Raw genomic sequence first — 57,671 nt, 5'->3', positions numbered from 1 at the left:
TTAGCATTTTCTATCATGCTAAGAGACATTTCTATATCTTTAGCGCCATCATCAATCCCATATATAATATGTGAATGAAAGTCTATCATATGTTCCTCCTCCTTATACAAAAGTTCAAGTTCAGATATTGATAGAAATTCTCGGAATTCAAATCATATTGCTATTATATCAAATTTATTAGCCATTTTAAATGACTTAACAACAATAACAAAGCTGTAAATTTTAGCTATATGTACTATTAAATAGACTTTTTAAGAAACTTGAAATATATTTAGCTTCATTTTTCCTGCTTATAAGTTCCTCGTAAAGACTTCCTATTTGATTTAAATGATTATCAATTACTCTTTGATCCATTTTTTCAAATTCTTCTGAAGTCCTATTACAAATGTTTGCAGCTAAAATAACCTTATGTAAGTTATGTTTTTCAAAAAACTCGCATGTCTCTTTCAAATCCGTCCTAAAATCATAAGGAACTATAATTCCTATATCACCATAAGGATAAATCTCTTTACACTTTTTTAAATTTAATAGAATACTATTATACTCTTCTAGATTTTTCTCAATTACATATTTTTTATAGTTGCTCTCAGGTCCATAAAACTTAACAAAAATTCTAGAATCATGTATTAATAAAAACCTGACATTTTCTTCAGTAAGTAAATTTCCATTAGTTAATATATTAAAAGAGATTTCATTTTGAAATTTAAGATTACAATAATTCATAATTGTTTTTATTTCTTGAAATTTAAGTAATGGATCGCCTCCATAAAAAGTAATTATATATTTATTAATAACTTTATTTTGATTAAATCTCTGCATTTTTAAGAAAAAAGTATCCAGCGTTTTTAAAGCTAATTTTTTGCTAATTGATTTTGAATAATTGCATTGTTGTTTACAATATTTGCACTTTTCTGTACACTTGTTAGTTACATTTATCATAAGTTCTACCTTATCTCTACAAATGAAAACTTTAAATCTTTCGTCTAAAAGAAAATCTTCTAATAAATATATTTTTTCATTATTTTTAATATTAAAAATCAACTTATTAAGTGTATATAAATTATCTACAACTGCCAAACACCCATTTGGTATTATGTATTTTCCCAGTTCATTCTTACTTAATTCACTATATTCACCCTCAAAATTACCAAGATTACCTTCTCTTGCACTTCTAATAATTTCAGACCTTTTTTTAAGCTCATCTTTTAAATTTCTAAACTTTTCTATCGTGAAAGATGAATCTAAACTAGCCATATAACTATACCTCCATAAAATCCCATTTACCTAAAAATTTTTGCATTTTGAGGAAATTTATAAGCTTTTATTATTTATTTCTACTAATTTATCGTCTTTTTTTTACTCTTCTTAACAATTTATTCAGGAATATCTCACATATCTTCATTCCGTTGTAATAATTTAACATATTTTTTCGTTTTAATATTGGGAGGTATTTTATGGAAGATAATTTATTAACATTAGTAACGAAAGCCAAGTTAAATGATACGACATCTACGGAAGAAATTATTAGTTTATTTACGCCCTTAATAAAAAACAGAACAAAAATCCTATATATTAAAAATCTCGATGAGGATGATTTAATGCAAATTGGACGAATTAGCATAATAAAAGCAATAAATAATTATGACATTAATAGAGGTTCATCATTTATTTCTTATTTAAAGAATACTATTGATAAAAACTACTTTTATGAAATACGAAAAAATACTAAGTGTGTTTATGAAACGAGTATTTACCTTGCTATAAAGCATGGTAAGTTCTATAATAGCTTATTTGTGTCTCAAGAAAACATTGAAGCTAATTTCTTAGATAAAGAACTACTTTGTGAGCTTTCAAATGCACTTACTTCCCTATCTACTACAGAAAAAGAATTAATTGAGTATGTATATTTTAAAAATACATGGGGAGGTCTTACTCGCTATTCAAAAGAAAAAGAATTGCCTTATAGTGAAGTACTTAACTTAAGAAATAAAATACTGTCAAAATTGAAGAATGCATTAACTCTTTAATCTATTTCCACTTTATTGTAAGTTTTAATTCTATTAAACATTGTGTATAATTATTATGTTAATAAAATCAAATTATAGGGTTTTAAGTTCAACTAATAATTTACTCATGCTTGAAAATGTTCAGATACCGACATTTTTAAACAAGAATAAATTAAGTTTCCTATAAAAAACCCTAAATAAAAAGAGGTGAAGAGAATTAATGTTTAAAAATCTAAAGAAAGTTTTTTCTTTAATACTAATAGCTATTTTATCAATTCCTGTTATTAGTGTACAAGCTGTCCCAAAACCAATTCCAATAATTGCTCCTCCAACTGCTTCTCAAAGTCAGATGGAAGTATGGGCTAAGAATCACGGAGCAACTGATGCCTTTATAGGTTTAGCTAAATTATACTATACCTATGCACCTAGCCATGGAGGCATTGATCCTGTAGTTGCTTATGCTCAAGCAGCAAAAGAAACAGCCTTTGGTAATTTTGGCGGCGTTTTAGATGCAAGCTTTTATAACCCATGTGGTTTAAAAACTACCGTAGGTGGAGATGATACTGATCCTTCTGCCCATCAACGTTTTGCAAATTGGGATCAAGGCGTAATGGCTCATTTAGATCATTTAGCATTATATGTTGGAGCTGCTGGGTATCCTAAAGCAAGTGGACAAACTTATGATCCTAGACATTTTCCTTCTATATATGGCACAGCCGGAAACTCTGTTGCTAACTTAGGTGCAAAATGGGCTCCAAGTTCAACTTATGGAACTGAAATCATTAATTACATTAACGAAATAAACAATAACTTCTATGCAGCAAAAATTTCTCCTTACCGCTTATCTGGTTTAGATAGATTTGCTACTGCTGTACAAATAAGTACTTCTGGGTGGACTACTTCTGATAATGTAATTCTTGCTTATGGTCTTGATTTCCCTGATGCACTATCTGGAGTTTCCTTAGGATATGTAAAAAATGCACCTATATTATTAACTGAAACAAAATCAATTCCTCAAAGTACCTTGAATGAAATTTCAAGACTACAAGCAAAAAATGTATTTATATTAGGAGGTACTGGCGTAATATCTTCTCAAGTAGAAAATACTCTTAAAGCTAAAAATCTTAATGTTATTCGTCTTCAAGGTAATGATAGATTCCAAACTACTGCAGCCATAGGTACTGAAGTTATGAAGGATAATACTGCAAAAACTGCTGTTATTGCAACTGGTCTTGATTATCCTGATACCTTATCCATAAGTCCATATGCTGCATTTAACAAGTATCCAATATTATATACTCTTACTAACGAATTAAGTTCTGACACAAAGAATTTTTTAATAAACTTCGGTATTAAAAATGTTATTATTCCTGGAGGTATAGGAGTAGTTTCAGCAAATGTTGAATCACAAATAAAAGCTCTTGGAATCTCAGTTACTAGAGTGTCAGGAGCAAATAGATATGAAACTGCTGTAAATATAACTAATACTTTTAATGAAAGTTTCAAGAGTGGAGTATTTATCACCATCGGATGTGATTTTCCTGATGGCTTAACTGGTGGTGTACTGGCAGCAAAAAGAAATATGCCAATGCTTCTAGTAGAGAGAAACGCCATAGATAATAATACCTTAAGATATATTAAATCTAATGGAGATATTAATTTATATATCTTAGGTGGTACTGGAGTAATTTCTGATAATTTAATTAACCAAATTCAAAATTAATATGTAAATATAAATAACATATATTTTATTTATACTACCTCCAAAATATGCTATAATTATAATATAAAACAATCATATTTTTGGAGGTGGTATTATGAAAAAATTATTAAACCTAGCATTAGTTTTAATTGTATCCACATTTACTCTTTTTGCATGTACATCTAAAAATGTAGCATCTTCTCCTAAATCAACTACTCCTGATAACACTCTTGAAAACGTTTCACAGAAAGAAGATGTTAAAACAGCTACCTCAAATGCTGAGACTAATATTCAAGGAAATAATTCTACAGAAATCAAGACCGTTTCAATGGAGACTTTTATTATTTATGATGTTAATGAAGACACTATGAATCTAAAAGAAAATTATAAGTATACAATAAATAAAGATTTAGATATATATTCAAAAGTACAAACTATTTCTTCAGAGGTTATGCATAACTACTTTAATGGCCTTCAATATGCTGTTACATTTAAAGAAATTAATAATAAGATAATAGTTGTTATTAATCTTATAGATGATAAAATGCCTACTGATGAGAATAGTTGGTATCAAAAATTTCAAGGTTCTACTGGAGCAAATATTAATTTAAAAAGAATCTCAGATAACATTCTTCAAAGACAATATACAGGCACATGGATAAACGGTGTAGAGATTTTATATAATGGAAAAACTCCTGAATTTGAGCATGTTCCTGAAATGAGTAAAACTATTACTAGATAAATGTGACTTAAAACCAGATCACAATAGTATGTTCTAAAAATACAAAGAACCATATCAATAACTTTAAGAAAATTGATATGGTTCTTTCTTTTTATTATTATTACTTAAATATAACTTTTCGATATAGTATAAAATTCCAAAGTGTTATCATACACATGGTTATAAACTTCGCTATTATGTCAAGCACTCCTAAACTAACCATAAAAGCAATAGCATTTGTACTAAAAGTAGTATTAGCTATGAACAAAATTATATATAATACAATGCTTCTATATATATTGGATGAGTTTTTAAATGCCCACCCTCTATTAATAATAAAATTAAAGACTGTTGCTATAAATACTGCTGATATATTTGATATTAAAAGATCTAGATAAATTATTTTTCTAAAGAAAGTATATAATAACAATTCAAATAGTGCTGTAGATCCTCCTACCAATAAATATTTGCCAAATTGCTTCCCCATAGCTTTATTATTCACAAATGTATTTAGTATTTTACTTCTCATCTAAAAATCCTTTTCCTTGCTTTTTAGCTATAATATATCTTGGTCTTCCTTTTACCTCGTCATAAATCTTTGATATATAGATTCCTATTACTCCGAGACTTAACATTATGCATCCCCCAATACCAAGTATTAATATTATCACTGTTGTAAAGCCAGTTAAAGCTTTTCCAGTAAATTTCATAATCAATGTCTGGATTGATAACACTACATCAATAATAAGCATCATGAGTCCAAGCCAAGCAACTATATAAAGTGGTGCTGCCGTATAGGAAGTGATAGACTGAATAGCTAGTTTAGTTAAGCTTTTAAATGTCCACTTAGACATTCCACAAGTTCTTTCCTTTACTTCGAAGGGTATTTGAATACGGTTATACCCAACCCAAGCTGACATTCCTCTAAAGAATGTTATTGACTCATGCATAAGTTTCCAAGATTCAACTACTTTTTTATCTAATAGCTTAAAGTCAGATGCACTACTTAAGTTTATTCTTGTTGCCTTATTAAATAACTTATAAAAAGTCAAAGCTGCTAATTTCCCAAGTAAAGACTCTTTTCCTCTATTTGATTTTATTCCTTCAACAACATCATATCCTTCTTCTGTCCATAATCTTACCATCTCAGGTATTAATTCTGGTGGATGTTGTAAGTCTGAATCTATTATAACAAATGCATCTCCAGACGCATTTTCTAGTGCTGCACACAATGCAGCTTCTTTACCGAAATTACGACTTAATTCTATAATAGACACATTCTTATAACTTTCATAAAGCTTTTCCATCTCATTACATGAATTATCTTTAGATCCATCATTCACTAATATAATTTGGTAGTTTATATAATTACTAGACATGATATTCATAACTTTTTCTATATTAGAATATATTTGTTCCCCTTCGTTATATACGGGCATGATTATTGATATCACCAAATCACTCCTTATTTATTCCCGATCATATAACATATTATTCCTATTTTTACATTCTTTTATACATAACTTGTATACATATTACATTATAGTGAAATACTAGTATATATAAAGATATATACTCTCAATTAATTGATATAACTATGAAAGGTTCCACATTTATGAATGATAATTATAATTTCTCTAAGATAATAATTTTTAAAAGTAAAAAATATAGTGTTTTATTAGCATTACTAATTCTTATGTTAATAGTTCATCATTATATTTTCTTATATGCAGATGACCTTTATTACTGTCGTGATGCCTCTGTAGGTCTAAGAAACTTACCACACTTCATATATGGTGTATTAAATGAAAATGGACGTGTATGGGTTCACTTACTTCTTCTTGCAATAGTAAAATATAATGTATTCTTATTTAGAATAATCAATCCAATTATTATTACCCTTACTGCCTTATTGGTTTCTAAAATATGTCTTGATTCAGGAGTAGTTAATAAACAAAGCACTAAGAACTTCCTTATTGCAACTTCCTGTGCTAGTATGTTTTTTATTCTATTACCTATTGAAGTTTCAAATACTACCATTTATTATGCGGCCTGTTCTCTTAACTATCTTGTTCCAACAGCTGTAACAATAATTTATGCATATCTATTATATAATGACTATTTAAAGGATACAGATAAATATAAATCTAAATGGTGGATTGTACTTTTAGCCTTTTTTGCTGGTTCTTCTACTCAGCAGGCAGGAATGATTGCTATAGGCTTTACTGTACTTATTACTCTTTATTTTAAAATTTTTAGGGGAAAGAAGTTTTCAAGAGGTCTTATTCCATATTATATTTCAGTATTCTTTGGATATTGTTTTGTAACTTATGGTTCTTTTAAAAGAGCACTATTTGAAACTAATACTGGAAAAGGAATGGATATCCCCTTATCAATTGACACCATGTTAAAAACTAATATTTTTGAAGCTCCTGCTGTTAGCTATGTTCTAATAATTTGTTTATGTAGTGTATTTTGGCTTTATCATTATTCATATGAAAATAGAGAAACTGCTAGTAGAGCAATTTTATTAGTAAATAAAGCTTTAGCCTATTTATTAACACTAGGGACATTAGGTTATATTTACTTTGTTTTATACAAAAAATATGAAGTCCATATCTTTGCTGGCGAAGGTTCTCGTATGCTAGTTAGACTTGGCTTTATTGCTTTTGCGCTAGTATTTCTATTAAGTAATTTTTATGTTTCTTTTTTAATTCTTTTAAAAGAACGCTATCCATTTATAACTTTTTGTTGTATTAATGCATTTGGTGCTCAAATTATGCTTTTGTTTGTAGATCCAAGATTTGCTGGAGATCATAGAATTTTATTTCCTTCACTTTTACTTATGAGTATATTCATTGTTTACTCTTCATTAAAGTTTTACAGTAATAGATTGTTCCTAGCATTTACATTACTTTCAATAACACTTGGAGCTCATAAGTTATCACTAGCAATTATAGCTTCAATATTGGTTATATTATGTTTTATTTTTTCAATTATTAAAATTAACTTTAAACCACTGAGATTTATAATGATTTTAGCTTTTCTAGCAATATCCTTAATTGCCTTTAACACTACTTATTCTGGATATAAAGTAGTATCCTATGAACAAGTATTTAATATGAATGCTATTAAGGAGTACCATAGGAACAATAATGAAGGTATATTAAAACTTAAAAAGACACCTCCAACTATATACGGTTATAATGTTTCTAATTGGAATGACATGCCCTACTTTATGAAACAATGCTATAAGATAAATGAAATGACTGTAGTTGAATATTATAAATAAGATTAAAGGCAGAGGGGTTTACTTCCCTCTGCCTTTATATTAATTATTCACTATAGTCTAAAATAAACATAACCAGCTTTTTCGAATTCTTTTCTATTGTAAAGTCCTTTTACATCTATTAAAACTGGAGTTCCTTCACCATAGAACTTCTTTATACTTTGAGCATCTAATTCTCTAAATTCACTGTGGCTAGTAGCAAACACTACTGCATCTACATTCTTAATGTCATTAAGTTCTAAGGATGATATTCCATACTCTTCTTTTAACTCATTTTTGTCAGCTACTGGGTCAAATGGTAATACATCTATTTCATATTCTTTTAACTCTTTAATAATATCAAATACTTTTGAGTTTCTTGTGTCCGGACAATTCTCTTTAAAGGTTAATCCCAATATTGCAACCTTTGCACCCTTAACTTTTTTATCTCCTTTAATTAAGGATTTCACTACATTTTCAGCAACAAAAGCAGCCATTCCATCATTTATTTTTCTTCCAACTGCTACAAGCTTTGCTTCAACTCCAAATTCTTGAGCCCTATGCACTAAATAGAAAGGGTCTACTCCTATACAATGTCCTCCAACTAATCCTGGATTAAACTTTAGGAAGTTCCACTTTGTTCCTGCTGCATCTAATACTGCTCTTGTATCAATTCCCATCTTATTAAATACCATTGAAAGTTCATTTACAAATGCAATATTTACATCTCTTTGAGTGTTTTCTATAAGTTTAGCTGCTTCTGCAACTTTTATACTTTCAGCTCTATATACTCCAGCTTCTATTATAAGTTCGTAAGTTTTTGCAACCACTTCTAAAGTCTCTTCATCCATTCCAGAAACTATTTTAGTTATCTTTTCTAATGTGTGAACTCTATCTCCTGGATTAATTCTCTCTGGTGAATAGCCAATTTTAAAATCTATTCCACATTTTAATCCTGATTCTTCTTCTAAAAGAGGAATACATACTTCTTCAGTAACTCCTGGATAAACTGTAGATTCAAAAACTACTATTGCTCCTTTTGATAAATTTCTTCCTACTGTTTTTGATGCACCAATTACTGGTCTTAAATCTGGTGTGTTATCTTTATTAGTTGGTGTTGGTACAGCTACAACAAAAAATTTAGCTTTTTTAAGTTCTTCTTCATCATAAGTAAACTTACAGCTACTTGCTTTTAAAGCTTCATTTCCAACCTCATTAGTTACATCGATACCATTATTGTAAAGATCTACTTTTGCTTTATTTACATCAAATCCTATAACATCTACTTTCTTTGCAAATGCTACTGCAAGTGGCATTCCTACATATCCTAATCCTACCACTGCTACTTTTTCTTCTCTTTCAATAATCTTTTGGAATAAATCCATCTTATTATCCCCCTATATGTTAAGCTTTAATTATTTCAGGTTGTTAATAGTTTAAACTATCTTTACAAAACCTACGTCATTATGTCTCTATTTCAAGTCATCCTTATTATTATAGTTTATATGTTATATAAATATCAATACTTAGCATAAAAATAGATTAAAATATTACTAACCCCTTATTATTAGGGGTTTAAGTAACATTTTAATCTAATAAACAAAATCTATTTACTTAAAATCCATTTGGATGATTTGAATGCCACTTCCATGCTGTCTCTATTATATTTTCTAGAGTATTAAATCTTGGTTCCCATCCTAGCTCTTCAACCGCTTTATTAGATGAAGCTATTAAAATAGCTGGGTCTCCAGCCCTTCTTTCTGCAACTTCTGCAGGAATCTCATGCTTAGTAACCTTCCTAGCAACCTCTATAACTTCTTTAACAGAAAAGCCTGTACCATTTCCTAAATTATATATTCTGCTTTCTCCGCCATTTTCGAGTCTTTTAAGTGCCAATAAGTGAGCTGAAGCAAGATCAGACACATGAATATAATCTCTTATACAACTTCCGTCTGAGGTATTATAATCATCTCCAAAAATCATTATTTTTTCTCTCTTACCTAATGCTACTTGTAATATTAAAGGAATTAAGTGAGTTTCTGTCTTATGATCTTCTCCAATATTTCCATCTACATGCGCTCCAGCTGCATTAAAGTATCTTAAAACAGTATATTTAATACCATAAGCCACATCACACCACTTAAGAATCTTTTCAACAATAAGCTTTGATTCTCCATATGCATTTGTAGGTAAAGTCTTGTCCCCTTCTAAAATAGGAGTATTTTCTGGTTCTCCATAAGTAGCTGCAGTTGAAGAAAATACTATATTCTTAACTCCATGTTCTTTCATAGTTTCCAAAAGATTAATAGTCCCATAAACATTATTGTTGAAATATTTAAGTGGTTCTACCATACTTTCTCCAACTAGAGAATAGGCTGCAAAATCTATAACTGCATCTATATCATTTTCATTAAATACCCTATTTAAAAATTCTTTATCTCTTAAATCCCCAGTATATAGCTTTACCCCATTAACCGATTCTTTATGACCAGTCTCTAAGCTATCTACAACTATTACTTCTTGTCCTTCTTCTAAAAGATGTGCTACCATATGACTACCAATGTAGCCTGCCCCTCCGCAAACTAGAATTGCCATTATATCCTCTCCTTAAAATTAATCATTATTATATAATTATAACAAAAATTCTACATCTATTTATACCTATTTGGTGTAAATAACATAATTTCTACATATGTAAAGTGGCCATTGAATAAATTCAATGACCACATAAAATTTTAGAACATTATTCTAATATCATTCATAATTACATTTGCTGCTCATACCCAGAATTATTAAAGTCTAATTTTCTGAATAATATCTTAAAGTTTCTGTTAATCCTTCTTCTAATGAATAATTTGGCTTCCAAGAACATTCATTTTTTATCTTATCATAAATCATGAAACTATTCCTTATATCCCCAATCCTTTCCTCTTTATAGATTGGTTTAATACTGGAGTTTACTAAGTTATTAAATACGCTAATCAATTTATTTAACGAAATTTCAATGTTAGTTGATACATTATAGATATTATTATTTAGTTCAGTTAAAGCAATTAAATTTGCTTTTGCCACATCTTTAACATAAACAAAATCTCTTGATTGTTCACCATCTCCAAATATTACTGGTACTTCTTTTTTTAAGAATCTTTCAGAGAAAATGGCTATTACCCCACCTTCACCTTTAGAATCTTGTCTAGGCCCATAAACATTTGCATATCTAAAAACAGTATAATTAATTCCATAAAGTTTATTATACACTTCCAAATAATGTTCAACAGTATGCTTTGTAACGCCATAGCCACATTGCATATTTAATGGATGTTCTTCATCTATTGGTAAATATTTAGGTTCACCAAAAATGGCTGCTGAAGCAGGATATATAACTTTCTTTACTCCAAACTTCCTACAACACTCCAAGATATTTAATGTTCCCATAATATTTATTGAAGCATCCTCTATAGGATCTTCTATAGAATTAGGAACTGATATCTGAGCAGCATGGTGATTTACTATATCAAATTTCTCTTTTTCAAAGATTGTTGCTAGATCCTCACTTCTAATATCAATATTATAAAACTTTGCCAGTTTATTAACGTTTATTTTACTCCCATGACTCATATCATCTACAATCACTACTTCATGATTATTTTTAATATATTCATCTACTATATGTGAGCCTATAAATCCTGCCCCTCCAGTTACTAATACTTTCATATAACCTCCGTAAATGCCTGCATATAATCCTATTACATAATATCATAAAATTCTTATTTCCATAAATATTTTTGATTTTATATTTATTAATATTTGAAAATATGCCCTAATTTTCATAATGATTCATTAAGTTCTCATATATGTAACTCTACATACTAATAAAATTTTATTGGTTTTGCAGGAATACCAACTGCTGTACAATTACTTGGTATATCCTTTACCACTACTGCTCCGGCACCAATTGTAACATTGGTTCCTATATTAACTTTATTTATAATTGAAGTGGCAGTCCCAATATTACAATTTTCTCCCAAAACTACGTTTCCTGAAATATTTACACTAGGTAAAACAGTAGAATAATTACCTATTACACTATCATGACCCACTGTAGTATCAATATTTAATATAACATGTTCACCTATAGTAGCATTAACTGTGATAATACATCCTGCACATATTATTGCTCCGTCCCCTATCTTGTTATATTTTGATATCTTAACATTGGGATGAATTAATATTGCGGGTTTCATCCCTAGTTCTTTTGCTTTATTACTAAATTTAACTTTCAAATTAGGGTCTCCAACCGCACAAACATAATACAGCTCCCCATCATAATAATCTTTTAAGTTTGAGAAATCTCCAATTACATTAAAACCATTTAAATTTTTACCTACATTCTCATCTGATTCTTCAACGTATCCAATTAAGTTCCACATACTATCTTGAACATTTATGTCTTCGATAAGCCATGCTACTTCTCTTGCAAAACCACCAGCTCCAAGTATAACAATATTATTCAAAATGATACCTCCTACTAAACTTTATAATTATTAATTATTGATATAATTTTATCTAATTCATCAAATGACAATGAATCATAAAAAGGAAGACACAATATTCTTTTAGATATATCAGTAGAATGTATAATATTATTAAATTTTTCAACATAATTTAGTGTCTCTAATGATGGGTAGAAATACCTTCTAGGAAATATCTCTAATTTATTTAGTTCATTTATTATATTTAATGTTATTTTCTCATTTCTAAATATTACAGGAAAATATGAATAGTTCCATGATATATCTTTATCTATTATAGGATACTCAATATCTGCTTTTAACTTATTTTTGTAATACTCATAAACCTTTTTTCTATTTTCCACTATTTGTTCATATTCATCTAAAACACACAGCCCCATAGCAGCTTGAAATTCATTCATTTTGGCATTTATACCAACTTCAGCTATCTTTTCTTTATCAATCATTCCAAAATTTATTAACCTTTTTGCTTTTTTATATATTTCATCGTCATTAATTATTAATGCACCACCCTCAATTGAGTGAAATATCTTAGTACTATGAAAACTTAGTGTTGATATATCACCGAAATTTAGTATGCTTTGATTATTTAGCTTTACATCAAACGCATGAGCAGCATCATATATAACTTTTATATTATGTTTTTTTGCAATGCTATCAATTTTTCGTACATTAGCAGGGTTACCAAATACATGCACTGGAACTATTGCACATGTATCCTTACTTATATATTCTTCAATTTTTTCCTCATCAATATTTAAAGTCTTAGGATTAATATCAATAAACTTTGGTGTTAATCCTTCCCATACAATAGAACTTGTTGTTGCTACAAATGTAAATGGTGTAGTTAGTACTTCTCCCTTTAATTCTAGGGCTTTATATGCAATTTGTAATGCCAATGTTCCATTAGATACTAATAGGATATTTTTCACACCAAGAAAATCTTTTAACCTACTCTCGAATTCTTGTAGTAATGGTCCATTATTTGTTAACCATCCATTCTCATATATTTTATCTACATACTTAAAGTAATTTTCTTTTTTAGGCAAATATGTTTTTGTTACATTAATCATATTTTTATACTCCTTACTTAATCAAAAATTATACTTTTATTTTTATTAAAAATTAACATATACATAATACATGTACTATATATTGTTATTACAGTTGCTATAGCTGCACCGTTAGCTTTAATTATTGGAATAAGAAAATAATTTAAAATTACATTTAATAGTGTATTTATAATATTTACGTAAAGGCAAATTTTTTGCTTTCCAATTGAATTAAATAAAGTTCCAAAGTAAGCATTTATAAATATAATAGGGAATCCCAATGCAAATAAATTTAATATTTTATATGAAGGTAAATATTGTTTTCCAAATGCTATCGTTATTAAAAATTTAGATAAAATCAAAGTTCCTAGCATTACAACTATACCAATTAAAAGTATTCCTTTTAATAACTTTTTATTATTGTCACTATTAATTTCTTTCTTGCTTAATTTAGGCAATAAAACAGTAGTAATTATTCCAGGTATAATCAAAACAATGTCAATAAACTTCTTGGCACTATTATAATAAGCAGTTTCTACATACCCCATTAAATTTTTAATCATTATTATATCAATTTGGACAGTAAGAACATTTACCAAAATGTTTATAAAGAATGGAATACTTGATACTATTAGTACTTTCTGTTCAGTTAAGCTAAATTTAGTAAGCTTAACTTTATATCTTATAAACATAATATAGTAACAACTTATAAATACTATTAAAGTGCTAATAAAATATGCCAATGCTAGACCTGTTAATTTAAGATCACATAGCACAAAAATCCCCATAAAAATCAGAAGAAGTATAGATCTAAGCAATTCACTAAAAGCAACTATCTTCATTTCTTCAATTGCCTGAAAATATCCATCAGATACAGTTCTAAAACTGTCAAAAATAAATGATAAATATAATAAAATTACTATAATATCGTATTTTTCTTTACTACCTACTAAAATATTTAAAATAAATAGTGTTGTTATAGTTGATATCATAATTATTCTGTTAATTATATTTTGAGTTATATATTTATCTTTTTTATCACTGTGTTTAGATATTTGTATAACTATATATATGTCTGTTCCCAATGTAAAGAATATTGATATAATGGAAATTTGAGAAATATAATAGGATAACCGGCCATAGTCCTCAGTACTTAAATAACGTGTGCTTAATATTGTAAAAAGTAACATCAAAAAATACTTAGTAAATCTAGAAATAGTTATATAGATACCATTTTTTAAAATACTTTTTTCTCTAATTCCATTTTTTATTTTTGTAATCATTTTTATTTACATCCTTTTAAGTTTTTTATAGATCCATACCCCTAAATCTTTAAAGTAATATATGAAATATATAATAATTTTATTTTTCAATTTAATGGAGCATTTTTCTCCTTTTACTTTCTCTAAGCATTTTTTAGCCTTTTCATATTCTTTATCAAGAGAATATATTTTACATAATTCGTAATTATACTGAATTATTTTATTTCTTATCAGATTATCATATTTGTAATTAGTTTCAATATTAATGTTTTCTAGAATAAATATTAGCTCATTAAACCATTTATCCTTCATTGATTTAGATACACCTAAACTATGAATTCTATACGCACCAAATACTTCGTCAAGAAAAATTATTTTCCCTTTCATAGCTCTTAAAATATGCATAGGAAAGTCTCCAATTGCATAAATATTATAAAACCATTTTGGAAAATCAATCATTGCCTCTCTTCTCCACATGGTTGTTAAATTAGGTATTAAGTTATACTCAATTAATTGTTCTATACCTATAGGTTCATGATTTTTCAAATTAGGAAAACTTTCATCTTCTAAAATTCCATCAACTAAATTTTTTGCTTTTCCAAAGCACATTACCGTGTCTTTATTATCATCCAAAAAATCAACTTGTTTTTGAAGTTTATTTTCATCTAACCAATAGTCATCACCCTCCAAAAACGCTATATACTCACCTGTACATTGTTTTAAAGTACTTATAAAATTATTTATAGGTCCTAAATTTTTATTGGGTAAGTTCAACTTCACCTTATCCGGGTATAATTTGGCATATTTTTCGAGAATTTCTCTTGTACTATCTTGAGAGCAATCTTCTCCTATAACTATTTCAAAATTGAAATTAACTTTTTGCATAAAAATAGAATTCAATGCATTTTCTATATATTTTTCATGATTATATGTAATCATTAACACGCTAACTTTAATCATTTATAACTCCTAGTAATTTCAATATAAAATTAAACTAAAACATAGAAATACATCTATATTTTAGTTATTTTAAAATTAATTTTTATAATACTTTTCATAATACTCTTTATATTCACCGCTACTAATTTTACTCAACCAATCACTATTAGATAAATACCATTCAATTGTTTTTATAATGCCTTGTTCAAATTTCGTTTCTGGATACCAACCCAATTCATCTTTAATTTTAGTAGGATCTATTCCGTATCTTCTGTCATGTCCTTTTCTATCTTCAACAAACTTAATATAAGTTTCATCTATGTCTTCATCAACATTCTTATTAATATAGTTGATTACCGTTTTTACTATATCAATATTGCTTTTTTCATTATGACCACCTACATTATAAACTTCTCCTACTTTACCATCATCAATTACCATATCTATAGCTTTACAATGATCTTCAACATATAACCAATCTCTTATATTTAATCCATCCCCATACACAGGCAATGTTTTATGATTCAAACAATTATTAATTAACAAAGGAATTAGCTTTTCTGGAAATTGATATGGTCCATAATTATTAGAACATCTAGTTATATTTATTGGCATTTTATATGTATCATAGAACGCCTTAACAAACATATCTGCTCCTGCCTTACTTGATGAGTATGGGCTATGTGGATCTAATGGCGTCTGTTCTGTAAAATATCCTACATCTCCTAATGAACCATAAACTTCATCTGTAGAAACTTGCAAGAATTTTACACCATCCTTCCAAACTTCGTTTTCACACCAATATTTTTTAGTAATATTTAATAAATTCAATGTTCCAAGTACATTTGTATTGGCAAATACTTCTGGTTCATTAATGCTTCTATCTACATGTGACTCAGCTGCAAAATTAACAACATAATTTATATTATATTGTTGAAATAATCTATCTACTAAATCTTTATCTAAAATATCACCTTTTATAAAAATGTGATTGGTGTTATTTTTCAATGAATCCAAATTATCAAGATTACCTGAATATGTTAACTTATCTAAGTTTATAATTCTGATATTTTTGTGTTTGTTTAGCATATAGATTACAAAATTAGAACCAATAAATCCTGCTCCTCCTGTAACTAAATATGTTTTCATATTTACCCTCCTTTTTACATTTTAGATAACTGATTCAAATAACTACCGTAATCAGTTTTCAGCATAGGCTCTGCTAATTTTTGTAGCTGTTCACTATTAATCCAGCCTTTCCTGAAAGCAATTTCTTCTATGGATGCTATATACGTTCCTTGATTATTCTGTACTGCCTCTACAAAATTTGAGGCTTTAAGCATTGATTCATGTGTGCCAGTATCAAGCCAAGCCATACCTCTACCTAAAAGTTGTACTTTAAGAGAACCTTCTTCTAAATAAAGTCTATTTAAATCTGTAATCTCCAATTCCCCTCTTTTTGAAGGTGTTAGTGACTTAGCCTTTTGTATAACTGTATTATCATAAAAATATAATCCTGGAACTATATAATTAGATTTTGGATTCTCTGGTTTTTCTTCTAATGATATTACATTCTTATTATTATCAAACTCAACAACACCAAAAGCTTTAGGATTTTGTACATAATACCCAAATATTAAAGAACCTTTTTCAATATTATTCCCAACTTTTAAACTGTCTGAAAATCCTTGTCCCCAAAAAATATTGTCACCTAAAATCATAGCCACACTATCTGATCCTATAAAATCTTCACCAATTATAAATGCCTCAGCTAATCCTCTTGGTTCTTTTTGAACGGCATAGCAAATATTAAGTCCTAAACTTTTCCCATCATCAAATAAATTCTTGAACGTAGGTATATCTCTCTCTGTAGAGATAATTAGTATATCTTTAATATTAGCCAGCATTAAAACTGACATAGGATAATAAATCATTGGTTTATCATAAATCGGAACCATCTGTTTTGAGATACTTTTAGTAACTGGATATAATCTTGTTCCTGAACCTCCTGCTAATATTATTCCCTTCATAATTAATCCCTCAACCCTTTCATCTTTTCGTTCTGAGAATTTACAAATGCAATAAACATCATTAATAAAACTGAAAACTCATTCATTTCTAGGTAATTATCAATAAACATAACAATCAATGTAAAAATAATTAAAATAAATCCTATTATGTTTGTTCGTAAATTTCTTTTATTTTTTATTCCATCAACAGCATTCTTCAAAGAAATGCATGCAAATAGAATAAATATAAGTAACCCCAGTATACCTAATTCACCATATATAGTTATATAGTTACTAATTGGGTAAGATAGTATCGCACTATAATATTGTATAGAATCCATGTATTCTTTAGTAAATAGGCTCGCAATAAACTTATAATCTTCATTTACTCTGCTTGGTATTATTTTAGGTAAAGTTATAGACTCGTCTGTTTTATACATATAATCATATGCTAACGCATTTGCAGCTTTAGACCCATATGTACCTGGACCTCTTCCAATAATTGATTGTGGAATTTCAAAATTCTTAAATGTATATAAATATGCTTGATATTTTAAATTTACACTACTATCTTTTATGTATAACAATCCATTATTTTTATTAAGATACATTGTTAATGAAGTTATAGTAATAATAGCCATTAAAAACATTGCTACATTTTTCATTATATTATATTTTCTATTTTTAATTTGATATACTGCTATTAACACTATTCCACCTAAAATAAAAGCAACCCATACATGTTTAGCATCTGTTATACTAATCATTAAACTGAGTATTATACCATATAAAATTCTCATTTTAATTTCTTTTTCCCTGTTTAAAACAACCAAAAATAATGCAATTATTAGAAAAATACTTAATTGATTTGCATTTGAAAATGTACCTGTCATTAAATCTGGATGGAAATTTTTCATAATAAACGTTCTGACTAATAAAATAACTATAGGTATTATTTGTAATAATGTTAATTCTATAAATATATTAAAAATATATTTAGCATTAGATCTTTGTTTATTAGAATTATAAAAAATAAAGTAAGTTGATATTGGTATAATGAAAGTTAATCCATATGCAAAAAAAGACATTATATTTAAATCAATAAATTGATTTATAAAAAAACTTATAAAACATAACACAAATAGTGATGATAAAATAGATATGCTAATATTTTTTTTATCTTTAAAAAATAAAACATCTTTAATTTTATTTATTGTAAGCTGTTTTTTAGTTACTTTTATATATAATATTTTCAATAAAATCATTATATATAAACATAATCTAATTAAGTAATATGGACAAAAAAGTGTGTAAACTAATGTGACCAATGGACTTTTATAATATATATCTATTAAGATTGATAGTATTATTAGCAAAGGGTATACAATAACCTTAGGAAAATGAAATAAATATACAACCGACACTATGCTAATATAAATTAGTGATATATGTAACTTATTAATTTTCTTTATCAAATTCCCTTTCCTCCAAAAACTAATTTTATCTTCTCACAAATAACATAATAAATAAAAATTATATTTCCTATAAGATATCTTTTCCAAAGTCTTTTTGGTTCCTGAACTAATCTAAAAAGCCATTCTAAGCCAACCTTTTGCATAAATAAAGGCGCCCTTTTTAGCTTTCCTGAGATAACGTCAAAGCTCCCACCTACGCCCATACAAAATGGAATACCAGTCCTAGACATATTTTCCTCTAACCAAAATTCTTTTTTAGGTGAGGTAAAACCCACAAATAAAACATCAGCCTTAGATTTTTTCATTTCATTAATTATTTCATCATTTTCATCATCTTTAAAATATCCATTTCTATATCCTGCTATAATTAATTTAGGATATTTTTTTTTATAAACATCTACGGTTGCCTTTACTACTTCTTCTTTAGCTCCGAAGAAATAAACTCTATATCCTTTTTCTTCAGACATTGCAATTATTCTTTCCATCTGATCTATTCCTGCAACTCTCTCTGGCAACTTAATCCTTAGGAATTTTGCTGCCCAAACCAAAGACATTCCATCAGCATTAATGATTTGAGAATTATTAATTATTTTAGTAAGTCGTTTATCATTCTTTGCTAGAACTACTTTATCTGAATTAATTCCTGTATGTTGACAAGGAATTCTATTGCTTATATAATGTTGAACCACTTCTAAGCTTTCATCCATCGTTAACGGATCAACATTAAATCCCATTATAGTAACTCGTTCTTTCATTATATTACTCCTTTTCAAGCACCGAATCATAAATTTCACATAATCTGTCAACATAAGAATCTATGTTCCAATTATTTATAAAATCATCATATCCTTTTTTAGAAATGGTTTTTAACCCTAATCTATTTTCATATGCCCACTTTATTTTATTTGATAAATCTTTAAAATTACTACCTTCAAATAGAATTCCATTACTATCATCTATTATCTCTGGTATGCCTCCAACACGAGGAACTATCACTGGCAACTTTAAAGAAAGGGCTTCTAATAAAACTATAGGAATTCCTTCCATTAATGAACTCATTACCAAGCAATCACTTTTTATCATAAAATCCTTAACATTATCTTTAAAACCAAGTAACTCTACATATTCACCTAAATTATATGAATTTATTCTTTCATACAAATTTTTTTCTTCTTCCCCTTCGCCTATTATAACACATTTTATGTTTAGCATTTCCATATTCACTAAGTCATTCATAGCGTCAATTAATATATCAAATCCTTTAACTTTTGTTAACCTACCAACTGCACAAATAGTAAATTGATTCTCTAAGTGTGCTTCTTCAAAATTTTTAAAATAGTTTTTATTGTGGCTAATTGCATTATGCATTACTACAAGTTTATTAACATTACATTTTTTTAATTTATAATACTCAAATAGGCTATTAGAAACCAAAATATATTTTCTATTAATCATTAGTAACATTCTTTCAATTAATATAAAAATTTTCCCCTTTAAGGTATTGTTTCTATCAAAATCTGCTCTAGAATGTATTGTTGTAATATTAGGTACCTTTGTAAAAGTTGCCGCTATACTTCCAAATACATTTGATGTCACACCATGGCTATGAATCAATGTAATCTTTTGCATTCTAATATACTTTATCATATAACCTAAGATTGATATGAACTTCTTTTTATCACTCGCAATTTCCACAACATCAAACTGATACATAGTACTCAATTTCTTTAGTTTTAAATAAAAAGGAGTATCTACAATACTCGCTACAGAAATACTAAAGTTTCTTTTACACAATTCAATTATCATTTCCTCTATAATTTTTTCGGCTCCCCCATATTGCTTAGCCATATTTATTATTAAAATTTTCATATCTCTCCACCTAGTTCTTACTTATTTAGTAGTCACCTAATCTATATATTCTTTGTTTTACTATCTATCAAGTTTTCTATGGAAGCTATTACTTCGGAAGAATTAAAAAATTGTTTTCTACTTTTAACTTCATTACTATATTTAATTTGAATCTCTCTATCACACGACATAGACTTAATAGCATTTTCGAGCTCAGTAACTTCATTCACATCAACTAAAATACCATATTTCCCATTATCTAGTATTTCACTTGGTCCAGTACATCTTGTAGATATTATCAATTTTTCAAGTATAATTGCCTCGCATAATGATAGTGGAAACCCCTCATATCTTGATGGCATCACAAACATTTTAGCTTTTCTTATATATGGGTATGGGTTTTCTTTAAATCCAACCAATTTTACTGTTTCATTCAAATTATTATCATCGATAATTTTTTGCAAATTATCTCTTTCACTACCTTCACCTAATATACAAATATTATTAACAATTCCTTGTTTTATTAAATTACTTTGTGCCTTTAATAATAAATCAAAACCTTTTACATATAGCAGTCTTCCTATTGCTAAAATATCTATCTCTTCTTCTATTTCGATATTTTCAATTGATTTGCTAATAATTTTATTTGAATTAATCAAATTGTAGATAACCTTAACTTTTGGACTAAGCTCTGGAAACACTTCTACAAATGAATCTTTTGCACCATTAGAAACGCATACAATACTATTAAATTTAGAATACGTATTTCTTTCTCTCTCTTTTTTTTCAACCCTATTTTTTTTATAGTCTGTATGTACCCATGCTACTTTATTTGCATATTTATTGGGTGAATTTGCTACTATATAAGTTGCATCTCCCTCTAAAAATGCTATTTCACAATCAAATTTTTCATTTATAAATATGTTTAGTATGTTAATTTTACATAGTAATTTGAATATTATCTTCAAGATCCTATTTACCTTATGGTTAAATATACTTCTCACTTTTATATCTTTAGGTATTTTATCTAAATAAACTCCCTGTTTTTCAAATAAAAGTAATGTAATTTCAAAATTACTTTTATCTATTATTTCTAAGATATCTATTAATACTTTTTCTGCCCCACCACCACATAAATTATCTATTACAAATAATACTTTTTTCATATAACGTCTCCAATATTTTACTATCTAGCATTATCATCACCAAACAACACAAAAAATGTCTTGAAAATCAACTTAACATCAAGCAAAAAATTTCTTTCTCTAACATATTTTATATCCAACTTCATCCAATCAACAAAATCAATAGAATTTCTCCCCATAACTTGCCAATAGCAAGTTAATCCAGGCTTAACATTCAATCTCTCTCTCATCCACGGTTCAAATTTCTCTACTTCTTTTGGTAAGCTTGGCCTAGGACCAACCAAACTCATTTCACCTTTTAAAACATTAAAAAGTTGAGGCAATTCATCTATACTTGTTTTTCTGATAAATCTGCCTATTTTAGTTATTCTAGGATCATTTTTCATTTTGAACATTGGACCAGACATTTCATTGCTTTCTAAAAGTCTCGCCTTTAATTCTTCTGCATTAGTAACCATACTCCTGAACTTATACATCCTAAACGCTTGTCCATTCTTACCAATTCTCAACTGAGAAAATACAATGGTCCCTTGAGAATCTAATTTTATTAATACAGAAACTATTAATATGATAGGACTCAATAAAATTAATCCAGCTAATGATCCGATTATATCTATCAATCTTTTTGAAACCTTATACAACAATGGTTCATTATCCGTAAAAATATCATTACCTATATTATTTACTTGCACTTGATTCCCTCCAAACTCTGAGTATATATCGCTGTCACTTTATATCTCCTAAACACATTTTATACCTTTATTCATATATTACAAATAACTCAAGATATTAATCTTATATCTTCAAAATCACCCACAATCAAACAAAAGAAACTTACATTTCAAGAAAATTTATATTACAAAAAAAAACAAAATGTTCTAAAAAAAATCAATACACCCTATCAAGTTGTGCATAAAATTTATAACATTCATATATTAACATAGCAATATTTTTTCATCAATAAAAAAATATTGACCCTTTCTTCTATTTATCGACATTCATTTTAGCTTATATTCATGACCCACATGTAATCGTTGGAATAAATATGTTTTTTTTCTATATTTAAGTATATTAATAGACTTATATATCCTGTTTTTTAATTTTATTATACTTTCAAAATAATAATATGAATTTTATGTAAATAACTCTATATCCCTAAAAAACTAATTTTTCTACAAATATATTCGATTATTTTTGTTCTCTCTTTGATTTTACTATATTTAGGAGATAAAAACCATATAAAATTTTATATTTATCGACTATTTTTAAATTCTGTTTAAATATAAAAAAGTGCACAGATATCTATAAACATTCTGTGCACTTTTCTTCTTAAAACAATCGCCTATTGAATTTTTTAAACTTAATTCTCATATTTAAAACTACTTTTTAAAGGTCAATCTATAAATGATTTAGTTCTGCTTTAATTACTTGTATTTGTGGTGTTAGAAGCGTCTGTTGTTGAGTCTGATGGTGTCGTTGTATCTGTTGGGCTTGTTGATGTACTTGGATCCTCTTTCACTGGAGTTGCTGCTTGTCTTGCAATTGCTAACGCATCATCTAAATTAGAATTTAATTTGTTTAGCGCATCTAATCTTGCTTGAAGTTTTGCAATAACTTTATCCATAGATGCCAATGCATTTGAAAAATCTTTTTTCTCAACTTTATCTTGTGTATCAGCCTCTACAGTGCTTATTCCTGTTGTAGCCTTCACTTCATCACTTGAAGTATTAAGTACAGATGCCTTAGCTAATAAATCATTTAGCATATCTTCTGGAAGTGTTTTATTTCCTGCTTTTATGTCTTCTAATATAGCATTTAATTCTTCTGTCTTCCCCTCAACTTGTTGTCTAACTTGAATTGTTTGTTGTCTGATTTGTTTCATTGTTTCATGCTTAGCTTTCATTGCTGTTTTGAATTCACTAATCTGTTGTTTCTTTTCATCTTTTTTTGCTTGATTAGCTTCTTTTTTAGCTGAACCATTGTTTTGTTTTGCTTCATTATCTGTAGCATTAGCTGATTGTTTTTTGTCTTGACTTACAACATTTGCTTTGTTAGCTCCTGTATTTTCTGGTTTTCCTTTAGCATAAACAGCTGTTGAAGTTAACATTACTCCTGAAATTACTAATGCGGCTAATCTTGTTTTATTCATAATACTTTCCCCCTAAAATTAATTTACTGAATCTAAATTTATATCTTTAACATCATCAAGTGAATTTAAAGATTCTTTTATATTACTAATTGCTGAATCTAATTTATTATTAACCTTAGCCTTTTGAGCTGGGGTTAATTCCTTAACTGTACCTGGCTTAACTGTTTTAACATTACCATTTGTACTAGCTGATTTATCTGTAGCCTCACCTGCAGAAGTTGTAACTGATGCTGAATTACCATCTGTTCCATTGGAGGTTACATTGTTCTTATTCCCACAACCAGCTAAAACGAGACTAGAAATAATTATAATTAACAATAATACCTTCTTCATAACTTCCTCCTTATCTACCTTATGTTAATAAATACGAAGAAGATATTTATTTTTTTGGGGTATTTATAGAATTTTTTTAATATTTAGTCAGCAAACTTTTTTTTGCAATATAAAAAGCGAAAACCACTGGTTTTCGCTTTTTCCATATATCTACCTAAAATTATTTTTCTCTTATTGGAGTTCTAGGTGCTCTATTTTCTATACTACTGTCTACTCTTGATTCATTTTTTCCAAGTTTTCTGGATTGTTTTGAAAATCCTATTTCATTTGCAGTTTCTTCCTGCATCTTCTTTACTTCTTTTCGAGTTTTCTGTCTTGATTTTTTATTATCCTTAGAATTCTTATTATTCTTATGTGACACAATAATACCTCCTATAATTATTTATAGGTTTATTGTTTCAATAAATAAATTGAGCTATTCTAGGAAATTCTAGGAATGGTCATTAATAATGTTATATCTCATTGAATCCAATAAGTTTAATACCATTATCTTTTATATATTCTTTAATTAAATTAGAAGTTAACACTTCAAATTCTTTAGCTCTATTTGTATTATAGGAAGTTGCCTTAATTAAGTCTTCATCTACATAAGCTGGATGGCACATTATCTCTAAAGTTTCATCCTCATCTGCACTTTCCAATAATTTAATTAAAAATTCTTTTGTTGTATTATCTCCATAAAAATCAATTGAGGTACTATTTGTTGTTTTAACACCTTTTTCAATATAATACTCATAATCTTTTGAATATACACATCTAAGAGGTATATTCATCTCCTTTGATAGCTTTATAACTATGTCTGTAAGCTCCTTATTTAAAACAAAGAAATGATGATGAGCATCTAAATGAGTTGGCTTTAATCCTAATAAAAGCAATTTATTTATCTGCGCTCTAAGTTCTTTTTCAACCTCATCAAAATTTGGTTTCTTTACACTTTCAATTCTTCTGTAAAAATATCCATTTTCATCAACTATAGAGCTAACTTCATCTTTCGGCAATATAGGCTTTCCCCAACTTAAAGTTAGATGGATTCCTATATTGGTTATACCTCTTTTTTTAGCTTCTTTTAAGGCTTCTTCAATATATAAGCCATTTGCCATAGCTGTAGTTTCTGTTACTATTCCATTCTCCATGGAATCTAATATTCCTAAAGAGACACCTTTTGTTATCCCAAAATCATCTGCATTAATTATAATTTTTCTCATTATATCACTTCCTAAAAATTACTCTTCGTTTATCTCTTCCTTATCAACAACTACTTCCTCAGCATCAACTTCTGTATTTGCAGACTTTCTATTAGTCCCATTTCTTCTATCCATTAATGCTTGTAATTCATTTTCAAGTGATTTTACGAAATAATCAAATCTTCTTTTAATTCTTTTCTTAAAAAGATATTTTGTCATAAATACATTTACCGTTGAAAAAATACCATTTGCACCTTCACTCTCTATTAGTACAAGTTTAGTTTTATTTTCATCTAATGCAGTAAACTCATATCTTGATATGTATGACATTGATCCTGAGCTAGTGGCACTTCTAATTTCATACACTTCATTTTTTATATAATCAGTTATCTCTACAGTCATTGTTCCAGTTTTTGAAGAATAAGCACCAACTTGCTTTGTTACCGTAGCTCCTATTGGGTCTTTTTCATTAAATCCTGGGAAATCTCTTTTTGCTGTTTTTGCAAAAATACTGAATACATCTTTTACTGAATAATCTAATATTACTTCACTTTCATGTAAGCTCATGTTTTACCCCCTAAGCTATTTTGTTTATGATTTTAAATTTTTGCACAATAAGAATAAAATTCTTTAAACCACTAAGTGGTACTTTTTACCCTATAAATATTATACTTATTTATGTAATTATTTTCAACGTATTTAGCCAACTAACCCATAAAAAAAACAGAAACTCATCGTTTCTGCTTTAAATCACTACACACAGACCCTCTATGAGTTACTCTTCTGCGTGTAATATCTTACCCATGTATATATACTTTTTATTAAACTCAATTCTTAAACTTCTTTCATATTCTTCTATGATCGGAATCTCTTTAAAGTCTACTAATGAGTATGCCTCACCCTTCTCTCCTGCTCTTCCGACTCTCCCAACTCTATGTAAGTATTCTTTAGGGTCTTCTGGAATGTCTACATTAATAACTTGGGTAACACCTTTAATATCTAAGCCTCTTGCTGCTAGATCAGAAGCTACTAACACCTGAACCTTTCCATTTCTAAAGGATTCTAGTGCTCTTTTTCTTTCTTCTTTATCTATATTACCATGAATAGTTGCGGCATTCACTTTATGGAATTTAAGTTTCTCAAGCGCTTCATTAGCATCGAATGCCTTATTAATAAATACTAATATTTTTTTAGCTTTCGAAGCATGAATAAATCTTCTTAAATAATCTATTTTCTTTCTTTGCTCTACTAATACATAATTATGAGTTATGTCTTCATTTACTCTATTTCTTTCTTTTACTCTTATAACCTCAATGTTATCAGCTAAATCCTCAGAAAGGCTTAACGTAACATTATTTAATGTAGCTGAAAACATCAATACTTGTTTTTGCTTTTGAGTTGCTTTAAAAATATCCTTAATAATAGGTAGGTTCTTTTTATCTAATAACTTATCTACCTCATCAAGAACTATAGCTTTAATATTTTGTGCTGGTATCTTCTTTTTTCTAATAAGTTCAAGGGCTCTTCCTGGTGAGGCTACTAATATGTTAGGTTTATCTTTTAATTTGTCTATCTGCCTTGTTATATTCGCACTACCGATTAATGGAGTGGATGTAATATCAAGATTAGATTCTCTTTTTATTTCTCCAATAGTATTATGTATTTGCATTATAAGTTCATGAGTTGGAGCAAAAATTATACATTGTATTTCTTTCTTTCCCTTATCTAATCTCTGAAGTAAAGGAATTAAATAAGCTAAAGTTTTACCAGTCCCAGTCTCAGATTGAGCTAATATATTTCTTCCTTCTAATGCGATAGGTATGGTCTTTTCTTGTACCTCTGTAGCTTCAACTATTTTAAATTTATTTAATGCTTCAACTAGATTTTTATCTAATTCAAACATATCAAATGTTTTCTTCATTATTATACCTCGTTAATTTTTGATTATTGTGTATACAGGGTTTTTTATAGGAAACTTAATTTATTCTTGTTTGAAAATGTCGGTTTCTTGACATTTTCAGGCATGAATAAGTTATTAGTTGAACTTAAAACCCTATACTATATAATACCTTAGTATAGGTTCTATTATCAACTTTTATTAATAATAATAACAAATTTACTTGTTAAAAATAAAATAATCAACTATAATTAAGCTACAAAATACTTTTATTATAAAATTATTTCATTATCAAAGTAAATTTTAAAAAAGGAGTTGTTTTTTGTGGATATAAAGCCATTAAAAATAGGAAATTTAATTGCAAAGCTTCCTATTATACAAGGTGGAATGGGTGTAGGAGTTTCCTCATCTAAACTAGCAGGTGCCGTTGCATCCTGTGGTGGTATCGGGGTAATTTCTGGTGCTCAAATAGGTTATACTGAGGATGACTTTGAAATAGATTCTCTTAAGGCTAATTTAAGAGCTTTAAAAAATCACATAAAAGTTGCTAAAGAAACAGCCAAAGGTGGAATTATAGGTGTAAACCTTATGGTTGCTATGAAAAATTATGAAGAGCATGTTAAGGCTGCTATAGAAGCAGGAGTTGATATAATCATATCTGGTGCTGGACTTCCAACAAATCTTCCGAAAATAGCTAAAGGTTTTAATGTAAAACTTGCTCCTATTGTTTCTTCATTAAAAGGTGCAAACGTAATATTAAAGCTATGGGATAAACATCATGGAGTATCTCCTGATATGGTGGTAGTTGAAGGTCCTAAAGCTGGAGGCCATCTTGGTTTCTCAAAAGATGATTTAGAAGGCGGAAATATTGATTTTGACAAGAGTGTTGTAGATATTATAGAACTTGTTAAAACTTATGAAGAAAAATACAATAAATCAATACCAGTTATTGCAGCTGGAGGAGTTTTTGACGGACATGATATAGCTAAATATCTAAAGCTAGGTGCAAGCGGAGTTCAAATTGCTTCAAGATTTGTTGCTACTGAAGAATGCGATGCTCATATTAATTTTAAAAATGCTTACATAAATAGCAAAAAAGAAGATATTGTTATAGTTAAAAGTCCAGTAGGAATGCCTGGTAGAGCTATAAAAAATGCTTTTGTTGAAAGAGTTAACTTAGAAGGCGAAAAGGTAACTAAATGTTATAACTGTTTAGTTCCATGCGACCCTAAAACAACTCCTTACTGTATCACTAAAGCACTAATCAATGCTGTTAAAGGTGATTTAGATAATGCATTAATTTTCTGTGGTGAAAATGCCTATAGAATAAATAAAATGTATACTGTAAGTGAGCTAATGAATGAACTTATTAGCGAAGCTAAACTTTCATAAATATTAAATAACCCCAGAATACCAAAAGTATTCTGGGGTTATTTTTTCATCATTGAAGTTTAAAAATCATTATATAACTAATTCAAATTATCTATTTCAATTATTTTAGCTCCATCTACCAATTTAACTTTATAAATAATTTCTTTCTTTTCATTTTTACTTTGATTATTAATATTTCTGGTTTCATCTGTTTTTACAGTCGCCTGGTATATATTTTCTCCTATTTTTTTTACACTATCTAGTGAAAATTCCATTTTTTCTATTTTTGTATTGCTTTCTCTATAACCTTCGATTAAGGATTTAACATCGCTATACGCTTTGCTATCCTTTTCTACAACATCCTTCAAAAAATCAATATTCAAATCTTTATTATTGACCATGTTCTTAAAAATCATATTAAATGAAGTTATGGATTCTTCAATTAATGCACTATTGTCATTATTAACTTGATCTGATTCTTTATTAGAATCTGGCTTAGAATCATTATTATTTTGCTGTTTATCTTCTTTATTTTGAGTTTCATTAGACTCATTTTGACCATCAGATTCTTTTTTATTATCTGAAATATTATTTTTTGCATCATTAGAATTATTAGTGTCTACACTTATATTGCTTTTAGCTTTATTTGATTCATTTTTCTTATTAAAAGTTATGTAAACTATAGAGGAAATTATTACAGCAATTACTACAATGCTTATTACTATCTTTAAGTTTTTATTCATCAACTTTTCTCCTAGTATGATATTTCTCTTTGATAATTTCTTTTAATGTCAGCACTCTCATTATCATATCTATCCTTAACCCCATTGTATATAGAACTTCCAACCGGGTAAGACTTAGCAATCACTGCTAATCTACCATTATATACACTTGTAATAAAATCTGTCATGCTTAAGGTTTTATCTATCGGTGCAATAATATTATAGGCTCCTGTTACTCCATGTTGTATTGAGGTAGAAAAAATCATATTCCTTGTTGCGTTATATGCAGCAAGCTTACTAATATCATATCCACTATTTTTTGCTTTATTAATAAATCCATCATAATAAACACTCTTAGTATAACTAAATTGAAGTGCATAAAACTCATCATAGTTATTAGCAGCTATCTGTTGCCATGCAGCTTTAAAATTAGTTCCGTAAGTATTTCCATCTGCAATATATGCATTATTTAATAAACTATAAAAAGCCGGTTTAGTTCCTGAGAGCCAAGAAATAAATGATGCTAAAGTACCCACGTTAGCTGCAAATTGGAACACGCCACAGGATACTCCTCCTTTATCAGCAGGATTATCTGATATTGCTCCAGGATCGCCATTTGATTCATACTTTCCTGCTATATTTCCAAACATTGAATTATTTCTATCATCTTGTATAAAATCCAAGTAATTAGGAAGGTATCCAGTCACTATAGTGTTATCTGGCTTATACCACTTAAACTGATAAAACCCTCTAGTAAGGGCAACTATTTCAATCAAAGTATTGTTTGGTACTTTAGTAGAAGTTTTATAAGCATCTGATGGCTGAGTTCTTATATAAACATCTGTGGATGTTACAGCAAGCTTTTCTTTATATCCAGTTGTGTTATTTATAAGTTCTTGACCAAATTGGTTATAAGCTCTTCCATTTGTAATTGAATTTGCCGCATTTACTGCATCAAAAGAGTTTGAATATTTATTATAAAATTTTTCTCCTTGAAATACATAATACCCACTGTTATTCCAAATTACTTGTCCACCTTTTGTCATTACAACAGAACCGTTAATACTACGTGCTTTTAGTACTGAAGACGCTAAATCACCTGAAGAATAATAGGAAATAACCGCTCCACTTGAATTTTTTACTGAATACATTTTAGTATCTAAGGCATTACTTAAAATTACCATATCATAAATATCTATGATACCATCGTTATTATAATCAAAATTAGAATTGTATGTATTATAGTATTTTTTTAATGCTTCTAAATCATTTGAATTAAGTACATTATTTCCATCCACATCATAGTTAGCTTGCGCTGCATAAACTTTTTGAGCTGTAGGCATTGTAATATTAGCTATCCCAAAACTTAATAACAATATCCATACAAATTTCTTTTTCATATTTATCCCTCTTAAAAATAATATTTTATTACATTCTAAACAACATACTTCATTAATAATTTAATAAATCTCCTTCTGGACATATAATTATTCTCGGATTTTTACTTGGGTCTAATCTTTTCATAATATTTAATAAGTCAGGTTCACTTAATCCAATACATCCTCCAGTTCCTCCACCACTCATAGGTGACACGTGTAGGAATATAGCAGCTCCATCACCTCTCACTGGGTTGTAATAATTAAAATCAGTTGCTATGGCATAGTTATACTGCTGCTTATAGTTTATAAGATGCTCTGCTCCATCCGGTTCCCATCCTTGGTATCCTTCAACCCATCTATTGTAATATGTATTATTCATATCTGTTACCCAATAACTTTCGCTATCGATATTTCTATAATTATATTTTACTCCTGGATTATCACTATAACCAAATGCAAAGACAAATCCAAAATCTCCAATTGGACTAGTATTAGTATTTTGTTTTCTATTGTACATTAGTCCTTTTTCGCCTGTAACTGCTGGCATATCTTTATACACTAGTTTCCATACTCCGTCTTGTTTCTCATAATAATTTGCATTTGCCCTAAATCCACTAGTTGATGGGGCAGTTATAGTTATTATTTGACTGCTTGTATCCGCTGCATATAACTTTTCCACTTCTAAATTTGCAGGAACCAAATTGTATTTTATAGCATTTGATATAACACCAGTGCCACCTAATAAGTGTAATGTTATGTTTCCGCTTTCTTTAATGAAGTCTGCCATTTCACTCTTCATATTTTTTCTTTCTACTAACAAAATCGATTGTTTTCTTTTTGCTGCTAAGACACCACCAGAAAGTGCATCTGGAAAATCATTTCCTGTAGCAAGTATTATTCCTTCATTTAAGCTATCACTGAAATTTTTAGCGACACTTAAGGATGTACTATATCTATCAACCCCTGAAATTCTTTCTGAAGTAATACCCAAAGTTTTCAATTCATTTACTATGCTATCAGAAACAACACCTATTCCACCTGGTATTATTATTTTCGTAATATTATTACTTTTTATATACTCTTTTGTCCTAGAATTTAATTTTTGGGTTTCTGTATATAAAATAGGATAATTATTTATAGCAGCATATGAACTTATTGAAAGAGCATCTGGAAAATCATATGCTGTTGTTAATATCGCAACTTTTTTATTATACTTGAGCACCTCATTACTTATATTCATTGATGTTTCAAATCTATCCATCCCACCTATTCTTGTAACATTGTATCCTTTATCGATTAGTTCCTTCTGAACTTTATCAGAAATTACTCCGTTACCTCCAAGCAAATAGATGTTTTTTGCTTTTAATCTTATTACCTCATCTAAAGTTGCTTGTGGAATAGATTCTTTATCTGTTAAAAGTATAGGCGCATCTTTAATATAAGCAAAGGGCACTCCAGTAAGCGCATCAGCGAAACCATTGCTATAAGCCAATACTACATTTTCAGCTTGGGACCATCCCCCCTTGCTTACTTCCACTGCTGTTTCATATCTATTGGCTCCGCCATATCTGACCATATTTACCGATGACATCGCACTTACATTAACATTATTCATTGTTGTAAACATTAATATTCCAATTATCATAATACTAATTTTTCTCATAATTATTTTCCCCAAACACTCAAATTTATCTTTTTGTGTATAATTTCATACCTCTTTAGTTTGAAATTAAATCTTTTAATACATCATTATCTACAACCCCAACGCCGCCAAGAACACTTACTGAATTCACACTGCTACTATTTGTACTTATTATACTTTTAGCATTTTGAGAATTAGCTTTATCTGCTAATAAAATAAGTGAATTTGTATTTGAAGCTAAAACTGATCCTGCCAGTGCATCAGGGAAATCTACCCCTGTAGCAACATATACTTGATTAAGGTTCATTGATGATTTTATTTGATTAACTATTAATTTATTAGTATCGTATCTGTCTTTTCCACCTAATCTTACTATATTTTTCATATTTCTAATTGCATTATCTGATATAACTCCTGTAGAACCTACTACGTAGGTTTTAGAAATGTTTAAACTCTTAATATAGTTTTCTGAACTCATAGGTATACTATTCTTTTCTGTTAATATTATAGGTATTCCTTTTGCCGCTGCATATGAAGCAATGGATAGTGCATCTGGGTAATCTGCTCCAGTTGCTAGTACTACTTCATTCACAGCTCCAATTTCTTTTGCAATAGATAATGAAGTACTGTATCTATCTACACCACTAATTCTCCTACAATTATATCCTGAATTAACTAGTTGATTTTCAATATCTGATGAAATAGCCCCTGTTCCACCTATAATTATTATATTTTTAGGTTTAAGTCTATTGATTTCATTTTTTGTACTTTCATATAATGTATTTTTTCCAGTTAACAATATAGGTGCATTATATTTTTTGGCTAATGGCGCTGCGCTTAATGCATCTGGGAAATCGTCACCAGTAGCTAAAATTACAGTATCATTTGTGCTTGTCCATCCAGTATTAGATATCTTAACGGCAGTCTTATATCTATCAACACCCGAAATTCTATCAGGAATCTTTGTAACTGAATTTGCTAAATTATTTGGATCTATTGATATATCTTTTGACGCAACAATTTTCCCGTCCTTATCCATTGCTAATACTCTGAACTTCGCATTTAAATCCAATATACCATCTGTTCCATAAGTATTTCCATATTTATAGGTTCCTATTGTAGCAGTTCTTCCAGTGGAATCTTTTGAAGTTTTTACTACACCGTAATAAAAATTACTACTAGGGTTATTAATATCTCCATTATAATAAACAACTGCATAATTTAAATCATCAGTATTATCATCTGCAGAGCTTGTCCAGTTTAAAGTTACTGTGGATTTATTTCCTCCCCAAGGATAAGGGAATGTTGTTACATTAGTAACTGTTAGTAATGGTGTAGTCGGAGCAAACTCATTACTAGCTCTTATTCCTGACATGTTTACCCAATAGTTATATAAATTATTAGCTTGAGAAGCTAGTGGCAAATATATATTTTCTTGTGGCCATATATTATACATTAAGCTACTCCATGTATAATTAGTTTGATCTCCAGCTATTGTTCTATCCTTTATGTCCTTAAATTCATTAATATTTTTACCTGTTATACTTCCATAAAGCTGCTTATAATCTTCTGCTGCCATCTCTGCTGGGTCCCACTCATGATATCCTGAGTTAACGCTGCTATAAGAAGATAAATTTCTTGCTTTATTATAACTATTACTATCATCACTAAAAGGTTTTCCTTCTTTTAGTAATAAATAATAGTTTGTAAATTGATGACCATATTCATGAGAAAGTACTCCTGCTAATTCTTGAAATGAAACAGTATCACATCCAAAAAGTTCTATATATCTATCCTTAGCTAATCTTTTTACTCCCCCATTATCTTCATACATACCATGCCATACACCAGCTGTATATGCTCCCATTGGATAATCACTTATTAAATCAATATGTGATAGATAGCTTACTTCCGGTCCAATGGTATTCTTTATTAGCTCGTTATAAACTGCCTGTACTTTATCTATTGTATTATATGATGATGAATAACTTCTTATTTCCACACCATTAGGCCCTTTATAGGAGCAAATTGGTTGTGTAGTCGCCTTTAAAATATACTCATTTCCTTTTGTTTCATTATCCCATATGACATCATCTTGAACTTTATTATTACTATTAATACTTACTGGTTTATTCTCATGTACCTCACTTGCAAAAGCTGTTCTTGTGTTTAATATTAAAAATGCTGCTAATGACAAACTATAAATTTTCGTAAGTCTTTTCATAATACCCCTCATCTCTAATTTTAAATGAATCACTAATACTTAAATTATATTATATCAAACTTTCCTTTTGAATTATATGACGTTCCTCATAATTTTTAGACATAAAAAAACAACAGAAATAAATTTCTGTTGTTTTATGGCAGGGGCAGTAGGATTTGAACCCACAACCAATGGTTTTGGAGACCACTACTCTACCGTTGAGCCATACCCCTATATTTAACACAAGACTTATATTATCATACTTTTTTTTAAGATGCAATAGTTTTTTAGCTTAAATATTATAATTGTTTATTTCTTGAAACATATTTTTAAAGCAGAAATTAATCTTCTGCTTTATCAATTTATAAATTATTAAATAAAATATTATATTTAATTACTTTCCTCTAAAGTTTTCAAGCTGTTATAGGTGTTATTGATGTTTTCTGTTAAGAGATCAGCAAATTCTTTATCCCCATTATATGTGTTTACCTTTATAAATATGGCACCTTTGGTTATCAATGAGTTTTTATAGCTTTCTATAGTCTCATCTTTTTCATAAAATACTATGAATGGCTTTATATCTTTTTTTTCGGTAATAATTTTACTTACTTTTTCACTGTCTAAAATATCTGACTTAGAATTTAGATATTTGCTATAGTATTCCAAGGTATTATCAGCATAATAAAAAGCTGTACCATTTATTTTTCTTATATTTTCAACATTCTTTGAATTGTCACTTTCAAATTTACTTACTATATCATTATAATTATCTTCATAATAATTTCTATTATCTAAATCATCAGTTTGCAATTCACTTTTTATATTAAATAATGCTATTTTATAGTTATCAAAATCCATCCAATAATATGGAATTTGTTTGCCATCCGAACTTTTCAAACCCTTTGTACCTCTTGATAAATCAATTATTCCAGTTTTCCCCTTATCAAGATTACTAATAAGATCTTTAGCCCATGGCTCAAACGCATCACTTGAATAAACAAACAGATTCATTCTTGAAATATTATTTACTATGTCGTCATTAAAGGTATAATTTTTTATCTCTTCTTGACTTTTTAGCAAAAATTCTACATTATGTCTGTCCTTAACCAATTTTTTTATCATAAGATACGTTGGTTTATTTGACGCCATTATATTTAAATAAGGAGCTCTTTCCTTGCTTGCATGATCAACTTTACTTGATACCACTGTTTGCGGGAAAATAAAAAGTCCTATAAACATTATTAAGTTTATTATAATTAAGGCAAAAGTTACCTTCTTCACTGTTTTCCCTCCTAATAACATATGGTTTTCTAGTATATTCTATAATAATATATGTATAATTTCAATTGATATATACTGGATGTAAGACTTTCTTAACTAATATGTAATATATTACCTTTCATTTTCTCTATAATTTGGATAAAATATAAGCTATAATAATTAAATAAACTATTTGAAAGGAGTCAATTATGGAGTATATTATTGATTCTGTAGAAAAAACTCTATCGCTTGGCGAAAAACTAGGTCAATTAGCTCAAGCGGGAGATGTTTTTTGTTTAACTGGAGATTTAGGTACCGGTAAAACACATATATCTAAAGGATTTGCAAAGGGACTTGGAGTAAATGAGGAAATAACCTCTCCTACTTTTAATATAGTAAATGAATATCATAGTGGTAGAATCCCTTTATTCCATTTTGATGTATATAGAGTAAGTGATTCTGATGAAATTATGGCAATTGGGTTTGATGAATATGTTTTCGGGAAAGGTGCTACATTAATAGAATGGGCTAATTACATAGAGGATATACTTCCTGAAGAATTTGTACATATTAATATAAAAAAAGTTCCTGAGCTTGGAGAAAACTATAGAAAGATTAGAATTAAAGCTTTTGGAGGCAGATTTAAAAATTTTGAGGAGAAAATTTTATGAAGATTTTAAGTATTGATTCCTCCACTTCTGTTGCTACTGTCGCACTTTTAGATAGTACAAAAGTTATTGGAGAATATAGTTTAAATGATAAAAAACAGCATTCTATTCTACTTTTGCCAATGATTGATAGATTATTAACAGATAATGAATTATCTGTTAATGATTTAGATGGATTCGTAGTTTCAGAAGGTCCTGGTTCCTTCACTGGTCTTAGAATTGGTCTTGCTACTATAAAAGGAATGAGTCAAGGAATTAAAAAGCCTTATGTTTCAATATCAAACTTAGATGGTCTTGCATACAATGTCATTACATTTAATGGCATCATTTGTCCTGTAATGGATGCATTAAGAGGAAATGTCTATACTGCAATTTACAAGTCAAGTAATGGCAATCTAGAAAGATTAAGTGATTACCTTATAATATCTCTTGAGGAGTTAGGCAATTTGCTAGATAAATATGATGAATCAGTTATATTTGTAGGTGATGGTACTTATAAATATGAAGAAGAGCTAAAAAACTTAAAAAGTAATGCTCATTTTCCACCCAAACATCTTAATTATACAAGAGCAGCTTCTTTAGGTGAGCTTGGATTAGAAAAATTATTACTTGGGGAAAAGGATGATATAAACAACTCAACCCCTTTATATCTTAGAAAATCTCAAGCTGAAAGAGAGTATGAAAGGAAATTAAGGTTAGACTAATGGAGGATATACCAGAAAATATTGAAATTGTTGAAATGAAATCAGCACATTTAGCTGATGTTTGCGAAATTGCAATCTTCTCTTTTCCAATACCTTGGAGCTATGATTCTTTTAATAATGAATTAAATAATAAGCTTGCAACTTATATAGTTGCAAAAAAAGATGAAAAAGTAGTTGGATTTGGTGGCATATGGGTAATCTTTGATGAATCTCATATAACTAATATAGCTGTACATCCAGATTATCGTAGCTTAGGAATAGGTGATATTTTGATGAAAGAGCTTTTAAAAAAATCCTATGACAAAGGCGCAAAAGATATTACCTTAGAAGTTAGACGATCTAATATAGTTGCACAAAACTTATATAAAAAATACGGCTTTGCTCAAGATGGAATTAGAAAAAAATATTATCAAGATAATGGCGAAGATGCAATTATTATGTGGAAAAGAGAAATTAAAGAGTAATTAATATTATAAAAACAAGGTCTAGATTTTATTTAAATCTAGACCTTTATTTTAGGGTTTTAAGTTCAACTGAAGTTTCCTAAAAAATCCTATATTATCTATATTCTGTTTTTCTAGCTTCACTATTTAATAAAGCTGATACTTGCTTATACAAAAGCAATGTTGGAACTGAAGCTGCTGCTCCTTTTATTAAGTTAAAAGGTAATGTTGCAGTTGCTATAAATGCTCCTAAATCACCTATTGGAACTTTAAATACATTAACATACATTGGTAGTAGTATAAAATAGTTTAGTAAAACTGCAACAACAGTCATTGCAATTACTGAAACAATTAGTCCAATTAAAGCACCACTAAATGTTCTCTTGTATTTATAAATTAATCCTGCTACTAATACCCAAGTTCCTCCAATTGCAAAATTAGCAAATTCTCCGATAAATGCAGATTGGCTTCCTTTTATTAGTGTATATAATATATTCTTAATTAATTCTATTACTACACCTGCTATTGGTCCTAATGCAAATGAACCTATTAAGGCCGGAATATCTGATAAATCAATTTTTAGAAATGGTGGAAAACCTGGTATTGGGAAATCAAAATACATTAGCACAAATGCCAAACCAGCTAGCAATGCTATTTTTATTTGTTTGTTTAACTTGGAATTATTCATTAATAATACGCCTCCTATATTTCTTCGGGGCAATATTAAGATAAACTAAAAAACCCTGAATCAAAATGATTCAGGGCGAAATAAACGTAGTTACCTAAATATTACCTTCTTCCATCCAGACTATACTGTCGGCTTCGGAGTTTCACCGAATCAACCTTAAATTTATAAGGGTCGCGGGCTATACCGCCGGTGGGGAATTACACCCCGCCCTGAAGATATTAATTTTTTCTTACCTTTATTATATAACTTTGTTTTATTTTTGACAAGTCTTTTATATTATTAATCCACATCTTTCATTGTTAATGATATTCTCTTTCTTTTCTCATCAACTTCTAAAATTTTAACCTTAATAATATCTCCTAATTTTACTACATCAAGTGGATGATTTATTCTTCTATTTGCCATTTGTGACTTATGAACTAATCCATCTTGATGAACTCCAATATCAACAAAGGCTCCAAAATCTGAAACATTTCTTACAGTTCCCATCAGTTCCATTCCTGGTTTTAAATCCTTAAGGTCAATAACTCCTGATTTAAATATTGGTTTTGGTAGTTCTTCTCTTGGATCTCTACCTGGTTTTTTAAGTTCTTTAATTATATCTTTTAATGTAGGTTCCCCAACTTCTAATTTTTCTGCTAATTCTTTTATGCCTGCTTTATCAGCTCTTTCATCTATATCAGCTAATTGGCCATTTTTTAATTCATTTTTATTGTATCCTAATTCTGCTATTAGTTTCTTAGCAATTTTATAAGATTCTGGATGCACTGAAGTATTATCTAAAAGTTCTTCACTTTCCATAACTCTTAAAAATCCTGCGCACTGTTCATATGCTTTTTGTCCTAATCTTTTTACTTTAAGTAATTCATTTCTGCTCTTAAACTTACCGTTTTCTTCTCTATAAGCCACAATATTTCCTGCTATACTTGAATTAATTCCTGATATATAGCTTAATAATGAAGGGGTAGCTATATTTAAATCTACTCCTACTTTATTAACCGAATCTTCAACTACACCTTTTAATGATTCATCTAATTTTTTTGGAGTAACATCATGTTGATATTGTCCTACTCCTATTGATTTTGTATCTATCTTAACTAATTCTGCTAGAGGATCCTGTAATCTTCTTCCTATAGAAATAGCTCCTCTAATAGTAACATCAAGATCTGGATACTCCTTTTGTGCTAACTCTGAAGCTGAGTAAACTGATGCCCCTGCTTCTGAAACTATACAATAAAATAATTCTCTACCAGTCTCATTCTTAATTTCAGTTATCATTCTAGCTATGACTTCTTCCGATTCTCTAGATGCAGTTCCATTCCCTAAGGATATAACTTCTACCCCATGCTTATTAATAAGTCCTTTAAGTGTTTTTATAGTTCCCTCAATATCACTTCTAGGAACTGTTGGATATACAGTAGCCTTCTCTAAAAACTTTCCTGTATCGTCTAATACTGCAACTTTACATCCTGTTCTAAAACCTGGATCATAGCCCATTACTACTTTTCCTTTTATAGGCGGCTGCATAAGCAATGCTTTGAGATTTTCCTTGAATATTCTTATTGCTCCCTCTTCACCTTTATCTGTAAGTTCACTTCTTATTTCTCTTTCAATTGATGGATATATAAGTCTCTTTATGGAATCCTTTATTGCATCTTCTAAATATTTATCAGTAGTTTTATTTCCTTTAAGAATCCTATTTTTAAAATATGTTATTATTTTTTCTTCTGGAGATACAACCTTTACGCTAAGAATCTTTTCTTTTTCTCCTCTATTAATGGCTAAAATTCTATGCGAAGGTATAAACTTAACTGCTTCAGAATATTCATAATACATTTCATAAGGTGTAGGGCTATCTGATGAGCCTTTTGTTTCTAAAGTACCTTCCCTAAATAAAAATTCTCTAAGCCATTTTCTATAATCTGCATTATCAGAAATTTCTTCAGCAATAATGTCCATTGCACCTTGCAATGCTTCTTGTACAGTATTTACTTGTTTCTCTTCGTCTATATACTTACTTGCCTCATCTAAAACATCTCCACTAAATTCTCCTGTAGAAATTACATCTGCTAGTGGCTTTAATCCCTTTTCTAAGGCAATAGTTGCTCTTGTTCTCTTTTTAGGTTTAAATGGTCTATAGATGTCTTCAACCTCTGACTGCGTTTCAGCTTTTAATATTTTGTTTTTCAGTTCCTCAGTTAGGTTTCCACCCTCATCTATTAACCTAATTACATCTGATTTTCTTTCTTCCAAATTTCTTAGATATATTAATCTCTCTTCAAATTTTCTTAATACTTCATCTGTTAATCCACCAGTTTTTTCTTTTCTATATCTAGCAATGAAAGGTACTGTATTACCTCCATCTAATAATTCAATTACACTCTCAACTTGAGGTAAACTTATTCTTAACTCTTTACTTAAAGTTTCTCTAATATTACTCATATGTCCTCCTTAAAATTCTATTCATATATTATTTTAGCTAAATGTAACAAATTATTCAAACTCTTAACATGATATTGTCACAATAGTCCTCTATATTTAGAAGCAGTAACCATTCTATTGGGTTTTAAGTTCAACTAATAATTTATTTATGTAAGAATAAATTAAGTTTCCTATAAAACCCCTACATCATAAAATTAAGGAGTGTTATAATGAAAAATAAGACTATATTAAGGAAAGCTATAATTCCGGCTCTTGTCCTAGGAATTACTGCAAGTATTTTAACTGGCTGTCAATCAAAAAATAATTCAAACAACAATAAGCAAGCTAATGGCAAAGGATATTTTAAGCAAGGTGGGCAAAGAATAGATCCAGAAGAAAGAAAAAAACAAATGCAAACTAATATTGATGCATTAGTAGCTGATGGAACCATAACAAAAGATCAAGGTACTAAGATAATAGATGCCTTAACTTCAAACACAAGAAATCAGAATGGGCAGGCAAATAATAGTAAGCAAGATAACAATAACTCTAATAATAGTAATAATAATTCCCAGAATGGCAACAAGGATAGACAAAGATCTAACCCATTAAGTAAATTAGTATCTGATGGGGTTATTACTCAAGATCAAGCCGATAAGGTTTTACAAAAGGTTATGGGGAACTTCCAAAGAGGAAATAACCAACCTACAACATCTTAAACTAATTTCTAGTTTAAAATAAAAAATGGAGGCATTACCTCCATTTTTTAACTTTAAAGAACTAAATAACTTTTCCTGGGTTTAAGATATTCTTAGGATCAAAAGCTTGTTTAATTCCCCTCATAATAATTAAGTTTTCTTCAGGTATTGCTTTTTTAAGATATGGTCTCTTAGCTAATCCAATGCCATGCTCTCCAGAAACTTGTCCTTTTAATTCTCTTCCTTTAGCATACATATCCTCCATAACATCTTGAAGTTTTTTGTTCCATGTTATTTCATCAAGTTCATCCTTCAAAATATATATGTGTAAATTACCATCTCCCGCATGTCCAAAACTTCTTATTCTTATCTCATGCTTTTCTTCTAGTTGATGTGTATATTTTATAAATTCTGCAACTTTATTTCTTGGAACTACAACATCCACTTCATCCATTTCAGTAGTAGAGGCTTTTATTGCTTCTAGGAAGGCTCCCCTAGCTGACCAAATAGATTCTTGTCTTTCTTCTGTATCAGAAATTAATACATCTAAAGCTCCATTTTCTAAACATATATTAGCTACCTTTTCATAACTAGCTTCTATTTCTTGCTTTGAGTTACCATCAAAAGTTAATAATAAATAAGCATCTGATTGAGAATCTGGGAACTTCTTTCCTAAAAATTCTTCTGCAGCTACTATTGCAGCTCTTTGCATAAATTCGATTGCTGTAGGAATAGTTTTAGATTTTATTATCTTCGGAACTGTCTCTATAGCTCTATCTAAATCAGGAAAAGGTATAAGTAGAGATATTGCTTTTTTAGGTAATGGTAATAATCTTAATATAGCTTTTGTTACAATTCCAAGTGTTCCTTCTGAACCCACTATTAGATCTTTCAATGCATATCCAGAACTATTTTTTACTACTTTTCCTCCTAAGTTTACTATTTCTCCATTTGGAAGTACTACTTCTAAACCTCTTACAAAATCTCTTGTTACTCCATATTTTACAGCTCTCATTCCACCAGCATTTGTGCTTATATTACCTCCGATAGTAGCTGTTTTTTCACCTGGGTCTGGTGGATAAAATAAATCAAATTCCTCAACATATTTTGATATTTCCATTAGTAGTACACCAGTTTCTAATGTAAGAGTCAAATTCTCTTCATCAAGCTCAAGTATTTTATTCATTTTAGATAAGTCAATTACTATTCCGCCATGTATTGGGACAGCAGCCCCAACTAATCCTGTTCCAGAGCCCCTTGGGGTAACTGCAATATTATTTTCGTATGCGTATTTCATAACCTTGGATACATCTTCAGTAGTTATAGCTTGAACTACTAAATCGGGCATTTTTTTAACTGCACCTAATTCATCGTGAGAATAATCCTCACCTATATTTTCTTTATATAAAACCCTCTCATCATCATTTATCATTCTTTTTATTTCTAAATAGTCTTGATTTTCAACTTTTTTATATTCCATGATATTATGCCTCCTTAGCTGATTTTATATTTTCAATAAGCTCTGGCACTATTTCATACATATCTCCAACTATTCCATAGTGAGCTACCCCAAATATAGGTGCCTTTTCATCCTTATTTATAGAAAATATAACGTCTGACTTATTCATACCTGCAGTAAATTGTACTGCCCCTGATACTCCACAAGTTATAATTAATTTTGGTCTTACAGTTCTTCCGCTTAATCCCACCTGCATTTTTGCATCTGCCCAACCTGATTCTATAAGCGGTCTTGTTACTGCAACTTCTCCACCTAAAAGCTCTGCTAATTCTTTTATCATGCTTAAGTCTTTTTGAGATTTAACTCCTCTGCCTGCTACAACTAGCACCTCTGCATCTGATATTCCAATTTCTGTTTCTTTTTTAAATACTTCTAAAACATTAATTGCTGATTTTAACTTTTCTTCTCCTATCTTGCAAGATATAATTTCTCCTGTACATTCTTCATTTCTTTCTGGTGCAACCATAACCTTGTATCTTACTGTTGCTAGTTGTGGTCTTGAGTTTGGAGTCACTATTTGTGCCATTATATTTCCACCAAAGGCTGGTCTTATTTGAACAAGATCGGTGTTTTCTTTAATATCAAGAATTGTACAATCAGCAGTTAACCCTGTTCTAAATCTAGCTGCTATTCTAGGTGCCAAGCTTCTGCCTACAGTAGTTGCTCCTACCAAAATAGCTGCTGGTTTAACATTGTTTATAAAGTCTTCAAAAGCAGCTGAATATGGTTCAATTCTAAATTCCCTTAAACTATCGTGATCATACACAAAAACCTTATCAACTCCATAATGTAATAGTTCTTGTGCTTTATCTTCAACATTATTTCCTATAAATACACAGTATACTTCTTGTTTAATCTTTTCTGCTAGCTCTCTTGCTTTTCCTATTAATTCAAAAGTTACAGGATGTATATCTCCTTCAACATGATCAACATACACTCCTATTCCTTTCCATAGATTTTTGTTAACTTCAGGTTTTTTTTCACCTTCCACATATTCAAATGCACCCTCAGGTCCTTTTTTTACGCACAATCTACACATTTTACAATTAGCATTTATTTCAACCTTATCATTTACTATTTCCATTGCTCCAAAAGGACACATCTTTATTACTTCATTTTTATCATTAATCTTTTCACTATGAACTACTAACTTTGCCATAATATATTCCCCCTATATAAATCTCAATTCCTTAAGAGTTTTCGCCATCTTTTTAACTATTTGTCCACTTTCATCTTTCCACATTTCTCTGTGACTATTTACTTCTGGTGGAAATATTCTTTCTACTTGAGTAGGTGATCCATTTAATCCATATTTCATCTCATCTTGATCTTCAAATTCTTTAAGTGAAATCATCTTTATCTCTTTATCTCTTGTTGCTACTTTTCTTTTAAAGGATGGTAACCTTGGCTCATTAATATCTTTTTCAACTGTTATTAGACATGGGAATTTTATTTCTGCTACTTCAATAGTATTAGGCATATCCATCTCAACTATTAAAGAATTATCTCTTGCTTCTTTTATCTTTCTAACATTTGATATATGTGGTAATCCAAGATATTCTGCCATCTCTGGTCCTACTTGCGCAGTATCTCCATCTGTAGTTTGCTTTCCGCAAATTATAATATCAAACTCTCCTAATTTTCTTACTCCTTGAGAGATTGTATAAGAGGTTGCTAATACATCTGCTCCTGCAAATTTTCTATCTGAGATTATAGTTCCTTCATCAGCTCCCATTGCATAGGCTTCTTTTATAACATCCATTGCTTGAGGTGGCCCCATTGAAATTACTTTTATTACTCCACCTAATTCTTCTTTTAATCTTATTGCTGTTTCTAAGGCATATAAATCATATGGGTTCATTTTAGTATCTATTCCATCTCTCTTTAATACGCCTGTAACAGGATCTACCTCTACTTTTGATGTTCCTGGAACTTGCTTAATACAAACAATAATATTCATTCTATATCTCCTCCATATAATTAGTATTTATACTCCTATTAGTCTTCCCCCTAGAAAAACTATGAGACCCAAAACGATTACGTAAACTAAACAGAACTTTAAAGTTGAATTTAATATTGTTCCTTCTTTACCACTCAATCCAGTTGCTGCTGTTGCTACTGCTATACTTTGTGGTGAAATCATCTTGCCAGCAGTTGCTCCAACTGTATTTGCTGCTGCTAGCCAATATGGATCAAGATTTAATCCTTTAGCCGCTTCAACCTGTAAGCCTCCAAATAAAACATTGGCTGATGTATCTGAACCTGTAACAAAAGTTCCTAAAGCTCCTATGATTGGTGCTATAAGTGGATATAGTGGACCTGTAATTGCAACTAATACTACAGCAATTGATTTAATCATCCCACTATACTGCATTACTTTTGCTAATGCTACTATTGATAATATAGTTATAAACGAAATACTCATTTGTTTTATTGTCTTAAATAATACCTTAGTAATTTCTTTAAATGAAAATCCTTGAATAAACCCTGCTAAATATGTTGCTATTATAATTAAAGTACCCGGAGCTGTAATCCATTGGAATGTGTAAGGTTTTCCTCCTACCCCATGATAAAGCTTTATTGATGTTTTAATTGATGCTAACGGTCCATTTATTGCTGAAATTAGCGGCGAAGCTAATAATATAAACGAAAATACCAATATGAAAGGTAACCACGCCATTAACCCTTTTTTAAAACCAATGGCTTCTGTATTCTTTTGTGCTTTATCTTTATGAAATATCTTTGCCCAAAGTATTGTTGCTCCCATAGAAACAACTGATCCTAATATTGCAGGAAGTTCTGCTCCTAAATATTTAGCTACTATCACTTGTGGAACTGCAAATGCTAGTCCAGATACTATAGAAATTCCTAAAACTCCATTAATGGCCTTAACACTCTTACCAGTTATCATAACTAATGCAATTGGCACTACAATAATGAGCGCAAATAGTTGCATTGAAACCGCATAAGATAAAGGTGCTACCTGAATTCCAGTTACATTAGCAAGTGTAGATACTGGTAGTCCAACAGCTCCAAACGCAGTTGGTGTTGTATTTGCCATAAGGCATATTACTGCTGCAAATACTGGTTCGAATCCTAACGCAACCATTATACTTGCTGGTATTGCAACTGCTGTTCCAAATCCTGCTACTGCCTCTAGAAATCCTCCAAATCCCCATGCTAGTATAAGTACCAATATTCTTTTATCTGTAGTTATACTTGTCATGATTTTTTTTATGACATCCATTCCACCCGTATGTAATGTAAGATTATAAGTAAATACTGCGGCTATTATTACAATCATGATAGGCCATAAACCCATGGCAAACCCTTCTAAGGTTGCACCAAATACATTTGTTATTGAAACTTTCCAAACTAAAACTGCTAATACTATTGTTATAACTAGTGCTATAGGGATTGCTTTATATCCTGGGATCTTTAATTTACCTAAGGATACCATTAGCCATATTATTGGTAATAAGGCTATTAAAAATAATACGTAATTATTCATATACTCCTCCCCCTAATATTGGTTCTACCAATATTAAAATTGGTCTGACCAATTCTTACAATTATATTGTAAACCTTTTCTCGCATGAATGGAATAATAAATAAAAATAAAACAAGGCTTTTTATTTTTTTTATTAAAAAGCCTTGTTTCAAATACAATATTACTATTTTATTAAAAATACTTATATTTTTTAAATAATTTATTAAAGTGACTGTTAAAAGATTAACTACATTTTGACAGATTGTTTTATTAAAGTATAATGTTGTTCCATTGCTTTAATTATCTTTTCTTCATCTCTGCTTCTTAATGCTAAGTATATACTTTCATGTATTTCAACTAATTTTCTATCATTCTTAAATAAATCTATAATTTGACTTCTATATTCCTTAATTGATATTTCTATTAATTTCGAAACAACATTTAAAACATTTATTATTAACTTATTTCTGCTTGTAGTTGTAATAAGGTTATGAAATTCTTTATCTAAAATGCTGCTTCTTTCCTCACTATCAGTTTCTTTCATTTCACTTATTATTGCTAGCAACCTATCCATTTCATAGTCCTTTATATTTTTAGCTGCCAATCTACAACATTCTAATTCTAGAACTTCTCTTAATTGAAATATATCCTTTGGACTACTTTCCTGTAGCATAAACATTACTGATAAAGGTTCAAATAACGATGTAGCAAAGTCATTTTTTATATAATTTCCTGCCCCTTGTTTGCTTTCAACTAGTCCAATTATTTCTAATGCTCTGATTGCCTCCCTTACAGAAGTTCTCGATACCTTAAGACTTTCAGCAAGTTCTCTTTCCGTTGGAAGTTTATCTCCTTTTTTCAATTCTCTTTTAAATACCATATCTTTTATACTATCTATAACCACTTCATAAGCCTTTGTATTTTTAACTTCCATAATTACTACCCTCTTTTATGTTTTCTTTACATATAGAATACCATATAAAAGATTTACTTCAAAGTTTATGAATAATGAAAAAGTCTATAAATGCTAAAAACGCTAGAAAATTTAAATCTAGCGTTTTTACTCTTAATTATTTTTAATTTTGACTTAAATATACATTAATAAAATCTTGGATATCTCCATCCATTACGCTATTAACATTGGATGTTTCATAATTAGTTCTATGATCTTTTACCATTGAATAGGGATGGAATACATATGATCTTATTTGACTTCCCCATCCCATGTCTTTAAGTTCTCCAGTTAAGTCTTCAATCTTCTCTTTATGAGCTCTTTCTTTTAATTCAATTAATTTTGCTTTAAGCATATTCATTGCTGTTTCTCTGTTTTGAATCTGACTTCTTTCATTTTGGCACTGAACTATTATTCCAGTTGGTATATGCGTAATTCTAACAGCCGATTCTGTTTTATTTACGTGCTGCCCACCTGCTCCACTTGCTCTATAGGTATCTGTCTTAAGATCCGTAGGATTTATTTCTATATCTTGTTCCTTCGTAAGCTCTGGCAATACTTCTACTGATGCAAAAGAAGTTTGGCGTTTACCATTTGCATTATATGGAGAAATTCTTACCAATCTATGAATTCCTTTTTCAGCTTTAAGATATCCATATGCAAATTCACCTTCAACTCTTAAGGTTACACTTTTAACTCCTGCTTCATCTCCAGGTAAATAATCTAGTGTCTCTAACTTATATCCTCTACTTTCACAGTAACGAGTATACATTCTTAATAGCATTTCTGTCCAGTCATTAGCGTCAGTTCCACCTACTCCTGTATGCAAGGTTAAAATCGCATTATTTCTATCATATTCTCCTGATAAAAGTATTTCTATTTTCAACTTTTCCACTTCATTGTTAAGCATATTAATTTCATTAATAGCCTCTTTTATAGTTTCATCATCATCTTCTTCTGCTAGTTCTATTAATACTTCTATATCTTCTACTCTAGAAAAAAGTGAATTAAAATATTCTATTTTGTCCTTAACTCTTTTAGCTTCTTGAGTTATTTCTCCTGCTTTTGCTATATCATCCCAAAAGCCTTTTTCTTGCATGTTTAATTCTAATTCCTGAAGCTTCTTATTTAAACCTGAAAGGTCAAAGTGAAGCCCCCATTTCCTCTAATATTTCTTTTATGACTTTAAATTTCGAAATAGAATTTTCTAGTTCTAAAATCATTTACATCACCGCTTTCTAACATTATTTATATTATAGAGTTTTAGGTTCAATTAATAACCTACTTATACATCAATAAACTAAGTTTCATATAAGACACTTTTTCTAACTTATCTCTTAATTCAAAGAAACTCAGCTAAGCTGAGTTTCTTTAACTAATTATTTATCCTTATATACTAGTTCTTCCATGGCAGTTCTTATATTTCTTTCCTGAACCACATGGGCAAAGATCATTTCTTCCAACCTTCTTTTCTTTCTTAACTGGTTGTTTCTTTGTTTCTTCCTCTTCACCACCATGAGAAGCACCTGTAACTTCTGCAACTCTTTCTCTTTCTGGTGCTTTTTCTACTCTTACATGGAATAACATTCTAACAGTTTCAAGTTTAATATTTTCAATCATTTCATCGAACATATTAGAACCTTCAAATTGATATGCTTGAGTAGGGTCTTGTTGCTTATATGCTCTTAATCCTATACCTTGTTTTAAGTGATCCATACTATCAATATGATCCATCCACTTTGTATCTACAGCTCTTAATAAAATAATTCTTTCAACTTCTCTCATTTGCTCTTCGCCAAATTCAAGTTCTTTTCCAGCATATATCTCATTAGCTTTTGATAATAGAGTTTCTTTTATTTCCTCATTTGAAAGTTTAGCTAACTCATCTACAGTAAAGGTTCCATGTGGAATGCATATGTCTTCTAAATATACTAAAAGATTCTTCACTTGAGTATCTATATCATCTTCCGCATTAACTAAATGTGCATCTACAGAAGCATGAATAAGTTCTCTAGTCATATCCATAACTTCAGTCTTAACATTCTCACCTTCTAAAACTTCAGCTCTTTGTTTGTAGATAATTTCTCTTTGCATATTCATAACATCATCGTAGCCAAGTAATGTTTTTCTTATATCAAAGTTATTTCCTTCTACTTTCTTTTGAGCATTTTCTATAGATTTTGAAACCATTTTACTTTCTATAGCTTCATCTTCTTTTAGACCAAGTTTGTCAACCATTGGAGCAATTCTCTCAGATCCAAATATTCTCATTAAATCATCTTCAAGAGAAATATAGAATCTTGAAGATCCTGGGTCTCCTTGACGTCCAGATCTACCTCTTAACTGATTATCTATTCTTCTTGATTCATGTCTTTCAGTACCTATTATTTTTAATCCGCCAAGCTCTGTAACACCTTCACCAAGCTTAATATCAGTACCTCTACCTGCCATGTTAGTTGCTATAGTAACCATTCCTCTTTCACCAGCATGAGTAATGATTTCTGCTTCTTGCTCATGATACTTAGCATTAAGAACTTGATGAGGGACTCCTCTTTTCTTTAATAAAGATGAAAGTAGTTCAGATTTTTCAATACTTACAGTACCTACTAGAACTGGTTGACCTGTCTCATAAGTTTCTGCAATCTCTTCAACTACTGCCATAAACTTACCTAATTCACTTTTATACACTAAATCTGGATGATCCATTCTTGCTATTGGCATATGTGTAGGTATAACTATAACATCTAGCCCATAGATTTCTCTAAATTCTATTTCTTCTGTTAATGCAGTACCTGTCATACCAGAAAGTTTTTCATATATTCTAAAGTAGTTTTGGAATGTTATTGTTGCAAGTGTTTTAGATTCTCTTTCTACTTTTACTCCTTCTTTTGCTTCTATTGCTTGATGAAGACCATCAGAGTATCTTCTACCTTCCATAAGTCTTCCAGTAAATTCATCTACTATTATAACTTCTCCATCTTTAACCATGTAATCTTTATCTCTTTTCATTACATAGTTAGCTTTAAGAGCTTGAGTTATATAGTGCTGTAATTCCATATTCTCTGCATCAGCATAGTTTTGCACTTGAAATGCACCTTCTGCCATCTTAACGCCTTCTTCTGTTAACATCGCAGCATTTGCCTTTTCATCAATTGTGTAGTGCTCTTCAAACTTAAGCTTTTTAACAAAGAAATCTGCTATTTTATAAAATTCAGTAGACTTCTCTCCTGCCCCTGAAATAATAAGTGGAGTTCTTGCCTCATCTATTAGTATTGAGTCAACCTCATCTACAATAGCAAAGTTTAATTTTCTTTGAACTCTTTCTTCTTTGTAAATTACCATATTATCTCTTAAGTAATCAAAACCAAACTCATTGTTTGTTCCATAAGTTATATCTGAATTATATGCTTCTCTTCTTTGATCATTGTTTAGTTCGTGAACAATAACTCCAGTGGTTAACCCAAGAAATTCATATACATTGCTCATCCAGTCTCTATCTCTTTTTGCAAGGTAATCATTAACTGTAACTATATGAACCCCTTTTCCAGTTAAAGCGTTTAAATAAGCTGGTAAGGTTGCCACTAATGTTTTACCTTCACCAGTTTTCATTTCTGAAATTCTTCCTTGGTGTAGTACTATACCACCAATTAATTGTTCTCTATAATGTTTAAGTCCAATTGTTCTCCAAGCTGCTTCTCTTACTACTGCAAATGCTTCAGGTAAAATATGATCTAAAGATTCTCCATCTTCTTGTACTCTCTTTTTAAATTCATCAGTTTTTGCTCTAAGTTCTTCATTACTTAGTGCTTCCATTTCTGGTCCTAATTCATCTATCTTGTCAACTATAGGTTTAATTCTTTTTACTTCCCTATCGCTATAGCTTCCAAAGACCTTACTAATTATCCCCATATTTATCCTCACAATCTTCTATTTATTTTATAATTCTACCTATATATTATAGCATTGACTACACATTTTGCAAGGTTTTGGTCAATCCAATAATTATTTTATAATTTTTATATCAGAATTTAAAAACTCAGCTTTCGCTGAGTTTTATTATAAATATAATTTTTTACGTATGTTTTAAAATTCTGCTTCAATTAAACCATATTGACCATCTTTTCTCTTATATACAACATTCATGTCATTTGTCTCTCCATCTTGATATACAAAGAAATTATGTCCTAATAGTTCCATTTGTAATATAGCTTCTTCAGTTGACATTGGCTTTACATTGAACCTTTTTGTCTTAACAACTTTGAATTCTTGTTCATCTTCTTCTGGAATTGATTCAAAGTTAACATATCTTAGTGAGTCAGCTCCACCATGAGATCTCCTAGAAATTTTTGTTCTTTGTTTTCTAATTTGTCTTTCTAGCTTCTCTTCAACTAAATCTATTGACCTATATAAATCATCTGTTGATTCTTCTCCTCTAAGTATAATTCCATTAAAAGGAATGGTTACTTCGATAGTTTGTCTATTCTTTTGTACACTTAAGGTTGCTCTAGCTTCAACATCTGGATTAAAATACTTTCCTAACTTGGAAATCTTCTTTTCAACAGTGTCTTTTAATGCTTGTGTTAATTCAATATTTTTTGCAATTACAGTTACTTTCATAAGGTCAACCCCCTCTTATACTTTAACTCTTATATTAAGAATTAAGTACTTGTTTGTTAATATTATTTTACAATTATTTTTACATAATATCAATACGAATTTTCTGAATTTACAGAATATTTAGTGAGTTTAGGTTGTGAAATCTCCTTTTTTCTTGCTTTTTCCCCTTTATAGGACATTTATTGCGTATATTACGGTAAATAAAAAAACAGCCTATAATAGACTGTTATCTAACATTATATATTGTAATAAAGCTAGTTGACCTGGTTTTTGACCCCACACTCGCCTTATGGCTCGATTAATATTAATCTTAATTATATCTTTCTGTAACTACTGATTTTACTTATGTTTGCAACTATATCAAACTATATTGAAATACATCTTTCTATAACTAATGTGGGAATCATGTGGGAATTCCCACATTACTCTTTTAATTTAGTATTTAACTCATTTTTATAGGTGATGGCAGCTTACTTATAAATTTATTCCATCCATTCTTATACTTTATTAGATTTAAAGCATGAAATTCTTTTAGGTTCATCATATCTTCATAGACATATGGATCAAGTTCATTTTTAAATACATCATAATTTACTTTATCTGATCCATGCATGAAAATGTAACTTCCTTCACTTTTTAAAATTGGAGCTATCTTCAATTGATTAAAATTGTGGCAACTAAAGATATATCTATTTCCAAACTTTCTGGCTTGCTCTAGTGTTTCACCTATTAGTTGTTCTGCAATTGGTACCTGGTATAGTTCATCTATAATTATATTTACTGGATCTACTTTATCTTCGTTACTTCCTCTTATCTGCGCAGCAAGCCAAGTTTTGCTAATAAAGTATGTTGCACAAACATTTCTGCTTATCGGGGTAGAAAATTTAATCTGTGGCATCATTACTAGGATTATATTTTTATCATTTATAGCTTGAACAAAATTAATATTTTCCTTACAACTCTTATAATACATATGTTTTAATTGCATGTTAGACTTAAGTTTGATTATTCTATCCATTATATATGAAATACTATTGGTCTTAGTTCCTATAATGCTGCCATCCTTTCCGATATCATCTAATTCACTTAAGGTTTGTATGTCTCCTGATAGTTCGTGCCTAATAATTTCATGTTGTTTATTAATGTAATCAATATATTCTTTTCTCTTCTTATAATCCTCTAAGCACTCTACTACATTAGACATATTCATATATGGTTGAATATGAACTATATTTGCTGCTGCCAAATAGAATTTTAACATTCTTCCTGAAAGCGGTTCTGGATTACAACTATCAATTAAACACACATCTTGTTCTGTTTGCATTGAAGAAGATTCTAGTATATCGTATGGATCCATGCTATCAGTCACAATTTCATTGTAGCCAAGTCCTTGTATCTGCTTATGATCCCCACAATTTATTATAATCAAATCCTCTTTTGGGATTAATTTGATTAGCTCTCTACAAACCTCATTATTTTTAATATAGTCAATTACTATACAAGCTTTCTTTGCTTTCCAACTTTCATAAGCTTTATTTATTAGTAATGTACTTTTCCCGCTTCCTTCTGGACCACAAAGAGTTACTGGCAAATTCCCATATAGAGGATCACTAGGTAAATATGCATTCTGTATTATATCTTTATATTTAACTTCGCCTAATAACATATACCCATTTTGAAGTTCCGGAATAACAGCCTCTTCAAGTACATCTATTCTTTCAATATTTTTATGCTTTAGTAAGAGTTCTCGTCCAGGTAACTCAAATAAATTTTGTATTTCATCAACTGACATTTTATTTGATACTACTTTCTTAATCTTAAAATCCTCAATAGTATATTTTGTTTTTACTTTTTTATATTTCAGCTCATTATCTTCATTTATTGTTTTAAAACTTTCGCAGATAGATGTAATATTATTTTTTTCTCGTATCTTATCTTTACTTTCTGATAATGCTAATATCTGAGTATTTATTATTGAGTTTTCTTTCTTTTTAATTGTAGCTTCACTTAGTTTTAAGTCCTTTATCTTTGTTATAGCTACTTCAGATAAAGTTTTATTCTTGGTGTTTTTACCTCCAAGAAACTCAGTGAAAGTTCCTAATAGTATATCTAATATATTAAATGCTAAGTATATAGTTAATTTTAAATAATAACTGCTTGAGCTTTTCTCTTTATCTAATGGTTTGTTTAGCTTGATTTTATCTATAGTTTCAGTAAACTCCTTTTTCCATCCTTTTTGGCTCCATGGCATCAAATTATATATAATTCCTACTTTATCATCATCTTGTAATATATCTATAACATTCAGTATTGAGTTTAATGGCTCATTACACTTTTTATTTATATCCAAGCTTAAAGCATCCTCTTTTGCATATGCAATCTCATATTGTATTGCTTTTTCAGAAAATAAAGGAATACTGTCTACTCTTTTTATTGTAGCCTTAGGCCATGTATTACTTAATTTTTCTTTTATTAGTTTTTCTGCAAACTCTGGTATTATGAAATAGAATTGAACTGTGTTTCTACTTATATAAATATAAAATGTTACTTTGCATAGATCTTCTATCTCCCAAGCTTTATTAACTTTATGAATTCTAGCTTGTATCGGCTTGTAAAGTGAAACAATCGCTTTTGCTATATTCGCACTATTGTAATTTCGTATTGATGTATCAGGAGTAATCTTTATATAGATATACTTTTGATTTATAACCTTGAAGTACTCGCTTAGCTTTAAAGTCTGTTTATTTTTAAAACAATCTATTATTTTAACGCTTTTCATATAACCATTCCTAGCATTCTAATTATTACATATCCTGCTATTGAACCCTGTACCCATAATCCCGCTTTTTTATATCCCATAGCATATGCAATAATGCCTCCACAAACTATGATGATACATATTACACCAAATATTGAAAATATATAATGAAATATCACCGCTGGATGTGCTATTGAGTAACCTATTTTACCTATAAAATTAATTACTTTGCCAATATTTTTATTGAATGAATCCATTGTGTCAAAGAAACTCTGCATCTGATCTGCTCCAGGTATTTTTGATACATCAAATACTGGTTCTTTCAAAGTGTTTTTAAGCTCTCCATAAGGTGATTTATTTATTAATTCTATTACATTTAATAACATGCTTTTCCTCCTTTACTTAGCTAAACTGTCTACCCAGCCAAATATTTTAAGAATAAATACTATGACCGCCCAAGCACTTAAATATTTAACCAATATTTTTGATATATCCTTTATAGAGCTATCATTCAGCTCTTTTAGAATATCTCGCACAGTGAAACAAGCTAAGACAAACATAGATATTGTTTTTAAAACTTTCCAAACTGAGTATCCTATGCTAGTAATCCCACTTACTCCTTTTTCTAGCTCATCCGCATAAGCTACTGTATATGAAAGTGGTGTAGGTAAAACGCAATACGTAACCATTATTCCTGCAGTAATGCTTGCTGTTCTATATAAACACTTTTTTAGTAATTCCTTTTTTCTATCTTTAGTTGCACAGTAAAAGAATACAACTTTCATTTCTCCTCCTTGAATAAATTACTTATAATTGGCAAAAATACTTTTGAGGTGATTTATATGTCTCTAGGATTTGTTATAACAGCGTTAGTTGTTATTGGAATAGATGCAATAATAACTTTTTGCTATTAATTAAGAATTTATGAATATTTAAAAATCAGATTAAATTTAGGCATATTTTTATATTTGACATGCATAAGCTTTAGTGAAGCTAATAAGCGAAGCGTTGTAGTGAGATAAAGCAATAGGGATAGTCTAACCATCGTAAGGTTAGGCTATTTTTTTATTAAAAATGTTCATAAATCAAATATTTCTGATATCTCATCCTTAACTGTTTCATTTCTTTTTGTATCAATAAGCTTAATTTCATTTTGCTGATTCTTTCCTCTAACTAGTAAATCTATAAGAATATCTTTAACAAATGCAGCAGCAGAACTTTTTCTTGAAAGAATTTTAGATAACTCCACTTCTTCTGGATTTTTCTTTTTAAAACTAATTGTAATAGGTCTTAATTCTTCCATAATTGTTCACCTACCTTTTCAAACCCTTTAGCATTACTAAATATATCATTTACTACTATTATTCCCTTGATTTCTCTTCTAAAAAAACCTTGTAATAATATACCTCCACCGCCACACAAGATACATTTTGATGTTCTTATAGGGTAATTTAGTCTTAACTCACCCATTATACGGCCTACGTACTTTTCAAAAACTGCTTTAGTGAATTTTATATCTGCTTTTTCCCCATCTACTTCTAACCCGTCTCTTAATATTTTGGGTGCATCTTCTTTTATTTTATCAAGCCCCCACTTATCATTAATTTCTTTAATAAAATCACTATAAATATTAACTATTCCGGCAGGTAAAGTTATAAAATTTATTAGTTTTCGCTTTCCATTAACAATTGAATATTGAGCAATATCAGTTGTCCTGCCACCTATATCTATAAGTATAAGGTCAAGATTTCCTATGCTCAGCTTAATCTCATTAGATAAGCTATAATAAGTCGCAAGGCTTTCTGGGAATACTGCACACTCTGAAATAATGATGTTCTTTGTTTGTCCATTAAGCTTAAATTTTTGAATTCTATTATCCATAATTAGTTGCTGTAGTCTATCCCTATCAGTTTTAAATTGTTGTATAGGTAGACCAACTACTACCTGGTTCACTTCATCATTTGTACTTAATGCTATTGAAGTAAAAATATTAATTAATGTATCCTCTCTAGTAGCTTTTAGATAGTTTGTTTTAAATTCACCTTGCCCTAAAGTGCACTTGGTCCCTTGAAATTCTACTCTTAGGTTTTCTATATCTTCATATAAACGTGGATCAGTAGATATTCTGTTTTCATAGATAATATTTTTTGAAGTCTTAATGTTTATATTTCCATTATCAAATCCTATTATCATTCACTCACCTTCCTAAATTTCTTAAATTTTATTGTTTTTTCGTTTTTCTAATATATCTATATGCACTAAAAAGTAATAAGTTTCCTAAAATATTAGATAAAATTATATTTTTTGAGATTTTTAAGATAAAAAAATAGACACCTACTCTCGGTGCCATATTTCTTTAACATCCTTATTCAATATTTCAGCTATTTCTAATGCTTTTTCAAGTGTAGGACGACTTTTATTATTCTCCCAACTCCAATATACTTTATTAGAAATGCCTAAAAGTTTTGCAAATTCACCAGGTTCCTTCATATATTCTCTCATCCTAATTTCTCTCAATTTATTCTTTACCATTTAATCACCATATTTACCTAAAATAATTTATTGCTCATTATCTTTATCCAGAGTACGGTAAAAGTCTACAGCGGTTTGTATC

55 protein-coding genes, 1 tRNA gene and 1 riboswitch (2 of these 57 cut by a window edge) are annotated in these 57,671 nt (G+C 29.3%); of the genes, 9 read left to right on the top strand and 47 right to left on the bottom strand.

Going from position 1 to position 57,671, the window contains the following annotated elements:
- A protein-coding gene (locus L1S47_RS16070) for a tyrosine-protein phosphatase (RefSeq protein WP_238884680.1) crosses the window boundary here: on the bottom strand, positions 1-89 show its start. Its footprint begins 673 nt before the window's first position; only the first 89 of its 762 coding nucleotides appear in the window; the start codon lies at positions 87-89; its stop codon lies off the left edge, out of view.
- Between the two features lie 133 nt (positions 90-222).
- On the bottom strand, positions 223-1,254 hold the full coding sequence (locus L1S47_RS16065) for a radical SAM protein (RefSeq protein WP_238884679.1): 1,032 nt from the start codon (positions 1,252-1,254) through the stop codon (positions 223-225).
- 200 nt (positions 1,255-1,454) lie between these two features.
- Here L1S47_RS16065 and L1S47_RS16060 point away from each other — a divergent pair, with 200 nt between their 5' ends.
- The 3 genes from L1S47_RS16060 (at position 1,455) to L1S47_RS16050 (ending at position 4,450) form a co-directional block, all read left to right on the top strand.
- Positions 1,455-2,027, top strand: a complete 573-nt coding sequence (locus L1S47_RS16060; RefSeq protein ID WP_238884678.1) for a sigma-70 family RNA polymerase sigma factor — start codon at positions 1,455-1,457, stop codon at positions 2,025-2,027.
- 199 nt (positions 2,028-2,226) lie between these two features.
- A complete protein-coding gene (locus L1S47_RS16055; RefSeq protein WP_238884676.1) occupies positions 2,227-3,729 on the top strand; it encodes a cell wall-binding repeat-containing protein in 1,503 nt (500 codons plus the stop codon).
- A 94-nt stretch (positions 3,730-3,823) separates the two neighbouring features.
- Positions 3,824-4,450, top strand: a complete 627-nt coding sequence (locus tag L1S47_RS16050) for a hypothetical protein (protein ID WP_238884675.1) — start codon at positions 3,824-3,826, stop codon at positions 4,448-4,450.
- A 100-nt stretch (positions 4,451-4,550) separates the two neighbouring features.
- On the opposite strand, the gene L1S47_RS16045 is transcribed toward L1S47_RS16050, so the two are convergent.
- Together L1S47_RS16045 and L1S47_RS16040 are read right to left on the bottom strand one after the other, a co-directional pair.
- Entirely contained in the window at positions 4,551-4,916 is a 366-nt protein-coding gene (locus L1S47_RS16045; RefSeq protein WP_238884722.1) for a GtrA family protein, read from the bottom strand.
- A 31-nt stretch (positions 4,917-4,947) separates the two neighbouring features.
- Positions 4,948-5,883: a glycosyltransferase family 2 protein gene (locus tag L1S47_RS16040; RefSeq protein WP_238884672.1), complete on the bottom strand. Its 936-nt coding sequence runs from the start codon at positions 5,881-5,883 to the stop codon at positions 4,948-4,950.
- A 143-nt stretch (positions 5,884-6,026) separates the two neighbouring features.
- Here L1S47_RS16040 and L1S47_RS16035 point away from each other — a divergent pair, with 143 nt between their 5' ends.
- Complete coding sequence (locus tag L1S47_RS16035; RefSeq protein WP_238884669.1) at positions 6,027-7,721, top strand: DUF6056 family protein; 1,695 nt, start codon at positions 6,027-6,029, stop codon at positions 7,719-7,721.
- Between the two features lie 50 nt (positions 7,722-7,771).
- On the opposite strand, the gene L1S47_RS16030 is transcribed toward L1S47_RS16035, so the two are convergent.
- The 20 genes from L1S47_RS16030 to L1S47_RS15935 all read right to left on the bottom strand — a co-directional run bounded on the left by L1S47_RS16030 (position 7,772) and on the right by L1S47_RS15935 (position 27,546).
- Positions 7,772-9,082, bottom strand: coding sequence for a nucleotide sugar dehydrogenase (locus L1S47_RS16030; RefSeq protein WP_238884668.1), 1,311 nt, complete (start codon positions 9,080-9,082; stop codon positions 7,772-7,774).
- Between the two features lie 229 nt (positions 9,083-9,311).
- Positions 9,312-10,292, bottom strand: a complete 981-nt coding sequence (gene galE, locus L1S47_RS16025; RefSeq protein WP_238884662.1) for a UDP-glucose 4-epimerase GalE — start codon at positions 10,290-10,292, stop codon at positions 9,312-9,314.
- Between the two features lie 204 nt (positions 10,293-10,496).
- Positions 10,497-11,411, bottom strand: a complete 915-nt coding sequence (locus L1S47_RS16020; RefSeq protein WP_238884660.1) for an NAD-dependent epimerase/dehydratase family protein — start codon at positions 11,409-11,411, stop codon at positions 10,497-10,499.
- Between the two features lie 155 nt (positions 11,412-11,566).
- The gene (locus L1S47_RS16015; protein ID WP_238884659.1) at positions 11,567-12,211 is read right to left on the bottom strand and encodes an acetyltransferase; all 645 of its coding nucleotides are present in this window, start codon (positions 12,209-12,211) and stop codon (positions 11,567-11,569) included.
- Between the two features lie 14 nt (positions 12,212-12,225).
- The gene (locus tag L1S47_RS16010) at positions 12,226-13,302 is read right to left on the bottom strand and encodes a DegT/DnrJ/EryC1/StrS aminotransferase family protein (protein WP_238884656.1); all 1,077 of its coding nucleotides are present in this window, start codon (positions 13,300-13,302) and stop codon (positions 12,226-12,228) included.
- A gap of 17 nt (positions 13,303-13,319) precedes the next feature.
- The gene (locus L1S47_RS16005; RefSeq protein ID WP_238884654.1) at positions 13,320-14,564 is read right to left on the bottom strand and encodes a flippase; all 1,245 of its coding nucleotides are present in this window, start codon (positions 14,562-14,564) and stop codon (positions 13,320-13,322) included.
- Positions 14,565-14,570: 6 nt separating this feature from the next.
- The gene (locus tag L1S47_RS16000) at positions 14,571-15,503 is read right to left on the bottom strand and encodes a glycosyltransferase (protein ID WP_238884652.1); all 933 of its coding nucleotides are present in this window, start codon (positions 15,501-15,503) and stop codon (positions 14,571-14,573) included.
- 75 nt (positions 15,504-15,578) lie between these two features.
- A complete protein-coding gene (rfbB, locus tag L1S47_RS15995) occupies positions 15,579-16,631 on the bottom strand; it encodes a dTDP-glucose 4,6-dehydratase (RefSeq protein WP_238884650.1) in 1,053 nt (350 codons plus the stop codon).
- A gap of 14 nt (positions 16,632-16,645) precedes the next feature.
- Positions 16,646-17,512 (bottom strand): glucose-1-phosphate thymidylyltransferase RfbA, encoded by an 867-nt coding sequence (gene rfbA / locus L1S47_RS15990; protein ID WP_238884648.1) that lies wholly within the window; start codon positions 17,510-17,512, stop codon positions 16,646-16,648.
- Between the two features lie 2 nt (positions 17,513-17,514).
- The gene (locus tag L1S47_RS15985; protein ID WP_238884646.1) at positions 17,515-18,408 is read right to left on the bottom strand and encodes an O-antigen ligase; all 894 of its coding nucleotides are present in this window, start codon (positions 18,406-18,408) and stop codon (positions 17,515-17,517) included.
- Positions 18,409-18,962: 554 nt separating this feature from the next.
- Positions 18,963-19,721, bottom strand: coding sequence for a WecB/TagA/CpsF family glycosyltransferase (locus L1S47_RS15980; protein ID WP_238884644.1), 759 nt, complete (start codon positions 19,719-19,721; stop codon positions 18,963-18,965).
- A gap of 4 nt (positions 19,722-19,725) precedes the next feature.
- Positions 19,726-20,835 (bottom strand): glycosyltransferase family 4 protein, encoded by a 1,110-nt coding sequence (locus L1S47_RS15975; protein WP_238884643.1) that lies wholly within the window; start codon positions 20,833-20,835, stop codon positions 19,726-19,728.
- A 41-nt stretch (positions 20,836-20,876) separates the two neighbouring features.
- Complete coding sequence (locus L1S47_RS15970) at positions 20,877-21,980, bottom strand: glycosyltransferase (protein ID WP_238884640.1); 1,104 nt, start codon at positions 21,978-21,980, stop codon at positions 20,877-20,879.
- 20 nt (positions 21,981-22,000) lie between these two features.
- On the bottom strand, positions 22,001-22,651 hold the full coding sequence (locus tag L1S47_RS15965; protein WP_373689099.1) for a sugar transferase: 651 nt from the start codon (positions 22,649-22,651) through the stop codon (positions 22,001-22,003).
- Between the two features lie 728 nt (positions 22,652-23,379).
- Positions 23,380-24,108: a hypothetical protein gene (locus L1S47_RS15960; RefSeq protein WP_238884638.1), complete on the bottom strand. Its 729-nt coding sequence runs from the start codon at positions 24,106-24,108 to the stop codon at positions 23,380-23,382.
- An 18-nt stretch (positions 24,109-24,126) separates the two neighbouring features.
- Complete coding sequence (locus L1S47_RS15955; RefSeq protein ID WP_238884636.1) at positions 24,127-24,441, bottom strand: hypothetical protein; 315 nt, start codon at positions 24,439-24,441, stop codon at positions 24,127-24,129.
- 160 nt (positions 24,442-24,601) lie between these two features.
- Positions 24,602-24,802 (bottom strand): small, acid-soluble spore protein, alpha/beta type, encoded by a 201-nt coding sequence (locus tag L1S47_RS15950; protein ID WP_238884632.1) that lies wholly within the window; start codon positions 24,800-24,802, stop codon positions 24,602-24,604.
- Positions 24,803-24,893: 91 nt separating this feature from the next.
- Positions 24,894-25,646: a carbohydrate deacetylase gene (locus L1S47_RS15945; RefSeq protein WP_238884631.1), complete on the bottom strand. Its 753-nt coding sequence runs from the start codon at positions 25,644-25,646 to the stop codon at positions 24,894-24,896.
- Between the two features lie 18 nt (positions 25,647-25,664).
- Positions 25,665-26,192, bottom strand: a complete 528-nt coding sequence (locus L1S47_RS15940) for a DUF3284 domain-containing protein (protein WP_238884625.1) — start codon at positions 26,190-26,192, stop codon at positions 25,665-25,667.
- Between the two features lie 208 nt (positions 26,193-26,400).
- The gene (locus L1S47_RS15935) at positions 26,401-27,546 is read right to left on the bottom strand and encodes a DEAD/DEAH box helicase (protein WP_238884623.1); all 1,146 of its coding nucleotides are present in this window, start codon (positions 27,544-27,546) and stop codon (positions 26,401-26,403) included.
- Positions 27,547-27,846: 300 nt separating this feature from the next.
- On the opposite strand from L1S47_RS15935, the gene L1S47_RS15930 reads away from it, so the two are divergent.
- The gene (locus tag L1S47_RS15930) at positions 27,847-28,914 is read left to right on the top strand and encodes a nitronate monooxygenase family protein (protein WP_202767984.1); all 1,068 of its coding nucleotides are present in this window, start codon (positions 27,847-27,849) and stop codon (positions 28,912-28,914) included.
- Positions 28,915-28,991: 77 nt separating this feature from the next.
- On the opposite strand, the gene L1S47_RS15925 is transcribed toward L1S47_RS15930, so the two are convergent.
- From L1S47_RS15925 to L1S47_RS15900, 6 genes are all read right to left on the bottom strand, one after another.
- The gene (locus L1S47_RS15925) at positions 28,992-29,636 is read right to left on the bottom strand and encodes a hypothetical protein (protein WP_238884621.1); all 645 of its coding nucleotides are present in this window, start codon (positions 29,634-29,636) and stop codon (positions 28,992-28,994) included.
- Between the two features lie 11 nt (positions 29,637-29,647).
- Positions 29,648-31,015 carry a hypothetical protein gene (locus L1S47_RS15920; RefSeq protein WP_238884619.1) on the bottom strand — a complete coding sequence of 456 codons (1,368 nt, stop codon included), beginning with the start codon at positions 31,013-31,015 and terminating at the stop codon, positions 29,648-29,650.
- 52 nt (positions 31,016-31,067) lie between these two features.
- Positions 31,068-32,657: a cell wall-binding repeat-containing protein gene (locus tag L1S47_RS15915; protein WP_238884617.1), complete on the bottom strand. Its 1,590-nt coding sequence runs from the start codon at positions 32,655-32,657 to the stop codon at positions 31,068-31,070.
- Between the two features lie 55 nt (positions 32,658-32,712).
- Entirely contained in the window at positions 32,713-34,860 is a 2,148-nt protein-coding gene (locus tag L1S47_RS15910) for a cell wall-binding repeat-containing protein (RefSeq protein ID WP_238884616.1), read from the bottom strand.
- Positions 34,861-34,997: 137 nt separating this feature from the next.
- A tRNA-Trp gene (locus L1S47_RS15905) sits at positions 34,998-35,072 on the bottom strand.
- A gap of 157 nt (positions 35,073-35,229) precedes the next feature.
- Positions 35,230-36,120, bottom strand: coding sequence for a metal ABC transporter solute-binding protein, Zn/Mn family (locus tag L1S47_RS15900; RefSeq protein ID WP_238884614.1), 891 nt, complete (start codon positions 36,118-36,120; stop codon positions 35,230-35,232).
- Positions 36,121-36,308: 188 nt separating this feature from the next.
- Between L1S47_RS15900 and tsaE the strand changes: the two genes are divergently transcribed.
- The 3 genes from tsaE to rimI are packed head-to-tail and all read left to right on the top strand — an operon-like array spanning position 36,309 to position 37,935.
- Positions 36,309-36,770, top strand: a complete 462-nt coding sequence (gene tsaE / locus L1S47_RS15895) for a tRNA (adenosine(37)-N6)-threonylcarbamoyltransferase complex ATPase subunit type 1 TsaE (protein ID WP_202767990.1) — start codon at positions 36,309-36,311, stop codon at positions 36,768-36,770.
- Positions 36,767-37,471: a tRNA (adenosine(37)-N6)-threonylcarbamoyltransferase complex dimerization subunit type 1 TsaB gene (tsaB, locus tag L1S47_RS15890; protein ID WP_238884608.1), complete on the top strand. Its 705-nt coding sequence runs from the start codon at positions 36,767-36,769 to the stop codon at positions 37,469-37,471. The genes tsaE and tsaB overlap by 4 nt, the downstream gene beginning before the upstream one ends.
- Positions 37,471-37,935 (top strand): ribosomal protein S18-alanine N-acetyltransferase, encoded by a 465-nt coding sequence (gene rimI / locus L1S47_RS15885; RefSeq protein WP_202767992.1) that lies wholly within the window; start codon positions 37,471-37,473, stop codon positions 37,933-37,935. Before tsaB ends, rimI begins: the two co-directional genes overlap by 1 nt.
- Before the next feature lie 94 nt (positions 37,936-38,029).
- On the opposite strand, the gene L1S47_RS15880 is transcribed toward rimI, so the two are convergent.
- On the bottom strand, positions 38,030-38,602 hold the full coding sequence (locus L1S47_RS15880) for an ECF transporter S component (protein ID WP_238884603.1): 573 nt from the start codon (positions 38,600-38,602) through the stop codon (positions 38,030-38,032).
- A 99-nt stretch (positions 38,603-38,701) separates the two neighbouring features.
- Positions 38,702-38,823: riboswitch (FMN riboswitch) on the bottom strand.
- Between the two features lie 58 nt (positions 38,824-38,881).
- Positions 38,882-41,044 carry a Tex family protein gene (locus L1S47_RS15875; protein ID WP_238884599.1) on the bottom strand — a complete coding sequence of 721 codons (2,163 nt, stop codon included), beginning with the start codon at positions 41,042-41,044 and terminating at the stop codon, positions 38,882-38,884.
- Between the two features lie 209 nt (positions 41,045-41,253).
- Between L1S47_RS15875 and L1S47_RS15870 the strand changes: the two genes are divergently transcribed.
- The gene (locus L1S47_RS15870) at positions 41,254-41,742 is read left to right on the top strand and encodes a hypothetical protein (protein WP_238884597.1); all 489 of its coding nucleotides are present in this window, start codon (positions 41,254-41,256) and stop codon (positions 41,740-41,742) included.
- Between the two features lie 61 nt (positions 41,743-41,803).
- Here the strand turns inward: L1S47_RS15870 and L1S47_RS15865 are convergent, their stop codons facing one another.
- The 15 genes from L1S47_RS15865 to L1S47_RS15795 all read right to left on the bottom strand — a co-directional run.
- On the bottom strand, positions 41,804-43,201 hold the full coding sequence (locus L1S47_RS15865) for an FAD-binding oxidoreductase (RefSeq protein WP_238884592.1): 1,398 nt from the start codon (positions 43,199-43,201) through the stop codon (positions 41,804-41,806).
- A gap of 4 nt (positions 43,202-43,205) precedes the next feature.
- Positions 43,206-44,399: an electron transfer flavoprotein subunit alpha/FixB family protein gene (locus L1S47_RS15860; protein WP_238884590.1), complete on the bottom strand. Its 1,194-nt coding sequence runs from the start codon at positions 44,397-44,399 to the stop codon at positions 43,206-43,208.
- A 12-nt stretch (positions 44,400-44,411) separates the two neighbouring features.
- A complete protein-coding gene (locus L1S47_RS15855; protein ID WP_238884588.1) occupies positions 44,412-45,200 on the bottom strand; it encodes an electron transfer flavoprotein subunit beta/FixA family protein in 789 nt (262 codons plus the stop codon).
- A gap of 27 nt (positions 45,201-45,227) precedes the next feature.
- On the bottom strand, positions 45,228-46,751 hold the full coding sequence (locus L1S47_RS15850) for an L-lactate permease (protein WP_238884587.1): 1,524 nt from the start codon (positions 46,749-46,751) through the stop codon (positions 45,228-45,230).
- A 226-nt stretch (positions 46,752-46,977) separates the two neighbouring features.
- Positions 46,978-47,664 (bottom strand): FadR/GntR family transcriptional regulator, encoded by a 687-nt coding sequence (locus L1S47_RS15845; protein ID WP_238884585.1) that lies wholly within the window; start codon positions 47,662-47,664, stop codon positions 46,978-46,980.
- Positions 47,665-47,806: 142 nt separating this feature from the next.
- Positions 47,807-48,905 (bottom strand): peptide chain release factor 2 gene (gene prfB, locus L1S47_RS15840; protein WP_238884583.1). Its coding sequence is split into 2 segments (ribosomal slippage): positions 47,807-48,826 and positions 48,828-48,905, totalling 1,098 coding nucleotides; the frame shifts between segments, so codons are not numbered across the junction.
- Between the two features lie 166 nt (positions 48,906-49,071).
- Positions 49,072-51,591, bottom strand: coding sequence for a preprotein translocase subunit SecA (secA, locus tag L1S47_RS15835; RefSeq protein ID WP_238884581.1), 2,520 nt, complete (start codon positions 51,589-51,591; stop codon positions 49,072-49,074).
- 174 nt (positions 51,592-51,765) lie between these two features.
- Positions 51,766-52,299, bottom strand: coding sequence for a ribosome hibernation-promoting factor, HPF/YfiA family (gene hpf, locus L1S47_RS15830; protein ID WP_238884580.1), 534 nt, complete (start codon positions 52,297-52,299; stop codon positions 51,766-51,768).
- Between the two features lie 442 nt (positions 52,300-52,741).
- Positions 52,742-55,078: a hypothetical protein gene (locus L1S47_RS15825; RefSeq protein WP_238884578.1), complete on the bottom strand. Its 2,337-nt coding sequence runs from the start codon at positions 55,076-55,078 to the stop codon at positions 52,742-52,744.
- Positions 55,075-55,443 carry a hypothetical protein gene (locus tag L1S47_RS15820; protein WP_238884577.1) on the bottom strand — a complete coding sequence of 123 codons (369 nt, stop codon included), beginning with the start codon at positions 55,441-55,443 and terminating at the stop codon, positions 55,075-55,077. Before L1S47_RS15820 ends, L1S47_RS15825 begins: the two co-directional genes overlap by 4 nt.
- A gap of 12 nt (positions 55,444-55,455) precedes the next feature.
- Positions 55,456-55,842, bottom strand: a complete 387-nt coding sequence (locus L1S47_RS15815) for a hypothetical protein (protein ID WP_238884575.1) — start codon at positions 55,840-55,842, stop codon at positions 55,456-55,458.
- A gap of 293 nt (positions 55,843-56,135) precedes the next feature.
- Complete coding sequence (locus L1S47_RS15810) at positions 56,136-56,360, bottom strand: hypothetical protein (protein ID WP_238884573.1); 225 nt, start codon at positions 56,358-56,360, stop codon at positions 56,136-56,138.
- Complete coding sequence (locus L1S47_RS15805; protein ID WP_238884572.1) at positions 56,348-57,250, bottom strand: ParM/StbA family protein; 903 nt, start codon at positions 57,248-57,250, stop codon at positions 56,348-56,350. Before L1S47_RS15805 ends, L1S47_RS15810 begins: the two co-directional genes overlap by 13 nt.
- Positions 57,251-57,391: 141 nt before the next feature.
- The gene (locus L1S47_RS15800) at positions 57,392-57,589 is read right to left on the bottom strand and encodes a helix-turn-helix domain-containing protein (RefSeq protein ID WP_238884571.1); all 198 of its coding nucleotides are present in this window, start codon (positions 57,587-57,589) and stop codon (positions 57,392-57,394) included.
- 27 nt (positions 57,590-57,616) lie between these two features.
- Positions 57,617-57,671, bottom strand: partial view of a helix-turn-helix domain-containing protein gene (locus L1S47_RS15795; RefSeq protein WP_238884569.1) — the final stretch only. 377 nt of this gene lie beyond the right edge of the window; 55 of the gene's 432 nt are visible here — the last part of the coding sequence; the start codon falls outside the window, past its right edge; the stop codon is at positions 57,617-57,619.

The sequence above is a fragment of the Clostridium sp. YIM B02551 genome, from assembly GCF_022324735.1.
Lineage (GTDB): Bacteria > Bacillota > Clostridia > Clostridiales > Clostridiaceae > Clostridium_T > Clostridium_T paridis.
The sequence above is the reverse complement of the archived record's forward strand: the minus strand, read 5'-3'. Positions and strand labels throughout refer to the sequence as shown.

Coding starts and splice junctions, on each gene's coding strand:
- L1S47_RS15910 (WP_238884616.1), bottom strand. CDS start 34,860: ATGAAAAGACTTACGAAAATTTATAGTTTGTCATTAGCAGCATTTTTA.
- L1S47_RS16065 (WP_238884679.1), bottom strand. CDS start 1,254: ATGGCTAGTTTAGATTCATCTTTCACGATAGAAAAGTTTAGAAATTTA.
- L1S47_RS15880 (WP_238884603.1), bottom strand. CDS start 38,602: ATGAATAATTCCAAGTTAAACAAACAAATAAAAATAGCATTGCTAGCT.
- L1S47_RS16055 (WP_238884676.1), top strand. CDS start 2,227: ATGTTTAAAAATCTAAAGAAAGTTTTTTCTTTAATACTAATAGCTATT.
- L1S47_RS15975 (WP_238884643.1), bottom strand. CDS start 20,835: ATGAAAATTTTAATAATAAATATGGCTAAGCAATATGGGGGAGCCGAA.
- L1S47_RS15945 (WP_238884631.1), bottom strand. CDS start 25,646: ATGAGAAAAATTATAATTAATGCAGATGATTTTGGGATAACAAAAGGT.
- L1S47_RS15980 (WP_238884644.1), bottom strand. CDS start 19,721: ATGAAAGAACGAGTTACTATAATGGGATTTAATGTTGATCCGTTAACG.
- L1S47_RS15805 (WP_238884572.1), bottom strand. CDS start 57,250: ATGATAATAGGATTTGATAATGGAAATATAAACATTAAGACTTCAAAA.
- L1S47_RS15810 (WP_238884573.1), bottom strand. CDS start 56,360: ATGGAAGAATTAAGACCTATTACAATTAGTTTTAAAAAGAAAAATCCA.
- L1S47_RS16035 (WP_238884669.1), top strand. CDS start 6,027: ATGAAAGGTTCCACATTTATGAATGATAATTATAATTTCTCTAAGATA.
- L1S47_RS15870 (WP_238884597.1), top strand. CDS start 41,254: ATGAAAAATAAGACTATATTAAGGAAAGCTATAATTCCGGCTCTTGTC.
- L1S47_RS15820 (WP_238884577.1), bottom strand. CDS start 55,443: ATGTTATTAAATGTAATAGAATTAATAAATAAATCACCTTATGGAGAG.
- L1S47_RS15850 (WP_238884587.1), bottom strand. CDS start 46,751: ATGAATAATTACGTATTATTTTTAATAGCCTTATTACCAATAATATGG.
- galE (WP_238884662.1), bottom strand. CDS start 10,292: ATGGCAATTCTAGTTTGCGGAGGGGCAGGCTACATTGGTAGTCATATG.
- L1S47_RS15845 (WP_238884585.1), bottom strand. CDS start 47,664: ATGGAAGTTAAAAATACAAAGGCTTATGAAGTGGTTATAGATAGTATA.
- L1S47_RS15815 (WP_238884575.1), bottom strand. CDS start 55,842: ATGAAAGTTGTATTCTTTTACTGTGCAACTAAAGATAGAAAAAAGGAA.
- rfbB (WP_238884650.1), bottom strand. CDS start 16,631: ATGAAAACATATTTAGTTACAGGAGGAGCAGGATTTATTGGTTCTAAT.
- L1S47_RS15935 (WP_238884623.1), bottom strand. CDS start 27,546: ATGAAGAAAACATTTGATATGTTTGAATTAGATAAAAATCTAGTTGAA.
- L1S47_RS16060 (WP_238884678.1), top strand. CDS start 1,455: ATGGAAGATAATTTATTAACATTAGTAACGAAAGCCAAGTTAAATGAT.
- L1S47_RS15865 (WP_238884592.1), bottom strand. CDS start 43,201: ATGGAATATAAAAAAGTTGAAAATCAAGACTATTTAGAAATAAAAAGA.
- L1S47_RS15960 (WP_238884638.1), bottom strand. CDS start 24,108: ATGAATAAAACAAGATTAGCCGCATTAGTAATTTCAGGAGTAATGTTA.
- rfbA (WP_238884648.1), bottom strand. CDS start 17,512: ATGAAGGGAATAATATTAGCAGGAGGTTCAGGAACAAGATTATATCCA.
- L1S47_RS15920 (WP_238884619.1), bottom strand. CDS start 31,015: ATGAAAAAGAAATTTGTATGGATATTGTTATTAAGTTTTGGGATAGCT.
- L1S47_RS15925 (WP_238884621.1), bottom strand. CDS start 29,636: ATGAATAAAAACTTAAAGATAGTAATAAGCATTGTAGTAATTGCTGTA.
- L1S47_RS15940 (WP_238884625.1), bottom strand. CDS start 26,192: ATGAGCTTACATGAAAGTGAAGTAATATTAGATTATTCAGTAAAAGAT.
- hpf (WP_238884580.1), bottom strand. CDS start 52,299: ATGAAAGTAACTGTAATTGCAAAAAATATTGAATTAACACAAGCATTA.
- L1S47_RS16045 (WP_238884722.1), bottom strand. CDS start 4,916: ATGGGGAAGCAATTTGGCAAATATTTATTGGTAGGAGGATCTACAGCA.
- L1S47_RS15875 (WP_238884599.1), bottom strand. CDS start 41,044: ATGAGTAATATTAGAGAAACTTTAAGTAAAGAGTTAAGAATAAGTTTA.
- L1S47_RS15860 (WP_238884590.1), bottom strand. CDS start 44,399: ATGGCAAAGTTAGTAGTTCATAGTGAAAAGATTAATGATAAAAATGAA.
- L1S47_RS15970 (WP_238884640.1), bottom strand. CDS start 21,980: ATGAAAAAAGTATTATTTGTAATAGATAATTTATGTGGTGGTGGGGCA.
- L1S47_RS15985 (WP_238884646.1), bottom strand. CDS start 18,408: ATGAAAAATTTCCATCCAGATTTAATGACAGGTACATTTTCAAATGCA.
- L1S47_RS16010 (WP_238884656.1), bottom strand. CDS start 13,302: ATGATTAATGTAACAAAAACATATTTGCCTAAAAAAGAAAATTACTTT.
- tsaB (WP_238884608.1), top strand. CDS start 36,767: ATGAAGATTTTAAGTATTGATTCCTCCACTTCTGTTGCTACTGTCGCA.
- L1S47_RS15855 (WP_238884588.1), bottom strand. CDS start 45,200: ATGAATATTATTGTTTGTATTAAGCAAGTTCCAGGAACATCAAAAGTA.
- L1S47_RS15915 (WP_238884617.1), bottom strand. CDS start 32,657: ATGAGAAAAATTAGTATTATGATAATTGGAATATTAATGTTTACAACA.
- L1S47_RS16005 (WP_238884654.1), bottom strand. CDS start 14,564: ATGATTACAAAAATAAAAAATGGAATTAGAGAAAAAAGTATTTTAAAA.
- tsaE (WP_202767990.1), top strand. CDS start 36,309: ATGGAGTATATTATTGATTCTGTAGAAAAAACTCTATCGCTTGGCGAA.
- L1S47_RS15800 (WP_238884571.1), bottom strand. CDS start 57,589: ATGGTAAAGAATAAATTGAGAGAAATTAGGATGAGAGAATATATGAAG.
- secA (WP_238884581.1), bottom strand. CDS start 51,591: ATGGGGATAATTAGTAAGGTCTTTGGAAGCTATAGCGATAGGGAAGTA.
- L1S47_RS16050 (WP_238884675.1), top strand. CDS start 3,824: ATGAAAAAATTATTAAACCTAGCATTAGTTTTAATTGTATCCACATTT.
- rimI (WP_202767992.1), top strand. CDS start 37,471: ATGGAGGATATACCAGAAAATATTGAAATTGTTGAAATGAAATCAGCA.
- L1S47_RS15825 (WP_238884578.1), bottom strand. CDS start 55,078: ATGAAAAGCGTTAAAATAATAGATTGTTTTAAAAATAAACAGACTTTA.
- L1S47_RS16030 (WP_238884668.1), bottom strand. CDS start 9,082: ATGGATTTATTCCAAAAGATTATTGAAAGAGAAGAAAAAGTAGCAGTG.
- L1S47_RS15955 (WP_238884636.1), bottom strand. CDS start 24,441: ATGAAGAAGGTATTATTGTTAATTATAATTATTTCTAGTCTCGTTTTA.
- L1S47_RS16000 (WP_238884652.1), bottom strand. CDS start 15,503: ATGATTAAAGTTAGCGTGTTAATGATTACATATAATCATGAAAAATAT.
- L1S47_RS16020 (WP_238884660.1), bottom strand. CDS start 11,411: ATGAAAGTATTAGTAACTGGAGGGGCAGGATTTATAGGCTCACATATA.